Below are 57,671 nucleotides of genomic sequence, written 5' to 3'. Positions count from 1 at the left end.
GCCTCCGTCGTCCAGCATGCGATCGAGCGCTATGGCATCGAGCCTGACGTGTCCCCCCCGTGGAAGCGATGAGCTTGCCGGTCGGGCTCGATCTCGAGCTCATCTACGTCGGCGATCCCATGTGCTCCTGGTGCTGGGGTTTCGCCCCCGTCCTCGACGAGCTCGAGTCCCACTACGAGACGTCGGTTGCGACCATCGTCGGCGGCCTTCGGCCGGGCGACGCCGCCCAGCCTCTCGACGAGCGGCTGCGTGGCTTCCTCTCACACGAATGGCAACGCATCGCGGCGACGACGGGGCAGCCGTTCTCGGAGGCCTCACTTCAGAGGGAAGCCTGGATCTACGACACCGAGCTGCCCGCCATCGCAGTCACCACGATGCGCGAGCACGAGCCCGCATCGACGCTGACGTTCTTCTCGAGGCTGCAGCGGGCGTTCTACGCCGAGGGGACAGACATCACGGACCTGTCGGCGTATCACGACCTCGTGGATGGATTCGGCGTGGACCCTGTGGCATTCGTCGCCGAGATCGGGACCGCCGAGGCGAGGCAACGGGCGTGGGCGGATTTCGCCTCTGCTCGCCGTCTCGGCGTCGGTGGCTTCCCGACACTGCTGCTGAGGATCGGAGAGGAGATGGCGGTCGTGACGAGGGGCTACATGCCTTTCGAGCAGATCGAGCCGCCGCTGTCGGCGTGGATCACCGCCAGGGAAGCCGAGTCGGCATGACGCCCGCACCGCTGACCCTCAGAGCAGCATCCAGTCCGTCTGGACGACGCTCTCGCCATCGCCGAGCGTGCAGCGGAGGCTGATAGGCCCGATGGGCACTTCGTCGAACGTGAACCTGCCGAGGTCGTCCGACTCGGTCGTCACGGAGTCCGACTGGAAGCGGAGCTCGACCGACGCCCTCTGTGGCGGCACGAGCTGACCGATGATCCGGCGCGCTCCTTCTGCGACGACTGCGACCTCTATCTCGATGCCCGGAGCCCGGAACGTCACCTGGCGCGTTCCCTCTCCGCCCCTGACCCCGGCCAGGTCGGCCGCTGCCGAGTCGTAGACGAGTTCGGCGAGCTCGGCGTCCACCGTGCGCCACGTGTAGCTCACCTTGGCCGCCTCGATGACGGCGTCCGGTACCGGATCGACGTCGTGGAGCGCCCCCGCGAGCTCGGCCAACAGCCGATCTTCGGTGGTGTGGTCGTGGTTGCTCACTTCATTCATCCCCGTTCGTCCTCGGTGTCGTCGACACCGAGCTCTTCGAGCTGCAAGAGCTTCTTGAGCCGCTCGAGACACCGCGCCCTCGTGGGCCCGATGCTGCCGATCGGGCGGCCGATAATCGACGAGATCGTCTCGTAATCGAGCGCCGGGTCGGCGGTGAGCAGCTCGAGGAGCTGCTGGTCGGCTGGTGGCAGTTTCCGGAAGGCCGCCAGCACTTGTGCGTTTCTCTCCGTCGTGAGCAGACCTTCGTCGATGGCCGGCGACCGATCATCGACGATGTCGAACTCGAACTCTGTCGGGACCGACCGCTTGTGCAGTCGCAACGTCCTGATCGACTCGTTCTTCGCCGTCGTGGCCAGCCATGCCGGCAGCCGCTCCGGATCGCGGATCTTGTGGCAGTTCTCCACGAGCCGCAACCACACGGTCTGGCTGACATCAGCCGCTGAGGCCGCGTCGAGCCGGAACCCTCTGATCACGGACCACACGAGACGCCCGTACCGGTCGACGAGGGCGTTCCAGGCTCCCTGGTCGCCATCCCCTGCCGCTCCGAGCAGCTCGGCGACGCTGCGTTCCGTGGTCATCGTCGAGAACCCTAGTTTCGAGCTTTCCACCGCAATCGCCGCTCTCATGTCGCGCAGGACCTGCCTCTCGACTGCATCTGCACCACCACGAGAGCAGACGAGACCGAGGCTGATACGCGCATCTCCTCAGCTTCTCCCGAAGCAGACGAAGGAGCAGGCGGCAAGGCCCTCGGGACTGAGAGGCTCGAACCTCGACTGGGCGGCCGCCAAGGCGCCCGCCGGCCGCTCCCCTGCCACGAGCCTCGAGTGGAAGTCGGTCATGAGATCGAGGGTGCTCACCGTGTCCGGTACGAGGCCCGTCGAGGCGAGGACCGTCCTCGTGCCCGCGGCGAGCAATGCGGCAACGAGCCCCATGATCTCGTTGCCGGGGCGCGCCGCCGGCAGACCGGCATCGCACGCCGAGAGGACCATCGTACGCGGGACCCGACGGAGGCGCTCGATGTCGTACACGGTGAGCGCCCCGTCTGCCAGCTCGAGCGACGAGAAGAGGGGGTTGTCTGCCCTGAACCGGCCGTGTGAGGCTACGTGGGCGAGCGCAGCACCCTCCATGGCGGAGAGGACCGCCTCCACGGTCGCCTGGCGCGACGACAGCGACACGGCTCGGGCGTACACGGTGCCCAGCCTCACCACCTCTGCGTCCGACTCCGCCAGCCGGGGCCCCGCTGCGAGCACCACCGGGCCATCTGTTTCCCGGTCTCCGCGGGTCATCCACAGCGCCGCCGACGGGGCGACGGAAACCGCCATGTCCCGCAGGCCGCCGAGCACGCCCCACGGCACGGCGTGCAGCTCGGCGGGCGGTACGATCACGAGCTCGCCCGTGTCGAGTCTCAGAGGTGCCACCAGCATCGCATCGAGCTCGGCGGCGGCCGCCTCTGCCAACCGCCCGGCGGCCTCGATCGAGGCATCGCTGCCGGTGCCCGACATGATGCGGCGCACCGCGAAGCGCAGGCTGTCCAGCTCACCCGATGTCGCGGCGGCGTCGCCCAGCCGGCGGCGCCGCACCGTGCCGCGGTGGAGGACGACCGCTTCGAGCCGTCCACCTATGCGGCTCACCTCGACGAGGCACCTGTCGCCGAGCTGATCGAGGACGTCGCCGGCGCGCGGTGCCGACGGGATCTCGGAGAGGGCACCCGTCGTGCGGAGGCTCCGTCTCCTGATGCCCTCCTGAGCCGCTTGCCTGCGCCTCTGCAGCTCTCGAATCTCGTCGGGGTGGGTCTCGGCGTCGCGCAGCCGAGCCTCGACGTCACGGAGCGCCGCAAGCTCGGACGCCAGAGCTCGGTCGTCTGGAGGACGGGCAGGAGCGAAGCGCAGCGAGCCGGCCCTCGTCCGCTCCATCCACGTGAACAGGCGCCTCGCGTCCCGTGCCGACGCGGCTTGTCGCAACCCCATCGATGCGAGCTCGGCTGCGTGACCCGCGACCGCTGCTCGGGCGTCCGAGGCTCCCAGCATCGCCTGGTAGGCGTCGACGACGGAAAGCCCGGCGCGCGCTGCACGATCGACGCCACGGCCGTCTCCCTCCGCCTGCCTCAGGACGGCTTCGGCCAGCCACGCCTGGATCCGCAGATCGGCGGGCCCGCTCTCCCTGGCACGGGCCGCCAGCTCGAGGTGCTCCCTTCCCTGGTCGAGCTGGCCGGCTGCGATCGCCACCTTGCCGGCCAGCAGACGGGCGTGCAGCGACTGCCGCTCGAAACCCGCGCCGTGCAGTTCGGCGGCGATCAAGGCGATGCCGTCTGCCGTCGGCCGGTCGACGGCAGACGCCGTCGGCCGGTCGACGTCCTCGAGCCCGAGGACGGCTTGGAGCTCCAGGAAGTCGGCGAACGCCGCCCAAGTCTCGCGACCCTGTGCGCGCAGTAGGGCTCCGGCCTCGCGGGCCGCCTCCCGTGCCTCGGGGTGCTTGCCGGCGAGCTCGCCTGCCATAGCCAGCCTCAGCAGCGCTTCGGCAAGCGCCGCAGGATGGTCGGCACTGCGCAGCTCGGAGACGGCTGCGGTCGCCAATCCGACGGCGTCGTCGACCAGGTGAGCCGTGATCAATGCATCGCACCTGTCGCCGAGCAGCTCTGCGAGCGGGTAGTCCAGGCGGCGGAACAGCTCCTCGGCCTCGTCGAAGTACCCGAGGGCCGCAGGGATATCTCCTCGCACCGCCGTCACCCAGCCGAGGTTCTGCAGCGTCTCGGCCGTGGCGTTCTCCTGACCGACGACCCGCACGTAGTCGAGAGCTTGCAGCAGATCTCGCTCGGCGCCTGCGATGTCACCCATGAAACCGAGGACGAGACCGCGGTTGTTGTGCAGCCTCGCCAGCCAGTCGACGTCATCCGACCCCTCGAGGGCCGGTCGGGCGGTTTCGAGGTCGGCGAGGCTGCCGTGCAGGTCGCCGGCGCGGTATCGCATCGTCCCGCGCTGCACGAGTGCCCGCGCTTCGAGAGCACCGTCGAGAGCGGCCAGCGCCCTGTCGATCGCATCGGAAGCCTCACGATGGCGGCCCGCCCACGCCAGCACGGCGGCGTATGTCATCTCGATCTGGCCCGTCACGGTTGCGTCGTCGACGTTGCCGGCGATCAGACGGGCCGAATCGAGCGACTCGACCGCCGCCCCGAGGTCGTAGAGAGCGGCCTGGCCGAGACCGCGTGCACGCAGGGCGACAGCCCGGGCCGCATCGTGTCCCGCCTCCTGGGCCCGAGCGTGGACGTCCTCGGCGAGGCGGATGGCGGCGGCCGGATCGGACGCCGCCAGGACGACCAGGTCCTCAGCCTGCGACAACAGATCGCGTTCGGCGCCCACGCCACGCATCATCGCATGCGGTAACTTGACTCAAGGACGCCCAGCGCCAAGGGAGGGGATCGTGTCAGCGCACGAGGACGAGCTTTCGATCGAGGAGGCCGAGCGGCTGGCTGCGACGCCGACGGCCTACGTCCCACCGCGCGTCAGGTACATGGCAGGCATCGACGGCGTTGCCTCCTGCCCGACCTTCACGCCGGGAGAGGAGCATGCGGGACCCCTCCCCGTCTTCTACCGGCGCCACGAGCTCGTCGTTCCTCGTGAGCAAGCTCGAGCGGTCGCCGAGGTTCTGCCCCGCCTCGGGGGTGGGGAGCAGGACGAGCGCGACACGGGGCGGTCCGAGGCGGTGATCTTTCTCGTCAACGGAGACGCCCTCACCGTTGCCCGCGAGCTGAAGCGGCTCTCCAGGAAGCGCAAGGCGGGGCTTCCGAAGGACCTGCGTGTCGGGCCCCACCACGTGTTGACGTTGACACCCAAGCCGCGGATCGGCCCAGGAGGCGATCCCGTCCCGACGGCAGACCGATGGGAGCCGGGCCCGAAGACTCGATCCGAGGGAGTCGGCGTCGCAGTCGTCGACACCGGGATATGGAAGAAGCCTGAGGCCCCAGGACTCGAGCCGGAGCAGAGTGGCGGCGATGAGGACCCGCTCGACACTGCCCCGGCGGATGGTGTCGTCGACTGGTACGGCGGCGCCCATGGCGGATTCATCGCCGGCGTCGTTCGCGGGAGAGTCGCCACCCTGCCCGTCTTCGTCGAGAACGCCTTCGGCGCCGACGGGCTCACCGAGCTGAGCGTCGTGACGCAGGTCGACGAGGTGATCGGGAAGCACGGGATCCTCGTGCTGAACCTATCTCTCGGGTCGTACAAGGACGAGCAGTTCGGCGCCGACCTCGTCTTCCTGGACGAAGCCGTGCAGCGATGGTCGCAGACCGACACCCTGATCGTCGCCGCGGCGGGCAACGACGGTGCCCGGCAGCGCTTCTATCCGGCTGCGTACGCCGCCGACCGGCGCTACGCCGATTGTGTCGTCTCGGTTGGAGCGCTCGAGGACGTGTCTCCGCTCGGGCCCGGAATCCACTCGCGGCCCGCCGACTTCTCCAACTACGGGCGGTGGGTGACGGCCTGGGCACCCGGGGTCGACGTCGTGAGCCATTACCCCAGGGACCTCCGCTTCCTCTACCACGATCCGGCCGGTCGGCCTGCCGGAACCGTGCCGTTTCCGGACGGCATGGCGAGGTGGAGCGGCACGTCGTTCGCAGCGCCGTTCGTGGCTGCCGAGATCGCCCGCTACGCCGCCGACAACGGTGTGTCCCCGAAGGAGGCGTGGGCCAGGATTCGCTCCGACCGGCCCTTCGTGGTGTTCTCCGGCTGACGGTCCCTCAGAACCTCGTATCACGCGCCGGGGCGCGGCCTCTCATCACCGGAGCGTGAATCGGGCCAGGGCTTCCCGACGCTCCGGGAGGTTGTCAGGCGACACCCACCCCACCGGTTGCCACGGGGCGCCGGCGGCGCGGTGACGACTGAGGCACCTCCTCGTGGTCGAGTCGCTCGGGGGCTGGGGGAACCTCGACCGCATGGGGGGAGTGCGACCGGGAGGAGCGAAAGCTCCTCCCATCTCGCACGTCATGTGGTCGAGCCGGGCGAAGGCCTCCATCGATCGCCGCGAGGCAAGTTGTCAGTCGTCCCGACGCCAATTTACTTCACCAGGTGAAGTAAATTGGCCGTCGTGACGGACGGCTCGACGATCGAAAGCGTGGTCACCGCAGGGCTCGCATCCAGGTTGCGGCTCGCCATCGCGCGCCTCCATCGACAGCTGCGCCAGCAGTCGGGGACCGGTCTGACCCTTTCGCAGCAGTCGGCCCTGGCCACGATCGAGATGCACGGGCCGATCAGTCTGTCCGAGGTGGCCGCCATCGAGCAGGTCGCTCCCCCAACGGTGACGAAGATCCTGGGCAAGCTCGAGGAGGACGGCCTCGTCGATCGGAGTGTCGATCCGCTCGACGGTCGGGTCACCCTCGTCTCGTGCTCACGGGAGGGCAGGCGGCGCCTCGAGGAGTCGCGCAGCAGGCGGGCCGCATGGCTGGCAGTCCGCCTCGCCGAGCTGGCGCCGGACGAGCTGGAGCGCCTGCTGGCGGCGACCGACGTGCTCGAGGTGCTCGCCAGGCCGGAGGAACCCCGGTGAGGCGACGATTCCTCGAAGCAGCCGCGACGACGTTCCGCTCGCTCCACACGAGGAACTTCAGGCTGTTCTTCGTTGGGCAGCTCATCAGCCAGGCGGGAACGTGGATGCAGTCGATCGCGATCATCTGGGTCGTCCTCCGGCTCACAGACGACGGAGTCGCCCTCGGGCTCGCAACTGCCGCCCAGTTCCTCCCGGTACTCGTGCTCGGCGCGTGGGGAGGCGTCCTCTCGGACCGCCTCGATCGCCACCGGATCCTGTTGGTGACGCAGTCGCTGTACACGATGGTGGCGGTGGCCTTCACGATCCTCACGTTCTCCGACGTCATCAACATGCCGCTCATCTATGCCCTGTCGACCGCCTTCGGCCTCGTCACGGCCATCGACAACCCGACCCGCCGTGCCTTCGTCGTCGAGATGGTCAGCGAGGAGAACGTCCCTAACGCAGTCGGCCTCAACAGCACGCTGATGACGGGTTCGCGCGTCCTCGGACCGGCGCTCGCAGGCGTGCTGATCACGACCGTCGGCGTGGCCTGGTGCTTCGCAGGCAACGTCCTCACCTACTTCGCCGTGCTCGGCGCCCTCTTGGCGATGGACCGGACCGCGCTGCGGACCCCTCCACGGGTGCCGAGGGCGGCCGGGCAGCTGCGAGCCGGACTGCGATATGTATGGGACACCGGTGTGTTGCGGTACACGCTGGTGCTGCTCGCGGTCGTCGGGACACTGGCATTCGAGTTCCAGGTCACCCTCCCGTTGCTTGCGGACCGGACGTTCGGAGGAGGAGCCGGCACGTTCACGCTGCTCTATTCGTCGCTCAGCGTCGGTGCCGTCGCCGGCGGACTCGTCATGGCGCACCGCAGCTCGGTGGATGCGCCGTTCCTCGCCAGGTCGGCGCTGTGGATGGCGGGATTCATGGCCGTGCTCACCCTGGCGCCGAACATCTGGGTGGCTCTGGCCGCCGTCATCCCTATCGGCCTGACGTCGGTGCTCCTCGTCTCAGGGTCGAACGCCCTCATCCAGCTCGAAGCCGATCCATCGATGCGCGGCAGGGCGTTGGCTCTCACGACCGTGGTTTTCCTGGGAAGCACGCCCATCGGCGGTCCGGTCGTGGGCGCGGCAGCCGAGCACATCGGGGCGCGCGCCGGAGTCGGGATCGGAGCTGTGGCGACGGGAGTAGCTGCGGTATGGGCCTTGCGCAAGATCCTCCGCATGTCCCCGACGGAGGCACACCGGGCCGACACGGCGAGCGAGGTTCCGGCGGTCGCCCGGGGCTGACTCGCACTCCCCGGCCACCCGACCCCACAGAGCCGGCTCGGGATGGGTCTGCGGAGCGACAAGGCGTAGCATCCGGCGCCATGCTCGAGATGAGAGGCCTGTCGAAGCGCTACGGCGACATCCAGGCGCTGGACGACTGCTCGTTCGACGTCACCCCTGGTCGCATGCTCGGTTTCCTCGGCCCGAACGGGGCGGGAAAGACGACGACGATGCGAGCCATCTTCGGGCTGATCACGCTCGATGCGGGATCGGTGGAGTGGAAGGGGAGGCCCGTCACACCATCCGAGCGGCTCGCGTTCGGATACATGCCCGAGGAGCGAGGGCTCTATCCGAGGATGAAAGCCCTCGACCACCTCGTGTACATAGGCCGCCTCCACGGCCTCGACGCAAGAGCAGCGCAGCGCGCCGCTAGGGATCTGCTCACCGAGCTCGGCCTGGAAGATCGGCTCGGAGACCCCATCGAGCAGCTCTCGCACGGCAACCAGCAGCGTGTCCAGCTGGCGGCGGCGTTGGTCCACCACCCCGACCTCCTGGTTCTCGACGAGCCGTTCGCAGGCCTCGACCCGATGGGCGCCGAGACGATGGCGAGCGTGCTGCGCGCCCGAGCCGAGGACGGCGTTGCCGTGGTGTTCTCCAGCCACCAACTCGACGTCGTCGAGGACCTGTGCGAGGACGTGGTCGTCATCCACCGCGGCCGCGTCGTGCTCGCCGGAGGCGTCCGTGAGCTGAAGGCCGCTGCGCCGATTCGGCGGCTCGAGATCGAGCTGGCGAACGGGGACGCGGCGCTGATCGACTCGATCGACGGCGTCGTCTCCGCGAGCTTCGACGGCCATCGCCACACTCTCCTCGTCGGTGCCGACACGGACCTCGATGCTCTCCTGGAGAGGGCGCGCCGCGCAGGCGAGCTGCGGCACTTCGTCTTCACCACCCCCAGCCTGTCCGACCTGTTCAGGGAGGCGGTCTCGTGAGCACGTGGAGACGTGTCTGGCTCGTGGCGCAGCGCGAGTTCGTGCAGCGGGGCCGATCGAAGGCCTACCTCATCAGCGCCATCTTCACGACGGTTCTGCTCGTCGGCCTCATCGTGGTGCCGGCGATCGTCTCGCGTCTCGACGACGGCTCGACGACTTTCGAGCTCGGCCTGGTCGGAGAGGGGAACGCCTCACTCCTCCAATCGGCCCAACTCCTCGCGGCGGCTAGGGCTGGTGAGGACGAGACCGTGCGGATCGCCACCACCACCTACGCCGACACGACATCTGCTGAAGCCGGCCTGCGAGAGGGCGAAGTGGAGCTGATCGTGGTCGATGGGCAGCGACTCATCGCCAAGTCCTCGAACGTCTTCGGCAACTCGGCCCTCGAGGAGCTGATGCAGCAGGCGGCTGGGTCGGAGCGACTCAGGGCACTGACGGCAGATAACGCCGACGCGTCGGAGATCGCTGCGATCCTGGCTTCCGATCCCTTGGCGGTCGACACCCTCACAGGCGAGAGCACCGACGATCCGACGCGGGCGTTCATCGCATACGCCGGGCTCATCCTCATGTACATGGCGATACTGACGTACGGCTCCTGGACGCTCACCGGGGTGACCGAGGAGAAGTCGAATCGAGTCGTCGAGCTGCTGCTGGCGGCCCTTCGGCCGTACCAGCTCCTGTCCGGCAAGATCATCGGGATCGGGCTGCTCGGACTGGCCCAGCTGGTGGTGACCGTCGGTGCCGGGCTGGCGGCGGTGCGATTCGCAGGTAGCGTCGACCTGCCGACCCTGCCGATCGGATCCGTCGTGTCCCTGTTGCTGTGGTTCGTGCTCGGCTTCGGTCTCTACAGCGTGGCGTTCGGGGCTGCCGGGGCTCTGGTGTCGCGCATGGAAGACGCCCAGACGGCGGCGGCACCGATGACGATCATCTCCGTCGTCGGGTTCTTCGTCAGTTTCCAGGTGCTCGAGAACCCGGACGGCGGCGCGGCGACGCTGTTCACGTTCCTGCCTCCGACCGCGCCCTACGTCGTCCCGATCAGGACGGCGTTCGATGCGATCCCGCTATGGGAGATAGCAGCATCGGCGGCCCTGACCATGGCTGCCGCGTACGCCCTCGTCCGGCTGGCGGGCAGGGTGTACTCGGGCGCCATCCTGCGCATCGGGGCACGGGTGAAGCTGAGGGAGGCGTGGCGCTCCGCCGAGCTGTGAGGGCGCTCAGCCAGCCGCATAGACGACCAATCCCTCCGGAACGACTCCGGCGAGCGACACCCAGCGGCCCTGGGTCACGTTGAACGCCATCGGTTCGGCGCCGAGGGTCACGAGCCAGCGGCTGTCGGCCGACCACGCGACGGACACGCCGTCGTGGAGCGTTCCGAAGGGCAGGATCTCTGCCGATGCCCTGCCGACCTCGACGAGGACCGGCACCGGGATCCGATCGATGTCGTTGACCCTGACTGCGGCGGCGATCGCCCAGCGCCCGTCGGGCGACGCCAATGAGGCGCCGGGCTGCGTGTGAGGCACCCAGTGCGCCCCTCCCGGCTCTGCGACGGCGTCGTTGGAGCCACCAGGCACCGTCAGGCGCAGCGTGCAGTCGAGCTCGACGAGTCCGGGACAGAGGAGCCTGACGATCGTCTCTCCCGCCATCGCCAGACCGATCCCGTCGCCGAGCGGGAGCACGCGGCCGCCTGGCTCCACGAGTCCCATCTCCGCCGTTTCCGGGTCGGGTACCCGGCCGTTCGCAGTGTCCAGGTAGTCGACGAAGTTCACGAGCAGCCCTTGGGGCGTCGCCTGGACGGGAGTGGTGTTCTGCGCCATGTCTGCATTCAGCTCCACCTCGCCGTCCGACACCCGCACGAGACGCAGGTTGGCGGTGCGACGGGCTCCTGACGAGCGCGCCCCCTCGAACAGCCACACGGCCTCTTCTCCCTCCTCGTCGGCCGTCCCGAAGACGACGAGATCCGGCTTGCCTTCGGTTTCCCACACCACACGTGGGGCTCTGTAGAGGGCGGCGTCGTAGGCGGCGAGAACGCCGCCACGTGCTGTCACGAATGACCCGGATGGCAGCAACGAGGCGCGATCCGGAGGGATGACATGGTGCTCGCCCGGCGTGTACTCGACCCTGACGCCGCGATGCAGGTCGACCACCGCTGCAATGCCTCCCTCGTCAGACGTCGGATCGAAGGCGAACAGCGTGAGCGGGATCGACTCGCCGATCTCGAGCGGGACCTCGAAGCCGGGGAGCCGCGGGAGGGTGGCGCCGTTCGTTCCAAGCTCGAACGACATCACACGATCGGCCCCTGTCACGACGATGCGATCCTCGGCCCAAGCGATGGCCCCTGCCTCGGCACCGTATGGGGCGACGGCCGTCGTCGACCACTCATCCGAGAGCGGGTTGTACAGCCACACGACAGGGTCGCGGCTGTCTCCGTCCCAGGCTGCGAGCCGGCTCCCCGTCCAGGTGACCGCCGCCTGTGGAACCGCCGAGAAGGGAGCTGCGGCCATCCGCCTCCACTCCCCCGTTGCCGGGACGTAGGCCGCCAGCAGCATGGCGTCCTGCTCGAGGGCCCCGGCCCACAGGACCAGGGCCTCGTGCCCCGTCCACACGACCACAGGGTCGGCGACGTCATCCGGCAGCTCGGCCGACCGCCACGACTCGACCGACGGGTCGTAGGCGGCGACGGTCGACGTGCCGGCGACGTCCCGACCGAAGCCGAGGAGCTCGGAACCGGACCACACGAGAGCCGCGTCGCCGGAGAGCGGCGGCTCCGGCAAGCTCCGCCACTCTCCCGCGGCAGGATCGAAAGCTGCCGCGCCAGCACCCCACACGATCATCTCGGCGCCCGCCCACACGGCGTGTGCCGCGTACCCGACCGCAGGAGGCGCTTGCGTCGTCGGACGCCACAGCCCGGCTTGCGGGTCGAGGACGGCTCCATCGAGGGCGGCCGCGCCGAGTGCCCTGGTACCCCCCCAGACGATCAACTCCGACCCGGTCCACACGGCGTGCCGTCCGGCAGCCGCGCCCGGCGGGGCCGGGAGCGCATCCCACTCGTCGCGCTCGGTGGAATAGCGGGTCACCGGCACATCGGCGCCCGGCGACCACGCCAGCAGGTCGCCGCCTCCAAGGGAGTGCACCTGAGCGGCGCGGGCGTCGATCTGGGACGGAGGGAGAACCGACCAGCCGTCGACTCCAGTCTCCGACCCGCCCGGGATGGCTTCGCCGGGCAGCAAAGACCAGAACGACGAGCCGTCGGGCCCGGTCCCCCAGAAGTACACGACGTTGCCCAGGGCCGTCGGCCGGTCGCCAACCGCGGCGACGCCGTCCTGGTCGACCGGCGTGGCGATGCGCGTCCATCGGAGCTGCGTTGAGTCGAAGACGGCGGCCTCGCCGCAGAACCAAGCGACGAGGGCGATGCCGGCGACATCGGTGCTCGGCATGCATCCGTCGGTCGCGAGAGGGACTGGATCGAGCTGGATCCACCCGGACTCGACGGTGAACGAGGCGGCGGCACGAGCTGCGTCGACGGCGACGAGCCTGCCCGCCACCCAGCCCGACACGACGCCTTCGCCGCGAATCGAGGCGGGAGGCATCTCACGCCACTCATCCGAGTCCGGGCTGTACACCAGGCCTACGGCCAGGCCTTCGCCGCCCGCCGATGCCCCGAGAAGCATCACATGGCTGCCGGTCCAGGAGAGATCGGCGCGCTCGGGGGCGGAGGGAGGAGGCGAGAGCTCGCGCCACGTCTCTGCAGCGGGCGAGTAGGCGACCGCCGCGGGCGTCCCGAGCCTGGTGCCGACCGTGATGAGCTCGGTGCCGGTCCACACGGCGTCGACCAACGAGTCGAGCGGAGCAGCGTCCTGCCACGACGAGACCCAGACTCCTTGGGAGTTGAGTGTCGCCGGGACCGCGCCGGGAGCCACGGCGACGAGACCGTCGCCGATCCAGACGAGCCGCGCCTGCTCCCCCCACGTCACAGGGGGCGAATCGACGGTCTGCCACGCTGCCGTGGTCGGGCTGTACGAGGCGATCCCGTCCGGGCCCCAGACGAAGAGGTCGCGATCCGTCGCCACGCTGGCGCTCGGCGCGACGGAGCGTCCGAGCGGCCCGGGATCGAGCGCCACCCACCCGGGCGGCCCCACAGGCAGGTCTGCGGTCTGGCGGGGCGGAGGAGGAGTTGCCTCGAGCAACGCCGCGGGCGCTGCCGTGGTCGTCGGAGCGGCAACCGAGGCACTGGTCTCCTCAGAGGGTGACTCCTCGGTGCGCAGCACGAACACCGTCGTCAGCACGGCGGCCGCCATCACGCCAAGCCAGAGGAGGGCGACCACGGGGCGCCAGCGGGGTATCTCGGCAGCCTCAACGGGGCTGAATCCGGCGATCTCGTCGAAGAGGTCGGCGCGCACCCTTCCCTCTCTCGTCGCCACGAGGTCCGAGGCGTCCCGGTAGACCTGGCTGGAAGCCCCCTCCGGAACGATGACCGGCCGGTCGAGCTCGGCGAGGCGGCGAATCACCCTGTCTTCACGAGCGCCCTGAGCAGCCGCGAGCTTGGCGATGCCCGCCGCGTGCCTGGCGGTTACCCACGCCTCCGGCTTCGCCAGGTCCCCTGCCACCGCTGCCGCGCTCCTGCCGTCGCCGTGGCGGAGCACGACCACGACCCGCTCGGCCGGGTCGAGCGAGCACAGCGAGTGCTGCATGGTGTCCTCGCCGAGCGTGTCGACATCGCCATCGGTGCGGACGGCGCCCTTTCCGGCGCGGAGCCGCCGGTGCCCTTGCTTCAGCTCGGACACGACGAACTGGCGGCGAGCGAGGGCGAGAATGTGCTCGACGGGCGCGACCGCCTCCGCGAGGGGCCACTCATCCGCCAGGGCTACGAACGTGGCCCGCGTGAGCTCGAGGGCTCTCGTCTCATCCGCTCCGACCCGATGATGGAGATACGAGTAGACCCGGGGCATGGCGCGGTTGTAGACCGATCGGAACGTGTCCGACCGCGACGCCTGAACCGGCATCTGAACCGTCTCCTTCAGCACGATCGTTCACCTCAGAACCAGGGGCGTGGCCACCAAGACCCACGGGGTTACGATCGGCAGAAATGGCCCGCACTGCACTCATTCCGTGGCGGCCCGGCGCACCAGGCGCGACGCGCCTTCCATGTGAGCTGCGTTGGGTTGAGCCTTCGGGCCGAGGTCAGAGGCGCCCCGGTCTCGTCTTCGGTCCCAGGGGGCTGCCGGATCGTCGCCCGGTGACCTCGTCGAGGGCAACGGCCACCACATACGCCGCCTGGAGCGGCATCCGGTCCGAGATGCCGAGCAGCACGTCGTACGACGAGGCGTACTTCTGCAGCAGCTTCGTGATGGCGTCGCCCTCCATGATCGGGTCGGTGATGACCTCACCCTTGCCGGCGCAGCTGACGCTGCGCCAGTCCCCCGACTTGCCGTCGACCTCTGCGACGAGCACGCTCACATTCGGGTTGGAGCGAATCGCCCGCATCCGTCGACCCTCCAGCGATCGGAAGACGAGACGGTCGCCCATGATCACGTAGGACACCGCCGTCACGTACGGGGCGTCGCCGTCGACCACGCCGAGATGGGCGACCCGCCCCGAGGCGAGCACCCAGTCGCGCTCCGTGGGCGTCAGATCCTCCATGACCGGCACACTACGGCTAAGACCGCGCCGGTGTAGGGGCGAACGTCACGACGTTCATCCGCCGTGGATGAGAGGCACGCTCCACACCACCGCGGTGCCTCCGCCGTCACGATCCTCGATCGTGAAGGTCCCACCGAGCGTCCGCGCCCTGTCGCGCATGTTGGCGAGCCCGAACCCGGATCCGGCCGCCGGCACGAGGCCGCGACCATCGTCGAGGACGGTCAAGGTGAGTTCTGCACCGACGTCGATCGCAACCGTGATACGAGATGCATCGGCGTGTTTGGCAACGTTCATCACGGCCTCGCGGACCGTCGGGACGAGGTGTTCCCGGACGCGGGGCGGCACTGCGTCGAGGTCGCCTTCGACGTCGAGCTTGGCGTCGAACCCGAGCTCGATCGCCGCCGAACGCAGGACCTCCTCGAGCGCCGATCCCAGATGACCGGCCTCGATAGGTCTGCGGAGGTCGAAGATCACATTGCGGAGGCGAGTGATCGTCGCCTCGAGCCGATCGATGCTCGTCTCGATCCTGGCTACGACGTCCGGGTCGTCGACGCGCCCGATGATCGTCTGTAAGCCGAGCCCGGCTGCGAACAGCTCCTGGATGATCGAATCGTGCAGATCGCGAGCAATCCGTTCTCTGTCGTCGAGGATGGCGAGCCGCTCCCTGGCACTTGCGAGCTCGGCCTCTGATTGCCTCCGCATCGTGACGTCCCTGATCGATGCGATCGTGCATCGCCTGCCTTCGAGCTCGACGGGGCTCAGCGCGATGTCGACCGGGACCGTTGACCCGTCGACTCTCGTGGCGACGAGCTCGAGACCGCTGCCCATCTGGCGTCGAGTCGGCGCCGCCGCATAGCCGGCTCGATGGCTGCGATGGACCGACCGTAGGTGGCTCGGCATGAGGTCTTCGACCGTCATCGACATGATCTGGCTGGTGGGCGCCCGAAACAACGCAGAGGCGCTGTCGTTGGCGTACGAGATCGTCCCATCCTCCTCGACGACGAGGACGGCGTCCGGCACGGCATCGAGGACCGTCGTGGGTGCTGGCATACCGGCAATCGTACGTCGCGGCGCACCAGATTCGCCCGTTCACCCAGCGGGCCGAAAGCCCCTGGCATCGAATCGCCTACCGTGCTGACATGGGTGACATGCCTTCCGATCACCTACGCATCCTTCTCGTCGACGACCACTCCGTCGTCCGCGAGGGCTTGAGGGCCCTCCTCGAGGCGGAGAGCGACCTCGAGGTCGTTTCCGAGGCTGCCTCGGTCGAGGAGGCGGTGCGGCGCGCCGGCCTCGACGAGCCGGACCTCGTCGTGATGGACGTGCAACTCCCGGACGGCTCCGGCGTCGACGCCTGCCGTGAGATCAAGTCCAGGTGGCCCGGCATCGTCGTCGTGATGCTCAGCTCGTTCGCTGACAGTGACGCGTTGCAGCGGGCCGTTGCCGCGGGCGCCTCCGGCTACCTGTTGAAGCGGATCCGGTCTCGCGAGCTCGTCGAGGGCGTGCGCAAGGCGGGTCGGGGCGAGTCGCTCATCGATCCGTCTCTCTCCGTGATCGCCGACGTCGGCCTGGACGGCGACGACCCGATCATCGGCCGCCTCAGCGCCCAGGAACGCAGAGTCCTGCGGCTCATCGAGCAGGGCAAGACCAATCGTGAGATCGGAGAGGATCTGTTCCTGGCCGAGAAGACGGTCAAGAACTACGTCTCGAACATGCTCGCCAAGATGGGCATGTCACGCAGATCTGAGGCCGCGGCGTACGCCGCCAGGCTCGACGCCAGGACGAAGACGCCCTTCCCGGCAGGATCGTGGGACGAGCTGCGGACCATCGACACCGCCTGAGGGCCGCGGGCCTCTCATCGTGGGTCTTCCTCGTCTGCAATGCGATGATCGGGATTCCACACCGACTCGGGCATTCGCGATCGCCGACCGGCAGCGATCCATGACGCGGCGATGATCGCCGCAAGGGCCGCCAGGGCGAGCCAACCCACCGGGACGCTCCGCGGCCTGGCGAACGACCTGTAGTTGGCGGGCCTCAGGTCGCCGAACGTGTCGTTCCACCTCGCCGTGGCGGAACACCGCCGGTCGACGAAGGGCGGCGAGTTGTTCTCGGGGAAGAAGAGGTAGTCGGCTCCAACCGTGAATCGCCTCCCGGCTTCGGGGCGCACGTCGACGCGGTCCGCGAGATCCGGCCCGCGCCACACCTCGGTGACCAGCACGACGGCCGTTGTCCCGTCCCAGGACTCCACGAGCCCTCTGAAGAGAGTCGACTGGAGCCTGATCCGGTCGACCGGGGACGCCCCGACCTCACAGTCCGTGTCGGGTTCCTCGGCGGAGGCGCAAGCCACGGCCGACACCACGAGGACGGCGATCCCGAAAGAGACCCGCGTCATGCCAGGACGATACGTCACCCCGTCCCCCGGTGAGATCCTCCGCCTCCTCGCCCTCACTACAGTCGCTCGTCGCGCCCCGACGAGGAGAGCATGACCTCAGCAGCTGCCGCCCCGTGGTGGCACGGAACGATGGGATACGAGGCTTACGCCCGCTCGTTCGCCGACGGCGACGGCGACGGCATCGGAGACCTGGCCGGCATCGCAGCCCACGTCGGCCACCTCGCCTGGCTCGGCGTCGACGCCCTGTGGATCACGCCATTCTTCCGATCGCCCGGCTTCGACCACGGCTACGACGTCAGCGACTACACCGACGTCGACCCGATCCACGGCACGCTCGACGACTTCGACACCCTCGTCGCCGCGGCGCACGGCGTGGGTATCAAGGTGATCGTCGACGTCGTCCCGAACCACACGTCGTCATTGCATCCGTGGTTCCTGGCCGCCCTCAGCGACCCGCACGGCCCCTACCGCGACTACTACATCTGGCGTGACCCGGCACCGGGCGGCGGGCACCCGAACAATTGGGTGAGCCATTTCGGCGGGCCCGCCTGGACGCTCGACCCCGTCTCCGGGCAGTACTACTGCCACCTCTTCCTCCCAGAACAGCCCGACCTCAACTGGCGCAACCCGAGCGTGGCGGACGAGTTCGATGCGATTCTGAGATTCTGGTGCGACAGGGGGGCGGATGGGTTTCGCATCGACGTCGCTCACGCCCTGTACAAGGACGAGCAGTTCCGCGACAACCCGCTCATCCGAGAGCCCGAGCAGCTCACAGATCCAGGGGAGATCTTCCAGTCGTTCGAGCACCGCTACGACCTCGACCAAGACGAGACCGTCGACGTGTACCGGCGTTGGAAGCGGATCGTGGCGCCGTACCAAGGAATCCTCGTCGGTGAGGTCGGCACGTCCGACCCGGTCCGCATCTCGCGCTACGTCGCCGACGGCGCCCTCGACACCCTGTTCTACCTCAAACCGGTGTGGATGACGTGGCAGCCGTTGGTCCTGCTCGACAGGCTGCGTGCCGTGCACGAGCTCAACCCGGAACGGATCTCGTGGGTCGTCGACAACCACGACTCCAGCCGATCCGTGTCGAGGTTCGGTGGAGGTGAGGTCGGCGCCCATCGCTCCATGGCGGTCTTCACGCTCATGGCGTCGCTCGGTGGCATGCCGTTCCTCTACCAAGGTCAGGAGCTCGGCATCGGAGACGGGATCATCGCCCCGGAGCACCTGGCGGACCCCGTGGCGACCCGAAACGTGGGTGCTGCCGGCAGAGACGGGTGCCGCACGGTGATGCCGTGGAACGACGGCATCGCCAACGGGTTCAGCACCACCTCGGACTGCTGGCTGCCTGCCGAGGACCGGCCTCTCGAAGAGACCGTGGCCGGCCAGATCGCCGACCCGGCGTCCTGGTTGCACAGGTATCGAGCGCTCGTGGCGTACCGAAAGGCTACGCCGGCTCTCTGGACGGGGGAGGCTACGTGGATGGACACCCCATCGGGCGCGGTCGGCGCGCTGCGTCGCCACGGCGCGGTCACGATCGCCAACCTCGCTGACGAGACCGTCACCGTCGAGCTGCCGCCCGGCCTGTGGTCCCTCGGCTTCGCCTCACGTGCGCTCGGGGAGACCGAGGCGACCGGTTCCATTCAGGTCCCGGCGCAAACAGCCGTCATACTCGAGCCTGCCTGACTCGTTCTCGAGGGAGCCTACCGGTCAGCCCCTGATGGCCAGCCCGGTATGGGTGTCGAAGTAGTGGGCCTTGTCGACATCGACCGTCACTTCGAGCGCGTCTCCGATCCTCACGGTCGAGGAGGCGTCGAGGCGCCCGGAGAGCCGGGCACCCGAGGTGGGAACGACGGCCTCGGCGGCCTCGTCCGAGAGATCGAGGGCATCCTCCGAGAACACCTGCTTGGCCTCCATGTCGAAGTAGACGATCTTCTCGAAACCGAGCGCTTCGACGTTCTCGACTGTGCCCCGAAGCCGCTGATCGGACGGTCTCGACGAGTCGACGCTGGCGTCCTCGAAGTCGCTGGGACGGAGCCCGATGACGATCTTCTTGCCGACGTAGCTGCGTAGCGCCGGGCGCTGACTTGCCACCAGCGACCCGAGGCCGAGCGTCTGGCTGCCGAGCGAGATGGAGAGCCGGCCCGCATTGTCTGCGAGCGTGCCTTCGAGCAGGTTCATCGAAGGCGACCCGATGAAGGCAGCCACGAACAGGTTGTCGGGGTTGTCGAAGAGCGTCTGCGGGGCATCGACCTGCTGGAGGATTCCCTTGTTGATGACCGCCACCCGGTCTGCCATGGTCATGGCCTCGACCTGGTCGTGGGTCACGTAGAAGGTGGTCACACCGACACTCCGCTGGAGCTGGGTGATCTCGGCGCGCATCTGGACCCTCAGCTTGGCGTCGAGGTTCGAGAGCGGCTCGTCGAGGAGGAAGACCTGCGGCCTGCGGACGATGGCCCGACCCATGGCGACCCGCTGGCGCTGGCCCCCGGAGAGCTGCGCAGGCTTGCGATCGAGCTGCTCCGTCAGCTCGAGGAGACGAGCAGCGTCATCGACCCGCTGCTTGATCTCGTCCTTGGGGCGCTTCGCCAGCTTCAGTGCGAAACCGATGTTCTCGCCGACGGTCATGTGCGGGTAGAGGGCGTAGTTCTGGAACACCATGGCGATGTCCCTGTCTTTCGGGTGGACGTCGTTGACGACCCTGTCTCCGATCCGCAACGTGCCGCTCGAGATGTCCTCGAGGCCGGCGATCATCCTGAGCGTGGTCGACTTGCCGCAACCGGAAGGACCGACCATCACCAGGAACTCTCCCTCGGTGATCTCGAGGTCGAGGTCGGAGACCGCCTTGAATCCGTTGGGATATTCCTTCGAGACCTGCTCGAACGTCACGCCAGCCACGGCAACCTCCTCGTTCCCTCTCACAGTCCATCGGCAACGTTACCTTCCGCGTTCGGCCGCCACCACTGGCCGGGTAGCGTGACGTTCGCATGCGCCTGATCGACCTCAGCCACGAGATCAGGGACGGGTTGGTGACCTATCCCGGGATCCCTGCTCCCACCATCTCCGAAATCTTGAGCTTCGACGATTCGGCGGCGCGTTACGCACCGGGCACAGAGTTCCAGATCGCATCGATCCAGCTGGCGGCCAACACCGGCACGTACCTCGACACTCCGGCCCACCGACACCGGGAGGGCTTCGACCTGGCCGGTCTGGCTCTGAGCTCGGTGGCGTTCCTCGACGGCATCGTCGTCGACGCTCCCGGCGGGGGTGGTGGCCCGATCGGCGCGGCTGCGCTCGCAGGGCTCCCCCTCACCGGGCGGGCCGTGCTCGTCAGGACAGGGTGGTCGCGCCGTTGGGGGACGGACGCATACTTCTCGGGCCACCCTCACATCGACGAGTCGTGCGCCACCGCCTTGGCTTCTGCGGGCGCGGCGCTCGTCGGCATCGACTCGCTGAACATCGACGCAACGGACGACGGCACGCGCCATGCGCACACGGTGCTCCTCGCTGCAGGGATCCCCATCGTCGAGCACCTGACCGCCCTCGAGGAGCTTCCGGTGGACGGCTTCACCTTCTTCGCGGTGCCCCCGAGGGTGGCGGGCATGGGTACGTTTCCAGTCAGGGCGTTCGCCATGGTCCCGGACTGAGGGAGGGCGACCCTGCCGATTTGACCTCTACCTCGGGTGACGGCGTAACGTGGCCCGCGCCGAGCACGATGAGCCGCACTCGACCGCCTCACGAAGAGTCTTCGGTGGTGGCCGCACGAAGGACGATCAGAGGGAGGACGACGAAGTGGTCACGACGACCAACGGGCGGGCTGCCGCCCGGATCGAGAACGGGACCAAGACATACGGGCAGGGCGACACGCAGGTCACGGCGCTGCGCGACGTCACCGAGTCGTTCGAGAGCGGCGTCTTCACGGCGATCATGGGCCCGTCCGGTTCCGGCAAGTCGACGCTCCTCCACTGCATCGCCGGGCTCGACACGTTGACCAGCGGGTCCGTGTACATCGGCGACGTCGAGCTCGGCTCGCTCAGCGACAAGCAGCTCACCACGCTCAGGCGCGAGAAGGTCGGGTTCATCTTCCAGGCGTACAACCTGGTGCCGACGCTCACCGCCAGCGAGAACATCGCCCTCCCGCTCTCGATCGCAGGAAAGGCACCGGACGGGGAATGGTTCGACACCGTCGTCACGACCGTCGGGATCGGAGATCGGCTGACCCATCGGCCGGCCGAGCTGTCGGGCGGCCAGCAGCAGCGAGTCGCGGCGGCCCGTGCCCTGGTGACACGCCCCGCCATCGTCTTCGCAGACGAGCCGAGCGGCAACCTCGACTCGACGTCCGGAGCAGAGCTCCTCGAATTCATGCGAAGCGCCGTTCGTGACCACGGCCAGACGATCGTCATGGTCACCCACGACCCGAATGCGGCCAGCTACGCGGACCGGATCGTCTTCCTCGACGATGGACGGGTCATCGACGAGATGCGGCAGCCGACGGCAGACTTGGTGCTCGAACGCATGAAGGGCATGGGGGCCTGACGTGTTCAGAGCTGCGGTCAAGAGCGTTCTGGCGCACAAGGTGCGGTTGGCCTTGACGGCGCTGGCGATCGTGCTCGGGGTCAGCATGGTCGTCGGCACGTTCGTGTTCACCGACACGATCGATCGCCAGTTCGACACCCTTTTCGACGACATCTACTCCGGCATCGACGTCACCGTCCGCAAGGCGGGGGGCGACTTCAGCGCCCTCGAGGAGCCGTTCGACGCGGCCGTGCTCGAAGACGTGAAGTCGGTCGAGGGGGTGAGCGTCGCCGAGGGCGGCGTCACGACGAGCCTGGCGCAGGTCATCGGCAAGGACGGCGAACCGCTCGGTGGCCAAGGCCCGCCGACGCTCGGTTTCTCGTGGTCGGACGAGGCGGCCGTCAACCCGCTGCGGATCAAGGAAGGCAACGGTCGGGGGCCGCAGGGTCCCGGCGAGGTGGTGATCGACGCCAACACGGCCAAGAACGCCGAGTTCGCGGTCGGCGACCGTGTCCGGATCGTGACGAACGTCGGCCCCGAGGAGTTCGATCTCGTCGGCATCGTCAGCTTCGGCGAATCGGATTCGCTCCTCGGCGCCACCCTCGTGTCGTTCGAGCTGCAGGAGGCGCGCCGCCTGTTCGGTTATGCCGACCAGTTCACGGACATCACCGTGGTGGGAGATGGCTCCGCCGACTCGGAGACACTGCGGGACCGGGTTGCGGCGGCCATCCCTTCCGACCTGGAGGCGATCACCGGCGAGGCCCAGCAGAGCGAGCAGGAGGATCAGATCACGGAGGCGCTCAGCTTCCTGAACATCGGGCTGCTGGCGTTCGCGGGCGTGGCGGTCTTCGTCGGGGCCTTCATCATCCAGAACACGTTCCGGATCATCATCAGTCAGCGCACCCGCGAGCTGGCCCTCATGAGGGCGATCGGGGCGACCCGCAGGCAGGTGATCTGGTTGGTGCTCATCGAGGCACTCATCACCGCCATCGTCGCGTCGCTCATCGGCATCGCCGTCGGAATCGGCATGGCGGTAGGCATCAGGGCGTTGATGAACGCCGTCGGCTTCGGCATACCGGGCGAATCGCTGGTTCTCGCCCCGAGGACCGTCTTCGTGGCACTCACGGTGGGCATCGTCCTGACGCTGAGCTCCGCCGTGCTACCGGCGAGGCGGGCGTCGCGTGTGCCCCCGGTCGCCGCGATGCGAGAGGAGCTCGCCCACGGCACGCGCCGGGATCTCAGGCGGCGAGCCCTCGCCGGCACTGCCCTCACGGCGCTCGGCGCCGTGCTCCTGCTGGTTGGGCTCTTCGCCGGCATCGACAACGCCGTGGCGTACGTCGGCGCGGGCGCGGCCGTCATGTTCATCGGCGTGTCGGTGCTGGCGCCTCTCGCGGCACGCCCGATCGCAGACCTCATCGGAGCGCCGCTGCAGCGCATCTACGGCGTCAGCGGGCAACTCGCCAAGGAGAACACGAAGCGTCAGCCACGCCGGACCGCGTCGAACGCCTCGGCGCTGATGATCGGCGTCGCCCTCGTCGCCTTCTTCGCGGTCTTCGGCGCCTCGGCGAAGGCGACCGTCGAGGAGGCGATCTTCGACCTGTTCGCCGCCGACGTCACCGTGCAGTCACAGAACTTCTCGGATACGGGCGGGCCCGGCCCGATCAGCCCGGCGTTCGCCGACGAGCTCGCAGCGCTCCCCGAGGTCGGCGTGGTCTCTCCGCTGCAGATCGGCTCGGTGCAGGTCGACGGGGTCGACACGCTCATCGCCGGCATGGATGGCGAGACGTTCCCCGAGGTCTTCTCGCTGAAACCGGTCGGCGACGCACTGGAACGGGTCGGGGAGGAGAACGCGGTGCTCGTCTCCGAGACGGAGCTCGAGAAACGGGGCTGGGCCGTCGGCGACACCGTGACGATCGATTACGCCACCACCGGCGGCATCGAGTCCCCCATCGTCGGCACGTTCGAGACGAACGACTTCGGCAACTTCTACGTTTCTCGACAGACGTACGAGGAGAACTTCTCGATCGCCAGCGACAACGTCGTGTTCGCCAATGCGGCCGAGGGATCGACGATCGAAGGCGCTCAGGTGGCCGTCGCCGGCGTCGCCGAGAACTACGCCAACCTCAAGGTGCAGACGAAGTCGGAGATCGTGGCGGAGGCGGAGACGCAGATCGACCAGGCGCTCGCCCTCTTCACCGTGCTGCTCCTGTTCGCCGTCGTGATCGCGGTGCTCGGCATCGTCAACACGCTCACCCTGTCCGTCTACGAGCGAACCCGTGAGATCGGGCTGCTCAGGGCGATCGGGATGGTGCGGCCGCAGGTGCGCAGGATGATCCGCTGGGAGGCGGTGATCACGTCGGTCTTCGGCGCCATCCTCGGCATCGTCATGGGGATCTTCTTCGGCTGGGCCGTCATCCGTGCGCTGCGCGAGCAAGGGTTCGGCGCCTTCACGATCCCGGTGTTCCAGATCGTCCTGTCACTCGTCCTCGCCGCGCTGGCAGGGATGGTGGCTGCCATCTGGCCTGCCAGGAAGGCGGCGCGCCTCAACGTGCTGGAGGCCATCTCCTACGAGTGAGGTCGGCGCGTCGAACTCTCGGCGGTCGTGTGAGCTCACGCAGCTGCGGTATGGTCGCCGAACGCGACCCTCCGTGGGAGGCCACGAACCATGGATGACCTGGTGGTCCTGCTCGACTCCGTCGGGAGGGACGACGTCGCCGTCGTCGGCGGCAAGAACTCGTCGCTCGGAGAGATGATCCGCAACCTGGCCGGCGCCGGTGTGTCGGTGCCCGGCGGGTTCGCCACCACGGCCGCCGCCTATCGGTCCTTCCTCGACGCCAACGACCTGGCCGGGCGCATCGCCGAACGCCTCGAGGGCATCGACGGCGCAACCGTCGCCGCCCTCGCCGACGCCGGAGCGGAGATCCGGTCATGGATCTCCCAGGCACCGCTCGGTGGGGAGCTGGAGCGCGCCATCACGGAGGCGTACCGGGCCGTCGAGGCGGAGTCGGGCGAGCGCTGCCCCGTTGCGGTTCGCTCGTCGGCGACGGCAGAGGACCTCGAAGACGCCTCGTTCGCCGGCCAACAGGAGACGTTCCTCAACGTCCGCGGCATCGAGGCGGTGCTCCAGCGAGTGCGCGACGTGTATGCCTCGCTGTTCACCGACAGGGCGATCTCGTACAGGATCAACCGCGGGTTCGACCACGGCGACGTCGCCATCTCAGTCGGAGTGCAGCGCATGGTCGAGTCTGCCTGCAGCGGCGTGATGTTCACCGTCGACACCGAGACGGGGTTCGCCGACGCCGTCTTCGTGACGTCGGCATACGGGCTCGGCGAGCTCGTCGTCCAGGGCGCCATCGACCCGGACGAGTTCTACGTCTACAAGCCGTCGCTGCGGGCCGGGCGCAAGGCGGTCCTCAGCCGCCACGTCGGATCGAAGCGACAGCGCATGGTCTATGCAGGCGAAGGGGTCGATACCGAAGACGTACCTGATGGGGACCGCAGGATGCTGTCGCTCACGGACGACGACGTGGAGACACTCGGGCGGCATGCTCTGGCGATCGAGGAGCACTACGGACGACCCATGGACATCGAGTGGGCCAAGAGCGCCATCGATGGAGGGATCCACATCGTCCAGGCGCGCCCGGAGACGGTGCAGAGCAGCGCCAAGAGGGTCCTGGAGCGATACGAGATCCGGGACACCCCTGCGCCGCTGATCACCGGACGATCCGTTGGCGGCAAGGTGGGCACCGGCAGGGCGATGGTGATCGAGTCGCCGCGTGAGATGGAGCGGTTCACGGATGGCGCGGTGCTCATCGCCGACATGACGGACCCCGACTGGGAGCCGATCATGAAGATGGCGTCGGCGATCGTGACGAACCGCGGAGGCCGGACGTGCCACGCCGCCATCATCGCCAGAGAGATGGGCATCCCTGCCGTCGTCGGCACTGGAGAGGCGACGGGCAAGGTCGAGGACGGAGCCACGGTCACGGTCTCGTGCGCCGAAGGCGATACCGGCTTCGTATATCCGGGCGCCGTCCCGTTCCGCGTTCACCGCGCCGAGCTCGACCGGATGCCCGAGATCTCGACGAAGATCATGATGAACGTCGCCAGCCCTGACAGGGCCTTCACGTTCGCGTCGATCCCGAACCGGGGAGTCGGTCTGGCGAGGCTCGAGTTCGTCATCAACAACGTCATCGGGATCCACCCTCAGGCGCTGCTCGACGTCGGCGCCCAGCCGGAGGACGTCGCCCGAGAGATCGCCGAGAGGTCCGCTGCCTACGGCGATCCCGTCGAGTTCTTCGTCCAGAAGCTCGCCGAGGGCATCGCCACGATCGGAGCCGCCTTCGCCCCCGAGCCGGTCATCGTCAGGATGTCCGACTTCAAGACGAACGAGTACGCCCACCTCGTCGGGGGCGTCGCTTACGAGCCCAAGGAAGAGAACCCGATGATCGGCTTCCGCGGCGCCTCCCGCTATACGTCGGAGTCGTTCGCCCCCGCCTTCGATCTCGAGTGCCGGGCGCTCCGGCTCGTCCGCGAGGAGATCGGGCTCGGCAACATCGAGGTGATGATCCCGTTCGTGCGCACCCTCGGTGAGGCGGACGGCGTCCTCGAGGCGCTGCGACGCAACGGGTTGGAGCGCGGCAAGGACGGCCTGCGCGTCATCATGATGTGCGAGGTACCGTCGAACGCCGTGCTCGCCGAGGAGTTCCTGGAGCGCTTCGACGGCTTCTCTATCGGGTCGAACGATCTCACACAGCTCACACTCGCCCTCGACAGGGACTCAGGCCTCGTCGCCTCGCTGTTCTCGGAACGCGACCCCGCCGTGAAGTGGCTCATCGAGAAGGCGGTGACCGCCGCCAAGAGGGCCGGCAAGTACATCGGGATCTGCGGGCAGGGCCCTTCGGACGATCCCGAGTTCGCCAGGTGGCTCGTCGACATCGGAATCGACTCGATGTCCCTCAACCCGGATGCCGTCGTCGAGACGTGGCTGAGGCTGGCGGAGCATCCGACCCCGTGACCCAGCCCGTCTTCTGTGTCTCGGATCACACGGGCCTGACGGCGGAGGGGCTCGCCCACTCTGTCATGGTTCGCTTCGAGGGCGTGACGCCCCGCTACATCGTGAAACCGTTCGTGACCACCACCGAGCAGGCTGCCGAGATCGCAGCCGAGATCGATGCCATGGCGGAGGAAGGGCGGAGGCCGATCGTGTTCACGACGATCGTGGACGTCGAGACCCGCAGGGTCCTCGACGAATCGAAGGGGTTCGTCGTGGGCGTCTACGACGAGGTGGTCGCACAGGTCGGCGAAGCGCTCGCCATGGAACCGGGGAGGCGCGTCGGCGGCTACCACGGCATTCGCGACATGCACGAGTACCAGGTGCGGCTCGACGCCGTCGACTTCACCCTCTCGACCGATGACGGCGTCGGGCTCGCCCGCTACCCGTCTGCAGACGTCATCGTGCTCGGGGTCTCTCGCGTCGGGAAGACCCCGACGTGCCTCTACCTCTCGATGAACTTCGGGATCAGGGCCGCCAACTATCCCCTCACCCAGGAGGACCTCGGCGACCTCGTGCTGCCCCCTGCGTTGCGTGGACACGAGGACCGGCTGTTCGGACTCACGATCGAGCCCAAGAGACTCAGCGAGATCAGGAAGCGGCGCCGGCCGAACTCTCCCTACGCGACGCTCGACACGTGCACCGAGGAGCTGGCGGCGGCCGATCGCATCTTCTCCCGCCACGACATCCCGGTGCTCGACACGACCTCCCAGTCTGTCGAGGAGATCGCAGTCAACATCATCCGAGCCAGGGAATTGCAGCGTCGGCTCTGACCGGATCCGTTCGTGCGTCCCTCCATCGCATACCTGCGACGCCCGGACGCAGGAACGGTCAGGAGGCGGCGCCACCCGGACGTGGGCCGGCACGCGCCGACCCCATCCCCCGTCACTAACGTGCCGCCATGGTCGAGCCGGACTTCTTCGACTTCGAGACTCTGGCGCTCCATGCAGGCCAGGTGCCGGACACCGATCACGGTGCCAGGGCGGTGCCGATCTACCAGACCACCTCGTACGTGTTCCGTGACGTCGACCACGCAGCATCGCTCTTCAACCTCGAACGGCACGGCCACATCTACAGCAGGATCTCCAATCCGACGGTTGCGGTGTTCGAGGAGCGGGTGGCGGCGCTCGAGGGCGGCGTCGGCGCGGTTGCCACCGCCAGTGGGCAGGCGGCCCTGTGGCTCGCCATCGCGACGCTTCTTGGAGCGGGGGAGCACGTCGTGTGCTCGCGCAACGTCTACGGCGGCACGAACAACCTCCTCACGCAGACCCTGCCCCGCTTCGGCATCGAGGCGACGATGGTCTCTCCCCGCGACCTCGATGCGATTCGCGGCGCCATCGGGCATGAGACTCGCCTCATCATCGGAGAGTCGCTCGGCAATCCGGGCCTGGAGATCATGGACGTTCCCGCCGTAGCAGCCATCGCCCACGAGGCGGGGATCCCGCTGCTCGTCGACAACACGTTCGCATCGCCCTGGCTGTTCAAGCCTTTCGACTGGGGTGCCGATCTCGTCTACCACTCGGCGACGAAGTTCCTGGGAGGCCACGGCGTCGCACTGGGCGGGGTGCTCGTCGACGGAGGCTCGTTCGACTGGGAGGCCTCGGGGAAGTTCCCGACGCTGACCGAGCCGTACCCCAGCTACCACGGCCTGCGCTTCTTCGAGGAGTTCGGCACACAGGCGTTCATCACTCGAGCCCGGGTCGAGGGCCTGCGCGACTTCGGGGCGGCACTGAGCCCGGCCAACGCCTTCTACCTGCTCCAAGGGATCGAGACGCTTCCCGTGCGAATGGAGCGCCATGTAGCCAATACCAGGGCAATCGTCGACTTCCTGGCCGGCTCTGCCGAGGTGGCCTGGGTGAATCACCCAGACCTGCCGACACACGCCGACCACGAGCTGGCGCGCAAGCTGTTCCCGCGCGGCGCCGGGTCCATCTTCAGCTTCGGCATCGAGGGCGGACGCGAGGCGGGCAAGCGCTTCATCGAACGTCTCACGCTGTTCTCACACCTCGCCAACGTCGGGGACGCCAAGTCACTCGTGATCCATCCTGCGTCGACGACCCACGCAACGATGTCACCGGACCAATTGGACTCTGCTGGGATCGCAGAGGACCTCGTGCGCCTCTCCATCGGACTCGAGTCGGTCGACGACCTGATCGCAGACCTGCGCCAGGCCCTGCGGGCGTCGCAGCGGCCCTGATGGATCTCCAGGTCGAAGGGCGTCACGTATCAGCGACATGCGGCGGGCGCGCCCTCGACGAGGACGCTCCCCTGGTGGTGTTCGTCCACGGTGCCGGGTTCGACAAGACCGTGTGGTCGCTCCAGACCCGCTGGTTCGCCAACCACGGGTACTCGGCCCTCGCGGTCGACTTGCCGGGCCACGGCGGTTCGGATGGCCCGCCGCTGGAGAGCATCCCAGCCCTTGCCGACTGGCTGGCTGCGACCATCGAGTCCCTCGGGTTCGCCGAGGCGTCGATCGTCGGACACTCGATGGGCTCGTACGCGGCGCTCGAGTTCGCGGCGCGTCACTCCTCGGTTGCGCACGCCATCGTGCTCGTCGGCACCGCGGCTGAGATGCCGGTCCATCCGGACCTGCTTGCAGCCGCTCGGTCGGGTGACCCGCTGGCGTTCGACCTGGTCACGGCTTGGAGCTTCGGGAGGGCAGCCCATGTGGGAGGCCATCGCACGCCTGGGCTCTGGATGCTCGGCGCCGGCCGGCGACTCGTCGGGCGGGTGACGCTCGACGTACTTGCCCGCGATCTGACGGTCTGCGACGGCTACCGAAGCGCCCTCGAGACTGCGTCACGGGTGCACTGCCCCACCCTCGTCGTGTCGGGCGACGACGACAGGATGACGCCGGCGACATCGGCACGACACATCGCCGCCGCGATCGACCGAGCCGAGGCCGTCACGTTCCCCCGTACCGGGCACGTGCTCATGGTCGAGCAACCCGACCGGTTCATCGACGCCGTCGCCGGCTTCCTCGCAGCTCATGGGTGAGGTGGCGAGCGTCCGGCGCATCCGGCCGGGTGAGGGAACCGCCCTCCGAGACATCCGACTCGACGCGCTGCGCGACGACCCGGGCTCGTTCGGATCTACGCACGAAGCCGAGGTAGGGCGCCCCGCCGAGTGGTGGGAGACATGGGCGGCGGCCGCTTCGGAAGGTGGTGATGCGTGCGTGTACTTGGCGGAGCGTGCGGGCGCTCTCGTTGGCTTGGCCGGGGCGTACCGCCGGCGAGACGACCCGAGGACGCTGCACCTCGTCTCGATGTGGGTGGCCCCCTCCGCGAGGCGGGCCGGCGTCGGCCTGGCGCTGACCCGCGCGGTCATGGAGTGGGCGAGCTCGAGTGACGCCGACCTCCTGACCTTGTGGGTCGTGGACGGCAACGGCGCCGCCCGCCGCCTGTACGAGCGAGTCGGCTTCGAGGGAACGGAGCTTCGCCAGCCGCTGCCGGGCCGCCCTCATGTGATCGAGACGCTCATGCGCATGAGCCTCGAAGGCCCGCCGGGGCGCCTGCCGGGCGGGTACGTCGAGCTCGTACCTATGTCTGCAGCGGAGTTCGACGCCTTCGCGGAACGTTGGGTGTCGAGCAGGTCGGCGGCGTTCGTCTCATCGCTGGGAGTCACCCTCGACGAGGCCGCTCGGAGGGCCCAGACCGCCCTGGCGACGCGCCTCCCGAGAGGCGAGGCGACCGCAGGCAACCACCTCGTCACGCTGCGCGTCGGCCCGGACGAGCGTCCGATTGGGTGGATGTGGTTCGCGGTCGCCGGCGATGAGTGTGTGCTGCGCGACTTCGTCGTGTTCGGACCGCACCGCGGCGTCGGCCTCGGCTCGGCCGCCGTCGACGAGCTCGAGGAGTGGGCCCGCCGCAACCGGTGCGCCGCGGTGCGAGTCGAGCTCGGAACGGGTGACGAGGCGGCGAGTGCCTTCTTCGCCCGCCTCGGCTACGAGCAGGCCGGCGACCACATGCGGCGGACGCTCTGATCCGCCTTCCGTTCCTGCGTACCACCGTCGCACATGGGCGATGAGGGGACGCCAGAACGGCGACGGATCCGCACTTGCGTACCACCGTCGCACATATGCGATGAGGGGACGCCAGAACGGCGACGCCATCCTGCTCTCAGGCGGCCGTGATACCTCCGTCGACTGGAAGGGCAACGCCCGTGACGAAGGACGCGTCGTCCGACGCCAGGAACAAGACAGCCTTGGCGATCTCGTCCGGCGAGGCGATCCGCCCGATGGGATGCTTCTCCTCGAAGATGTGGCGCACCTGCTCGGCGCCGCCCATCTCATCCATCTCGTTTCGCAACATCGGCGTGTCGACCGAGCCGGCGCAGACACAGTTGACACGTATTCCCTGCCTGGCATGGTCGAGCGCCATCGACTTGGTGAGCAGCACGACGGCGGCCTTCGAGGCGGAGTACGCCGCCGTACCCCTTCCGCCGACGAGACCGAAGTAGGAGGCGTTGTTGACGATGACACCGCCTCCGCCCCCGACCATCACCGGGATCGCAGCGCGTGAGACGAGGAATGTGCCGCGCACGTTGACGTCGAAGGTGGCGTCCCACTCGTCGACCGACGTCTCCGGCACCGTCCTCTCTCTGAAGATGATCCCGGCGTTGTTGAACACGACATCGAGCGACCCGAGGTCGGCGACCACCGACGAGACGACCGCCGCGCAGTCCTGCGGCACAGTGACGTCGCACCGGTATGCCGATGCGACGGCGCCCGCAGCCGTGATCTCGTCAGCCAGTGCCTCGATCTTGTCGACGGAGCGCGCCGCGAGCGCCACCGCGGCGCCCTCGGTGGCGAAGAGCCTCGCCGCTGCCGCCCCGATGCCGGAGCCGCCGCCGGTGATCAGGACGGACTTGCCGGCGAACCTCATCGGGCGACGTAGCCGCCGTCGACGGTGACGAGCGAGCCCGTCATGTACGAGGCCGATTCGGATGCCAGGAAGGCAACCACCTCGGCGACTTCCTCGGGACGACCCAACCGGCCCATCGGCACCGTCTCGTCTGCGATGCGCAGCAGGTCCTCCTCGGTGGGCGGCGCGGGGCGCTCCGATTCGAGCATCGGCGTGCGGATCTCGCCTGGGCACACCGCGTTGACCCTGATGCCGTCCCGGGCGTGCTCGAGCGCCATCGACCTCGTGAGCTGGTGGACGGCCCCCTTGGTGGCCGCGTATGCGGCGTGCCCGGCGTTGCCGACCGCGCCCCAGACGGATCCGAAATTGACGATGACGCCGCTCCCCTGCTGACGCATGACACGTACCGCCGCCCGACTCATGTAGAACAGCCCGTCGACGTTGACGGCGAAGATCCGACGCCAGTCGTCGTCCGATGTGTCGTGCGCCGTCGCCCTGACGATGATGCCGGCCGCGTTCACGAGGATGTCGACCGTCCCGTGCTCGACGACCACTGCGTCGACGGCCCGATCGCAGAACGTGGAGGATGTGACGTCCCCGGCCATCGTCGAAATACCCGAGACCTCTCTCGACAGCGCGATGAGCCCGGCGGCGTTGCGGTCGAGCGCGACGACGGCGCAGCCGCGCTCTGCGAGCTTTTCGACCGTGGCGGCGCCCATGCCCGAGGCACCGCCGGTGACCATGGCGACCTTGCCGTCGAGTCCCGTCACGCCTCGTTGTCTTCCGGCCACCGGACGTCCCAGTTGTCGGACTCCTTGACGAGGTACTCGCTGACATCCCGACACCGGTCGAGGAGGTCGCACAGCTTCTCACGGCCCAACATGACGTCGACGAGTGAGACTTGCACCTTCCCGACGAGCGACAGGCGCCGATCGGGGCTCTGGGCGAGCGCCCCTGACGAGTCGATCGCCGATACCTCGATCGGCAGGTCGTGGCCGCCGATGCCCGACAGCTCGGCCGCCAGGATGATGAGATCCGGAGGTGCCGCCAGCGGGGGAAGGCCCCAATTGAAGATGAGGGGGAGCTGGAAGTCGCCTTCCGGCTCCTCGTAGTCGTCGTCGAGGCGGTCCATCTGGTCCTCGAGAGCGAGCACGATCCGCGGCTCGACGTCGAAGGCGAGATTGAGGTCGAGCGGACCGTCGCACGCCGATTCGGGATGGAGGTCGACCTCCCATGCTTGGCGAAGCGAGTAGGTCTCGATGAAGTGCCGCTCGTCGTGGACGTGGAAGCCGTGCTCGACGGCGTGGTCCTTCAGGTATGTGATGAAGCCTGCGATGTCGATCGCCATGCCCGAATGGTACAAGGCGGCTGTGTCACGACACCCGGTGGGCCCCGGCGTAGACGTTGAAGCCACCTTCGCGGAGGAACCCGACCACCGTCAGGCCGAGCTCCTCGCCGAGCTCGACGGCCAGCGACGACGCCGCCGACACACCGCAGACGACCGGGATTCCTGCCACCGCCGCCTTCTGGACCATCTCGAAGCTCACCCTTCCGGAAACGACGAGGATCGCCTCGCCGATCGGCCAGCGAGCTCTCGCCACCTTGCCGACCAGCTTGTCGACGGCGTTGTGACGGCCGATGTCCTCGCAGACGGCCAGCAGGGATCCGGGTGGATCGAAGAGCGCCGCGGCGTGCAAGCCGCCGGTCGCGTCGAAGGCGTCTTGGGTGTCCCGCATCCGGCTCGGCAGCGACAGCAACAGCTCGGGTGACACGACGGGACCCGACGGTGGCCGGCGCGCAGTGACCCGCACCGCGTCGATCGAGGCCTTGCCGCACACACCGCAGGACGACGTCGTGTACAGGTTGCGGCGGAACTGCTCCGGATCGACGGTCACACCCTCGGAGAGGACGATGTCGTACCGGTCACCGAGCTCGGTGGCGGGCTCGACGGCCGCCACCTCCTCAGGCCCGAGCACGATCCCCTCGGTGATGGCAAAGCCGAGACCGAGCTCCGCCTCGTCGCCCGGCGTCCGCATGAGCACTGCGATCGGGACACCCCCCAGCCTGAACTCGACGGGCTCCTCGGAGACGAGGACGTCGGTCGCCTCGGTGACATGACCGCGGGTCCACCGGCGGATCCGGCGGGTCGTGGTGGCGTCCATGGGCCGGAGACTAGAAGGGGGAGTCGTCTCGCTCGCCGGAGGGGCGCTGTTCAGGGCGACATCGTGGTGGTGGGCAGGACCCCCGCATCGTCGACGCCGAGCTCCGCCACCCACCCGGGGCGGTCGACCAGGTCGAGACCTTCGGCGATGCGACGGAGTTGGTCGATCGGAAGCAGCTGATCGCTGTTGAGGCCATGACTGGAGACCGACACTGCCCGGCCCGACGGCAAGGAGAAGACGATCATGCGTGCGTCGAGCGTTGTGACGATGTAGGCATCGAGGCCGCGCACGACGGTCCGCCCTGCGCTTCCTGCCGAGGCGGCAATGGTGCCGGCCGGCTCCTGCGAGACCTCGATCGAGACGTGTGGCGAGGGATCCCCGTCGAACGTAACGAGTACGTACGGCATCGGTCTCGAGGAGGTCACGAGCGGCGCCACGAGGAGATCGAGGTCAGACGATGTCACATCCAGCCCGACCGCCGCCGCGGTCAGCTCGCCCGATGAGTCGATGGTCACGCGGCGCGCGACTGCAAGTGTCGCTTCGACGTCCCCTTCGGCCGAGACGACGCTCACGCGCCGGCCGCTCTCGATCCATTCGACGACGGCTCCTCCGTATGACGGGTCGACCTCGCTGAAGTCAGCGATCCGCACGATTCGCACCTGATCATCGACAGTCGACCCGGTCCGCACCGGGACGTCGACGCCGGGAGGCAGTTTCTCATCGGCTGACGCGAGCCAAACCGTCAATGTGACCGCGCGGCTGATCGAGCCGCCGGTCACCGCTGCAAGGGCGGCGTGTACGGTCGATCGCCCTGGGGAATCAGGAGTCGACATGTGTCCCTCCGCCTGAGCGCCAGGCGGTAGCCATCGCGGGATCGGAAAGTAGGCGCCATCATCGGACGGCGGCGGCGCGGCCGCGCGGTCGGGCGTGACGAATGCGATCGCAGTCAGGGCCACCACCGCGGTTGCGATCGACATCGCCGCCACCGCGGCGCCCCTCCTGACGAACCGGCGCCGGCGCCCGCGCCGCACGACGGCCTCGAGATCTCCTGCATTCAGCGGTGCTCCCGCGGCGTCGAGCTCGAGCTCCACTCGGATCTCCTGCTCGGTGATCATTCCAACTCCTCTCTCAGTCGTGCCACGGCGCGGCTCAAGCGGCTCTTCACCGTTCCCGGCTTGATGTCGAGCGCTTCAGCAGTATCGAGCTCCGACCAATCGAGGAGGAGGCGCATCACCACCACCTGACGCTGAGGTAGTGGGAGCCTCCTGACCGCTTCGGCGACACCGGACGGCTCGGGAGGGCGAGCGGTGGGCGCCGGTTCGCGCCGGTCGCGCTCCAGCCGTCTCCTCCTCAGCCGGTTGTGTGCCCAATTCGCACCAACGCGGTACACCCACCCCGCCGGATTCCTGTATGAGCGGACCCTGCTCCAGTGCTGATAGGCCCTCGTCATCGCCTCGTCGGTCGCCTCTTGCGCCAGATCGCTGTCGCGGAACGTGACCCACAAGGCTCGATACACGTCGCTCCAAGTCGCCTTGTAGAAAGCGTCGAAGTCGAAGGTGCGCAGCGACGCGACCGGCGCCTGTTCCAGGTCCTTCATCATCCGATAGACACCCCACGGGCGCCGTTCGTTCCCGGCTCTCCGATCAGCGATTCTGGACGTGCTGGAAACCGAAGCGGCCCTTGATGCAGAGGTGGCCATTCGTGACACTGTGGTCGAGCGGCGAGGTCACCTTCACGATCTCGTTGTCCTGGACGTGCAGCTCGAGATTGCAGCCGACACCGCAGTACGGGCAGATCGTCGTGGTGATCGTCTGGCGGCCCTCGTCCCACGTCCCGTCCTGCCGCAGGTCGAACTCGGACTTGAACATGAGGGCACCGGTCGGGCAGACCCCGATGCAGTTGCCGCAGTACACGCACGAAGACTCGTTCAGCTCGATGTCGAACTCTGTGGAGATCCTGGCGTCGAAACCACGGCCGGCAACCTCGATGGCGAAGGTGTTCTGGGCGTCCTCGCCGCACGCCTCGACGCACTTGTAGCAGAGGATGCACTTGGAGTAATCCCTGATGTAGAGGTCGTCGTGGATCTTCACGGGCTGGGCGACGGTGGCCGCGGTGCTGCCGACCGGCGGCTCGTGGTGGCCGGCATGCGGTGCAGTGACGTGAGGCGCGGCCGCCGGACCGTATCGTCCCGGGTCGACGTCGTATTCGGTCATCCATGCTCGCGTCGCGTCGTCGACGAGGCTCAGGTCGACGGAAGAGGCGAGGAACTCGTACACCATCCTTCGGCTGTGCCGCACGCGGTCGGTGTCCGTTGCGATCTGCATGCCATCCTCGACAGAGCGGGAGCACGCCGGCACGAGGGTGCGCGAGCCGGCGACATCGACGACGCACACCCGGCAGGTGTTCACGGGAGTGAGGTTCTCGAGGTAGCACAACGTCGGCTGCGGCTTTCCGGCCGAGCGGAGCGCCTGGAGGATGGTGCTGCCCTCCGGAGCACGCAGCTGCTCACCATCGAGGGTGATCTCGACAAGTCGTCGCGGCGGATCGATCCTCGACTCGATCACGCCGCACCTCCGATGAGGCCGAGGCCGATCGCCGACTGGATCGCAGACCCCGCCGTGTGACCGAGCCCGCAGATCGACGCATCCTTCATCACCTGGTCGATCTGGCGCAACAGCTCGAGCTCTGTGTCGTCGCCGGTACCGCTCGACAGCCGGAAGAGCGCCTCCTCCTGACGGACGGTCCCCACCCGGCACGGCACGCATTGCCCACACGACTCGTCGCGGAAGAATCCCGCCATTCGATGGGCGATCGCCATGAAGTCGGTGGTTTCGTTGAACGGCATCACCACGCCGGACCCGAGCGACACGTTTGCAGCGCTCGTGTCCTCGAACGTGAGCGGCAGGTCGAGCACCTCGGGCGAGGCGAACGAGCCGGCGGCGCCTCCCAGGAGGATCGCCTTCACGTCGCCTACGAAACCGCCTGCCAGGTCGACGAGCCGGCGCAGCGTCGTTCCGAACGGCACCTCGTAGACCCCCGGTGTCCCGACGTGCCCGGCGAGGCAGAACAGGCGGGTGCCGGTCGATTCGGCGGTGCCGATCGCCGCGAACGCTTCCCCGCCCCCGATGACGATCGAAGGCACATTGGCCAGCGTCTCAACGTTGTTGACGACCGTCGGCTTGCCGAAGAGGCCGGCCTGGGTGGGAAATGGCGGTTTCTGGCGGGGCTCCCCCCGGTGGCCCTCGATGGAGTTGAAGAGCGCCGTCTCCTCGCCACAGATGTATGCGCCTGCGCCTCTTCGCAGTTCGACGTCGAAGGCGAATCCCGCCCCCATGACATCCTCTCCGAGCAGCCCCGCCGATCGGGCGGCTGCGATCGCCGTCTCGACTCGGTGGGTGGCCAACGGGTACTCGCCTCTGATGTAGACGAATCCCCGCACTGCGCCGGTTGCGAACCCGGCGATGGTCAACGCCTCGATGACGGCGAACGGATCGCCCTCCAGGAGCACCCTGTCCTTGAACGTGCCGGGCTCCGACTCGTCGGCGTTGCAGACCACGTACTTCGGCGTCGCCGACCCGGCCGCCACCGCCTCCCACTTCACGCCCGTCGGGAAAGCGGCCCCGCCCCTGCCTCGCAGATTCGCTGCCCTCACCTCGCCTATCACCGCGTCCGCTCCCAGCGTGATCGCTTGCGCCAGGGCGTCGTACCCTCCGGCGGACCGGTAGTCGACGAGGCTCTCGGGGTCGACGACCCCGATCCTCCGCAGGATCCGCAGCTCCCCCGGGTCCGACTCGGTTTGCGGCGTCGGCGATGGGATCGGCGGCAGCTGCGGGGACTTCTGGCCGGCCAGCGCGGCGACGATCCCCTCCGCAGTGGCCGGGGCGAGGACCGTGTCATCATCGCCGGCGAGCTGGAGCAGCGCAGCCACGGCCCGGTCACACTGCCCGAGACAGGGACTCGGCATCCAGGTGGAGTCCGGATTGGATCCGGACGGCCCGAGCTCGGTTTCCAAGAGCAGCGCGATGTCGTCGGCACCCGCCAGCTTGCAGGCGATGTCGTCGCAGAGGTGGGCGACGCGAGGAGGGCGCGGCTCCGTTGCGAACAGCGAGTAGAACGTGGCCACGCCGTACGCCTCGGCCGGCTGCACGATCAGCCGCTCGCACACGTAGTTGAGGGCGCCTGGAGAGATCCAGCCGAGAGCCGACTGAACCGAGTGGAGGACGGGGAGGAGTTGGTCACGGAGATCCTGGGACCGATGGAAGCCGCCGAAAGCAACGTGACCGTCGATCGGGCGCCTCATCCCTCCTGCCCATCCCGACTCGGGAAGCCCGAGCACGGAGTCGACCGCGGCGCGCTCCTGCGCCGTCGGGACGGCCGACATGAGCTTCAGATCTATGGCCGGCTCCCCTGATCGCGGGCACGTGCAGACTAACGGAACGCCGCCTGCGGACTCCCCCTCCCGTTCGTGCGTCCCTGCATCGCACATATGCGATCACGGGACGCCGGAGCTCTCGAGCGCTCCACCTGAGCCGTTCTGGCGTCCCGGCGTCGCAATGGTGCGATCGAGAGACGCAAGAAAGGCGGTCTCGTCGGCGAGGGCCGAGCGAATCTGCCAAACCATCACCTGCCTTCGCTCGGTGACGTCGAACCACGTGTACCTCAGGAATCGCCAACCCTGCAGCGCTGCCCTGTTCTGGCGTGACCTGTCCCGCTGGAAGTCGACGCGATCGGTGTGATAGGCCGAGCCGTCGAGCTCGATGAGAAGCCGATCCTGGGGATAGGCGAAGTCGGCGCGGCACACGAAGTCGCCGAGGGCGTCATACACCTCGTACTGCGACACCGGCATGGGCAGCCCGGATTTCGAGATGATGCCCCGGAAGCTGTCCTCCAAGGCGCTCTCGGACGCCCCGACCCAGGACAGTCGCTCGTCCAGCAGCGGTCGGATCACCCCGACCCCCCGTCGGCCGCTCCTTCCAACCCGAGCAACGAGCCGCACCGCGTCGGCGACGGTGAACAGCCCTCTGCGCACGCCTGCATCGAGCGCCCGCTCTGTCAGCCATGGCGCAGTCGCACCGATGTCGACGACGGAGCGGACGGCGGTCGTGACCGGAATACCGTTCAGCACGGTTCGATCGGAATCCTCCAGATCGAGGGACTCGTGAACCGAGAAGTCGGTCCTCCTGCGCCGCCGCCACCGTCGGACCACGACGTGGATGCGATCGCAGCTCGGTCCGATGCCCCACAGGTCTACCGCCGTCCCATGCGAGGCGACCGCCTCGGGGCCGATGGACATCGCAGCGACGACGATGTCCTTCGATCGACTCGACGGCGCGCCGCCGATGCCGTAGACGCCGGGCGCGACGGCCTCGTAGACCCCGCGCCGAACCCGCTGGAAGACGAGGCGTCCATCGATTCCTATCTCTCGAGCCTGCTCGAGGGTGAACACGCCGTGCTGACCCGCGGCGAGGTGTGCCAGTGTTGTGTCTCTGCTCATCCATCCGATCATGAGCATGGGGTGTGACAGCGACGGTTGCCCGGCGCCCCCCTTCGGTTCCGGCGTCCCCACATCGCACATACGCGACAGAGGGACGCAAGAGCGGAAGGCACCCGGCGCCCCCTCGGTTCCGGCGTCCCCACATCGCACATACGCGACAGAGGTACGCATGAACGGAACGCACCCGGCGCCCCCTCGGTTCCGGCGTCCCCACATCGCACATGCGCGACAGAGGTACGCATGAACGGATTCTCAGCGGACGGGAACGATTCGAAACACCTGGCCCTCGTAGTTGGCGACGTAGAGCTCGCCGTCCCCACCGATGCCGAACGTGTTCGGCTGGCCAACGCCGGCCAGGTCCGCGGTCCAGTCGCGCAGCGTCGTGGCCGGCCCCGCCGTGTAGTTGAGGCTGCGCACCCAGCCGTTGCACCAGTCCGCATAGAAGTAATGACCGTCCAGCTCCGCAATGGCGGCGCCGCGGTACACGTGCCCTCCAGTCACCGAGCAGCCTGATTCGTGGTCGTACTCGATCACCGGAAGCGTCAAGCCGGCCATGTCGCAGTCCGCGGGCGAAAAGCAATGCTTGCCTTCGGTGATGGGCCATCCGAAGTTGTAGCCGCCCTCGTCGATCGAGACGATGTTCACCTCTTCGTAGTCCGCCTGGCCGACGTCGGCGACGTAGAGGAGGCGCTCGACGGGGTCGATCGTGAAACGCCACGGGTTGCGCAGCCCGTAGGCCCAAACCTCGGGTGCCCCCCCGCCGTCGACGAACGGGTTGTCCGCTGGGATGGCATAGGGCTCACCCCCGTCGACATCGATCCTGATGATCGAGGCGAACACGGTGTTCGGGTCCTGTCCCTGGTTGCGGAAGTCGGCGCCGTCTCCGAGGGACACGTAGAGGTATCCGTCTGGTCCGAACAGGACGTTGCCCGCGTAGTGGCGGATGTCCGACGAGTCCGGAGGCTGCTCCCGCTCCAACAGCACGCGCTCGGTCGAGACGTCCGCTTGGTTCGGGTCGTCGCCGACGCGGTACTCGGCGAGGCGACGGTTGCCCACCGTCGTGACGTAGTAGACGAACAGCCGCCCGTTGGCCTCGTAGTCGGGATGGAACGCCAGCCCGAGCAGCCCCTGCTCGATGCCGTTCGACCCGACCCGATCCCGCAGATCGAGGAAGTGGCCTTCGAGCGGACCGCCTTCGGGATCGATGATTTCGATGGTGCCCTGCCGCTCCACGACGAAGAGCCGCAGGTCACCCGGCGGTGAAGCGACGACGGTTGGCTGATGGAATCCTTCGCCGATGAGCTCGAGGTCGAGTCCTCGGAGCGGCAGCTCGGGAAGCGCGGTGGTCGTGGACGTCGCCACCGTCGTGGACGACGCGCCAGGACCGCCACCGGTCGTGGCCGGCGGCTCGGAGGATTCGCTCGTGGTGCCGTTCGGCGGCTCGCCCGTCGTGCTGGATCCTGCGGCGTCGGGCGTCGTCTCGCTGCAGGACGCCGCCGCCATCGAGACGACGAGCACGATCGCCGCGCCGGGAAACCAGCGCGTCATCACACCGAGTCGACGCGGATGGCGGTGGCCTTGAACTCGGCGGTGCCCGACTTCGGGTCCCAGTGGTCGATCGTGAGCTGGTTCACGTCGACCTCGTCGGGGAAATGGATGGGCATGAAGGCGAGCCCGGGGCGCAGGCTGGCGTGGAAGAACGCAGGCACGTCGATGGCACCGCGCCGCGAAGACACCCGCACCATGTCGCCTTCGTCGATCCCGAGAGCCAGGCCATCTTCAGGAGACAGCTCGATGCGCCCACCCTTGCGGATCGGCGAGTCGAAGCCACCGGACTGCACGCCTGTGTTGTACGAGTCGAGGCGCCGACCGGTCGTCATGCGGATCGGGTACTCGTCGGTGAGCTCGTCGACGGGAGGCAGCCACTCCGTCGGGATGAAGGGGGCAGGATCACGCTGCATCGGGTCGTCCCACAGCCAGGCATGGAGGAACTGGCTTCCCGGGTCGTCCTCGTCGTAGCACGGCCATTGCAGCCCGCCGTTGTCCTCGAGACGGCGATACGACATGCCGGCGTGCATCGGTGACAACGAGCGCAGCTCGTCCCACGCCTCCTCTGCGGTCGGGATGCCCCAGGGGTGGCCGAGCCGGTCGGCGAGCAGGCTGAGGATCTCGATGTCGTCCTTGGCCTCGCCCGGTGGCTCGAGCGCCTTGCGCACCCGCTGCACCCTGCGCTCGCTCGACGTCACAGTGCCTTCGCTCTCGGCCCACGAGGCGGCGGAAGGGAACACCACGTCGGCCATCTCGGCGGTCTTCGTGAGGACGAGGTCCTGGACCACGAGGAAGTCGAGCCCCTCGAGCAGCCCGATCGTGTGCGACACGTCTGCCTCCGACTGGGCTGGGTTCTCGCCGATCACGTACAGCGCCCGCATGTCACCTCGCTCCATCGCCTCGAACATGAGCGAGATGTGCCACCCGGGCTCTGCCGGGACGTCGACTCCCCACAGCGCCTCGAACTTGCCGCGCGCCACCGGATCCGTGATGTCCTGGAAGCCGGGCAGCTTGTTGGGCAGGGCTCCCATGTCGCCACCGCCCTGGACGTTGTTCTGACCGCGAATCGGGACGAGCCCGGATCCGTAGCGCCCGACGTGGCCGGTGAGGAGGGCGAGGCTGATCAGCGCCAGGACGTTGTCGGTGGCGTTGTGGTGTTCGGTGATGCCGAGCGTCCAGCAGATCTGGGCGGTCGGCGCAGTGGCGTAATCGTGTGCCATTTGGCGGATGACTTCTGCCGGCACACCGGTGATCTGCTCGCCTCGCTCGAGTGTGTACGGCTCGACGGTTCGCTCGTACTCCTCGAACCCGGTCGTTGCACGCTCGATGAACGCCATGTCGGCGAGCCCCGCCGAGATGATCTCGCGCCCCACGGCGTTCGCCAGCGCGATGTCGGAGCCGACGTCGATCCCGAGCCAGGCGTCTGCCCATTCCGACGACGAGGTCCGCCGCGGGTCGATTGCGTACATCTTGGCCCCGTTGCGGACGCCCTTGATGAGGTGATGGAAGAAGATCGGGTGCGCCTCACGCGCGTTCGATCCCCACAACAGGATGACGTCTGCCGTCTCGATCTCTTCGTACGAAGAGGTACCGCCCCCCGCTCCGAGCACTGCCGCCAGACCGGCGACGGATGGAGCGTGTCAGGTGCGGTTGCAGCTGTCGATGTTGTTCGATTGGAGGACGATGCGCGAGAACTTCTGCGCCATGAAGTTCATCTCGTTCGTCGCCTTCGAGCACGAGAACATCCCGTATGTGCTGCCCTTGTGGGCCGAGAGGCCCGCCGCGGCCCTATCGAGCGCCTCGTCCCACGAGGCCTGGCGCAGCACGGCGCCGTCGCGAACGAGTGGGGTCGTCAGCCGGGTGTACTTCTTCTGCACCCTGGTCACCTCCTCCCCGAGTCTTCGCGTCGAGCTTATACCGCCCCGGGGGAACGTCCGGACTCGTCGAACATCCGGTCGACCTTGACGATCAGCCCGCCGTGGACCTTCGGCTCGAACCACGTCGACTTCGGCGGCATGACGAGCTCGGCGTCGGCGACGGCCATCACCTGGGCAGGGCTCGTCGGATGGAGTGCGAAGCACGCCGCGCCGCTTCGCCGCTCGAGCCCGCTCATACCGACAGTGCCCGGAACGTAGACGAGCCGTGGGTCGGTTCGAGGATCGGCAATGCCGAACACCGGGGCGAGCACCTCACTCTGGAGGCGCGCCACGTCGAGCTCGGCGACCGGATCGCCCAGTGCCGCGTCCGGCAGGATGAGGCGATACCACTTGGCTCCCATCCACATCGAGACGGTTCCCCGCCGCTTCGGGCGGGCCTCCTCCGCCCAGCCGATGTGGAGCTCGTCGACCTGCATCCTGGCCTCGAGCGCCGCGATCACGGACGCCTCGGAAATCCCGCCGAGATCGAGCACGCACCGGTTGTACTCGACGAGACGGATCTCGTCGTCGGGAAAGACCACGCCGACGAAGCCTGCCGACAGATCGGCCTCCTCGGCGGCGAGGCGGGCGGCAGCGGCGCAGCGGTGGTGCCCGTCCGTGATGTAGAGCCGGTCGATCTTCGCAAGGGCCTCGTCGAGCGCGGCGACGTCGCCCGGTTCGTCGACGATCCAGATCGTCTGCTGCACGTCGTCGTCCGCCAGGAAGTCGATGACGGGCGTGCCCCGCGTCAGGCGGTCGACGAGATGGGCGAGGTCCCGATCGACCCTGTAGGTGAGGGCGACAGGATTGGCGTGGGCCCCGACCTCGCGGAGGTGTACGGCGATGCGTTCCTCGGTCTCGACGCGGGTCGCCTCGTGGCGCCTCACCCGCCCGTCCGCGATGCCGGCAACTGCGATCTCTGCGACCACCCCCGTCTTCGCGACGTCGTCAGAAGCCAGTCGGTGGAGGTAGTACGCCTTCTCGGGGTGGGGGACGAAGACCCCCGAGGAGATCATCTCGTCGAGCCGGGCTCGCCCGTCCGTGATGCCTGGGACCTCGACCGTCTCGGTGCCGTCACTGTCGATGGCCGACCGCATCACGTGGAGGAAGCTGTTCGGCTTCTCTTGCGTGAGGCGCTCCCACTGCTCGCTCGTCACCGACGAGACGGGTGGCATGGCCACCTCGGCCGCCTTCTCCGGGCTGGCCAGGTAGGCGGCGAACGGACGGAACAGCGGGGTCACGTCCGGACCACGGTCACGGAAACGACCGTGTCGAGCGCCTCGACCGTGGCTGCGATGTCTTCGCCGAGCTCCCCGTCGACCCTGATCGACGCCGTTGCCGTGTGGCCGCCGGTGAACAGACGGTTCTCCATGGTCGTCACGTTGATGCCGGCGTCACGGAGGACGCCGAGAACGCCGGCCAGCACACCGACGCGGTTCACGTGTTGGACGGTGAGGACATCCCCGGCCGGCTGGTCGGCGAGGTTGACGCAGTTTCGGAGGGCGCCCCTCGTGAAAGCGGCGACGATCTCGACGACCTCGGCCGCGATCGCCCGCTGCGCCTGCTCGGTCGATGCACCGATGTGGTGCGTGCCGTACACCGACGGATGGGCGGCGAGGCGAGACGTGAAGTCCCCCTCGGAGCCCGATGGCTCGTCCCTGAAGACGTCGAGCCCCGCCCTGATGCCTCTCGTGTCCATCGCGGCGACGAGGGCCTCCTCGTCCACGACATCGCCCCGCGAGGTGTTGATGAGGATCGCCCCTTCCTTCATCGTGGCGAGGAACCTCTCGTCGACGAGACCGGCCGTCTCCTGGGTCGCCGGCACGTGGATCGAGACCACATCGGCTGTGGTGAGGAGGGCGTCGTCGTCGGAAACCAGCCCGATGCCGATCTCGCCGATGCGCCTGAGGACACCGGGAGGACGTCCCGCCTTCTGCACCGCGATGACATGCATGTCGAACGACGTCGCCCGCTTGGCGACTTCGAGGCCGATCTCCCCGACGCCGACGATTCCCAGCGTCTTGCCGGCGAGCCCCTCGGCCTTCGAGTAGCGGCCCTTGTCCCATCTGCCGGCCCGCAGGTCGGCGACGGCGTCCGGGATGCGCCGGTCTATCGCGGTGATCAGCCCCAGGACGAGCTCGGCGACGGCTATGGCGTTCCTGCCCGGCGTGTTGGCGACGAGGACTCCGGCCTGCGAGGCGGCCGGCACGTCGATCGTGTTCACTCCCGCGCCCGCTCGGATGACGAGCCGGAGCGCCTTGCCCGCATCGAAGACGGCGGCGCCCACATTGGTTCCCCTCACGACGAGGGCGGAGGCATCGCCGATCGCGCCGGCGATGTCGTCGGCGCCGAGGCCGGGCTCGTGCCGGACGGTGTGGCCGGCGCCGCGCAGCTCGGCGACGGCGCCTACGGGAAAGTTGTCGGCGATGAGGATGTCCACGACCTGGAAGCTAGCGGGCGGCTGCGGGTGGGAATGCTCGTCTGCGGGCGTCCGTTGGCTTGACCACATGGCGCCGAGCGGAGGGACATCACATGACGACGACCAGAGGGAGAGTACGCGTCGAGCCGACGGCGAAGCGGGTGAGGACCTACCTGGGAGGTCGCCTCATAGCCGATAGTGTCAACGTGAAGATGGTGTGGGAGAAGCCCTACTACCCGACGTACTACATCCCGGCATCCGACGTGAACATCGAGTTCCTGGTCGCCAGCGGTGACACGAACCGCTCACCCAGCCGCGGAGACTCCGAGGTGTACGACGTGAAGACCGACAAGGCGGAGGCTCTTGGGGCCGCCTTGTGGTACCGCCAGTCACCTATCGACGAGATCGCAGACCACGTGAGGATCGACTTCGGCCAGATGGAGTCGTGGTTCGAGGAAGACGAGCAGATCTACGTGCATCCCCGGGACCCGTACACGAGGGTCGACGTTCTCCAGTCGAGCAGGCACGTCGAGGTGTTCATCGGCGGAGAGAAGGTCGCAGACTCACGACAGCCGAAGCTCCTGTTCGAGACGGGCCTCCCGACCCGCTACTACCTCCCCAAGACCGACGTGCGCATGGACCTCTTGACAGTGACCGATCTCGAGACGTACTGCCCGTACAAGGGGATGGCCAACTACTACACGGTGGACGCCGGTGGCGAGTCCTTCGAGAACGTCGTGTGGTGGTACCGGCACCCCATCGGCGAGGCCGCCGACATCGCCGGATACGTGAGCTTCTACAACGAGCGTGTCGAGATCCACGTCGACGGCGTCCCCGAGCAACCCCCCGAGACGCCTTTCAGCTGAGTTCCCTTCCCGTTCCTGCGTCCCTCCGTCGCATCAACGGGACAGGGGGACGCCAGACCGGATGGGGGACGCCGCTCACACGGCGCGTTCGATCGAGGTCGGAGGCGCTTTCCCGAACGGTCCCCACACGCCGAGGCCGAGCCCGGCGAGAGCCATGAGGAGCGGAAGGCCGATCACGGTCAGGTTGTCGAGAGGCCAGATGCAGAACTGCTGGAGCACGAGCGCGAGGAACAGACCGAACAGCAGGCCCATGATGAGCCCGAGGACGGGTCTGCCCCGCAGCTCACCGCTCTTCTTCATCGCTGCGAGCAGCATGAGGATCAGGAAGATGGCGGCGCCGATGACTGCGGCGAGCCCGATCGGCGTGGACAGCGGGCTTCCTTCGATCTTGATGTACACGGTTGCCGAGCATGCCTCGGCGCCGCCGACGTTGTGCACGGCGCGTACCTCGTAGATCCCGACGAGGTTGTCGAGCTCGGTGCCGAGCGTGTAGTCGCCTTGCTTCTCACGCGTGTCCTGCGGATTCTCGTCGGGCCCCCAGTCGGCGATCGCCACGACGGCCGGACCGATCACCACGCCGACGCTGCCGTCGTAGTCCATGTTCTCGGCGGTGATGGCGCCCCGGTACGGGATCACCATGCCACCAGGGTTCTCAGGAAACCGGATGGCGTTGTCCTTGGTGTCGTACGTGTCGTCGTACGTGACGCCGTCGACGGTCGCCTCCCCCTCGCAGGGGCCCTCGATGCTGGCGTCGGCGTCCGCGCCGACGACGATGATCCAACCGATGACGAGGCAGGCGACGAACGCCGCCCTCACCACACGGTCAACGACAGAGGCCGAATCTGACTGCCTCACGCCCTCACCCCTTTCCCGTCTCGTGGCGAGCATACGCAGCTCACCCGTCACGGTGTGATCAATCCGTCATCGGTTCCACCACATGGGGAGTGCCGCGGCCGGCAGCCGTATCCTTGGCGACGCCATGCAGGTGCACAGCAGCGACTGGGGGCCGTTCCAGACCCCGTACGAGGCCATCGGCGGCGACGATGGAGTCCGTCGACTCGTCGAGGCGTTCTACGACACCATCGAAGCCGAGTCGCCCGGCATCCGTGCCATGCTCCCCCGCGACACGTCGACGTCACGCCAGAAGCTCTACGAGTTCCTGTCCGGGTGGCTCGGCGGCCCTCCCCTCTACGTCGAGAAGCGAGGCCACCCTCGTCTCCGGATGCGGCACCTCCCGTTCCCGATCGGCACGCCGGAGGCTCAGGAGTGGATGCGGTGCATGCGGCTGGCCATGGACGAGGCCGGGGTCGGCGAGCCGTTGCGGGCGTTCCTCGACGAGCGCCTCGAGATGAGCGCCATGCACGTCCGCAACCAGCCGGACTGATCCCGGCCATCGGGCGCCCGGGTCGATACCCTTGCGGTGTGGAGCACTCGCAGCCAGACGTGAGTCAGATTATCGACCTCGTGGTGGCGTACTTCCGCGAGCGGGGCGAGGACGTCTCGGTCGAGAACATGGTCCTCGAGCGAGACGACGGTGGCCGCCACAGCCTCGCTGCCCTCATCCAATCCCTTGCCCTCGGCTCGCCGAGCGGGTGGGCGACCGCCATCGCCGACCACTTCGCGACCCTCGACGCATCGCCCGGCATGCCGGCGTCCTGGGAGGAGGCGGCCCCTGCCGTCAGGCTCCGGATCCACACGAGTGCGGCGGCCTCAGCCACCACGGACGCCGTCAAGTGGGACGTCGACGAGGGTCTCGTCGCCGTACTGATGGTTGCAGGATCCGAGCAGCCATCCGTGGTCACCCACAGCACGCTGACGACCTGGGCGATCAAGGTCGAGATCGCCTTCGATCGGGCTCTGCGGAACACCACCGAGACGGCCGACGACGTGCGCGAGGAGACGACGACGATCGACGGGGCCGAGGTGCACGTCCTGCGGGGCGGGCCGTTCACGTCGGCGCACCTCCTCGTGCTCGACCGGAGATGGGACGAGGCGCCATACGGCGCCGCCGTTGCAATCCCCAACGAGGAGGTCGTCCTGTACCACCCGATACTCGACAGGGGAGCGATCGCCTCGACGAGGGCGCTGATCGCCGAGTCGGCACGCCTGTGGGAGGCCGGTCCCGGGGCGATCGTCCCCGATGTCTTCTGGTGGCGCCCGACGGGGCTTAACAGGATCGACGGCAGTGTCGCAGGAGGCGAGGTCGTCTTCGAGCCGTCCGGCGAGTTCGGCGCCATGCTCGATGAGCTGCCGGCAGGAGAGGACGAGGGCGGCCACGGCTGGTTCCGCAGACGCCACTGAGTCGGGCATGCAACCGGGCCGCGCCCCTCGGGGTTCTCATCGGTGGAGACCACACGAGGTGACAACGACGTGACCCCCCAAGAGCGATCGCTCACGCGCCGCATGGCGCGTGATCTCGACGCCGCCTTCCCCGACCTGGTCCGCGTAACGCAGGATCGACTCTATTCGGGGCTGCGATCGATGAGCCGCAACCACGCAGACGCCGAGGACGCCGCCCAGGAGACCTTCCTGCGAGCGTACCGGGCCCTGGCGGGGTACGACCCGGACCGGATCGAGCAGCTCGAGCTGCTCGGCTGGCTGTGGACGATCGCGCTCAACGTCGTTCGCAATCGCGCCCGGTCGGCTTCCCGAAGAGTCGCCGAGGTCGAACTGGCCGGCGACGGGGGCGACTCGAGACCGTCGGCAGAGGACGAGGCAGACGTCGCCACGGCTGAGTGGCGGCGAAGGCTCGAAGCCCTGTCGACGGAGCAGCGGACGGCCGTCGTGCTCCGGCACGTGGTCGACATGCCGTATCGCGACATCGCCGAGGCCACCGACAGGCCGATCGGAACGGTCAAGTCGGATGTCAATCGAGGGATCCACACGCTGCGCCGCATCATCGAAGAGGAGGTCGCATCACGATGAACGACATGGTCACGGCCGGGCTCGCCACGCTCAGGACGACTGCTCCCGGAGGGCTCGTCCCCCGGGTGCTGGCGGAGCTCGACCTCATCGACAGGTACACGAGGGTCGACGGGCCCATCGGCCCGATGTTCGTGGCGTTCAACCGCCGCGGCATCTCGGCGGTGGTGCCCCTCGCCGACGAAGCCGCCTTCCGCTCCCACTACGAGGAGCGGGTCGGGGGCGACGTCGTGAAGGGGGAGCTTCCCACGCTGCTCGCACGGCGTCTCAGGAAGGCCGTCGAGACCGGGCGTCTCGGGGACCTTCCGGTCGACCTCGGGGCTCTCACCGAGTTCCAGCAGGCCGTCCTCCGCAAGACGGCAGAGATCCCGGCGGGACAGGTTCGGCCGTACGGCTGGGTCGCCAGAGAGATCGGCAAGCCTGGGGCCGTCCGCGCCGTCGGCAGCGCGCTCAACAAGAACCCGGTGCCCGTCGTGATCCCCTGTCACCGGGTGAGCCGCGGCGACGGCACGATCGGCGAGTACGCCTTCGGCGAGGCGATGAAGCGCAAGCTCCTGGAGAGCGAGGGCCTCGAGCCGGGCTATGAGGAACTCGCACACCAGGGCGTCCGCTTCGTCGGTTCCGACACCACGAAGATCTACTGCTTCCCGACGTGCCGCCACGCCAGGCGGGTCATGAGCCGCCACGAGGTGCGGTTCCCCTCCCGGGAGACTGCGGAGGCGGCGGGCTATCGAGGATGCAAGGTGTGCCGCCCGGCGGCATGAGATCCGTTCCTGCGTCCCGGCATCGCACACCTGCGACACCGGGACGCAGGAACCCGTTGGACGGCCTCACCGCCGACCATTCCCTACCATCTGTGCCGTGGGTGAAGAGCTCGTCGAGTACATCCGGTCGTCGGTCATCGGCGACTCCGAGGTCGTCGCCGGCCCGTATGGGCCGAGGCGGGTCACGTACGCCGACTACACCGCGAGCGGGCGGGCGCTCTCCTTCATCGAGGACTACATCCGCGATGCCGTCCTCCCCCTGTACGCCAACACGCACACGGAGTCGTCGGGCACCGGACTGCAGACCACCCGCTTCAGGGAGGAGGCGAGGACGATCATCAAGCGTTGCGTCGGCGCCACCGACGGCCACGCGGTCATCTTCTGCGGATCGGGCTCGACGGGAGCCGTCGACAAGCTGATCGGCGTGCTCGGGATCCGGTTGCCTGCCGAGCTCTCAGACCGCTACCGACTGCTCGAGAGCATTCCGCCGGCCGAGCGCCCGGTCGTGTTCATCGGCCCGTTCGAGCACCATTCGAACGAGCTGCCATGGCGCGAGTCGATCGCCGACGTCATCACGATCGATGAGGACGCCGACGGCCATGTCGACCTGGCGCACCTCGAGCACGAACTCGTCGAGCATGCCGGCAGGCCACTCAAGATCGGATCGTTCTCGGCGGCATCCAACGTAACCGGGATCATCACGGACACGAAGGCGGTCGCATCGCTGCTCCACCGTAACGGAGCCCTCTCGTTCTGGGACTTCGCCGCCGCCGCTCCGTACGTCGACATCGACATGGACCTCCGGGGTGACGGCGATGACGCCGGGTTGGCGTACAAGGACGCCATCTTCCTCTCGCCGCACAAGCTCATCGGCGGACCCGGGACGCCGGGGGTTCTCGTCGCCCGTCGCGAGCTGTTCCGCAATCGGGTGCCGGACGTGCCGGGCGGGGGCACCGTGTCGTACGTGAACCCGTCGGAGCACCGCTACATCGACGAGATCGAGCACCGCGAGGAAGGCGGGACCCCGGAGATCATCGGTTCGATCAGGGCAGGCCTCGTCTTTCAACTGAAGGCGGCGGTGGGCACGGAGACCATCGCGGCCCGGGAGGAGGCGTTCATCGGAGCCGCCATCGACCGGTGGTCGGCCAACCCGAACGTCGAGGTCCTCGGCAACCACGACGCCGATCGGCTCTCGATCGTCTCGTTCGTGATCCGCCACCGGGACCGCTATCTGCACCACAACTTCGTCGTCGCCCTCCTCAACGACCTCTTCGGGATTCAGGCTCGCGGCGGCTGCTCCTGCGCCGGGCCGTACGGGCATCGCCTCCTCGGGATCGATATCGAGCGTTCGCACGAGTTCGAGCGGGAGATCGCCAAGGGATGCGAGGGCATCAAGCCGGGGTGGGTGCGGGTCAACTTCAACTACTTCATCTCGGACGCGGTGTTCGAGTACATCCTCGACGCCGTCGACGTCGTGGCGACAGACGGCTGGCGGCTCCTGCCGTACTACCGGTTCGAGCCGATGAGCGGGCTGTGGCGTCACCGTGATCCGCTCGCAGAGCCACCGATGAGCCTCTTCGACGTCGAGTACGGCGACGGCTCGATGGTGTACCGCCGCAAGCGCCACACCGAGGAGGAGACGGGGCTGGGCGGCTACCTCGACATGGCGCGCCGGATCGTGAAGTCGGCTGAGGAGAGTGGTCCTCCGGTGCCGTTCGGCATGCCGGACGTGAGCCCCGACTTCGAGCATCTGCGGTGGTTCCCGCTGCCGGACGAGATCGGAGCCGAGGCGTAGCCGAACGACTGCGGCAGGCTCGCGATACTCTCCAGGCGTACCTGAACCGTGCCGATACGCGCACAGGTAACGGACGGCGGGCCACGCAGCGGAACTGGACGATGGCAGTCAGAAGACTTGGTTTGATGGAGGCGTATCACGCCGTGCACCGGTTCATGGTGCACATCGGCGCCACGCCGGAACGCATCCAGGAGCCGACCGACGGGGTGGTCGAGCTGCTGGGCGGCGGGTATCTCGCCAGGGTGCGCATCGACGAGAACCCGGTGACGCAGACGGCGGTCATCGCCCTGTTGCGTGCCCTGGAGGGCTACCCCGACCTCGAGGCGTTGCTGTTCTGCCCGATGGGGTTCAGTGAGGGGGCGGTCGCCTTCGCCAACAGCAGGAAGATCGCGCTCTTCGACCTGACGATCGAGGGCGAGGTCATCGGCGTGAGCGTGCGCGCCCGGGCGATGATGCCGAGCGAGCCGCTCGGTCCGGCATTCCACGACTTCATGTTCGAGGACGATGAGCAGGAGGGTGTCTCCGCCGGGCACCCGGAGGAGACGCACACACCTCCAGAAGACGATCCGTGGCTGGCGTGCCCGAACTGCGGCACCGAGAACCACCGCAAGGCGAGATACTGCGCCTCGTGCGGGGTCGACATGGATGCCAGGGTCGTCTTGGCGCCCGTTCAGCCGGGCCCCAAGCCGCGGCCCGGCCAGGTGGTCGCAACCACCCAGGCAACGCCCGTCTCGAGGCCGACGGCGACCGGACCGACCCTCCGGTGCAGGACGTGCGGTTCGCACGACATCGAGCTCGTCCCCGCTCCTTGAGTCAACGAGCGTTTCTGGCGATCAGCAGCGGGCCGGCCACCATCGTGGCCACGCCTACCACCGAGAACGCCAGCAGCGGGACGAGCAGCCACACGCTCTCCTGGCCGGTCCCGTTCGACGGCGCCGCCACGGGTGGCGCTGCCAGCGTCCCCACATCGAACCCGGCGATGAATCCGCCCCGGGTGACGACGGCTGCCTGGGCGGCATCGAGCCCCGTGTCGGTGCGAGCGGGCAACGTTCCGTCCACCGAGATCGCCAGGTCGTAGTCGAGCTTGCCGGCGGCCTCGTCGATCACCACCTTCGTCACCCATCCGCGCTCCGGAACCCACTCCATCCCTTCGTCCGAACGCAGGTCATCGAGGAGGAGCGGCGTCGTCCGAGCGGAGACCTCGACCTCCACGCCCCGGCCGGTGCCGTGCATCAGCAGCGGCTCGGAATCCGTGAGCAGGTACAGGTCGGCCTCGGCGCGGGCGTCGCCCTGTTTTCCCATTCCGAGGATCGCCAGGGGCACCCAGGGTGAGTCGGTCGGGATGGTCACGTGGATCGGCGTGCTGTCGCCCGCGTTCTGGCCGAGTTCCTCGGCGCGATCCGCGTCGAAGCGGGCGGCCATGAAGATCGGGCTGCGGTCTGCGTAGAAGGCGAGCATGGCAGCCGCGTCATCGGGAAGGTCGTAGCCATTGTCGTTCGCCCAGTCGACGACCTCGTCGGCGCCTCCTCGCAGCACTGCGATGTCGAGGGCGTCGATCTGGGTTTCGAGGATCACTTCCGCCGTAGAGGCATCTGCTGCGCTGAGAGCGAAGAACGACCGCTCCGGCGGCGCGAACTCGAGATTGAGTCGCTGCAGCGTCCAGTCACCGCCGCGCTCCACGCTCGTCGGCACGTCCGGCAGCGGCACGATCGACCCGAACTCCTCGACGCCGGCGGCGTATTCGAACGAGGTTATGTAGTGCTCGACGCCGTCGAAGTACGCAGCCAGCGTCGTCGTGCGCAGGAGCTGAACCGTTCCGTTCTCGGCGACCAGAAAGCCACAGGCGGCGGCCGGTCCGGCACCGATCAGGAGGACGATGGCCATGGTCGAGAGCGTGGTGGCCAGGCGGCGGATCATGAGATCACTCCCTCGGTCGCGTGGCCGTCGGACGCAGAGAGTGGTCGAGCGGGTTCCCGCCCTCGTTCGTGCGTCCCTGGGTCGCACCACTGCGATGGTGGGACGCCGGAACGGATTCGATCAGGCCGGCACGAGATACATCACGGAGAGGGCAGGCAGGTATAGCTCGATCGAGTGGGAGTAGCCATGCATCGGGACCTCGTCAGGTTGGACGACCCCCTCGGTTCCCGTGCCGGCCCCTCCGAATCGCTCGGCGTTCGAGTTGAGGAGAACTCGCCACGGGTGGGCGCCTGCCACACCGATGCGGTAGCCGGAGATGTCGCCGCCCGAGAAGTGTCCGACGACGATGACGACGTTGCCGTCGAGGTCGTCACGCTCGAACGACACCACCGAGTGGGCGGCGTCTCCGACGTCGATCCAGCGGAACGACTCTGCATGGGCGTCGGCTGCGAAGAGGGGAGAAAGGGCCCGGTATGCCTCGTTGAGCGAGGTCACCCACCGCTGAAGACCCTCGTGGCGCGACCCGGGCGTGACTTCAGCCCAGTCGAGCGAACCGTCGTGCGCCCACTCCGACCACTGCCCGATCTCGCTGCCCATGAAGAGCAGCTTCTTGCCGACCATGCCGAACATGTACCCGTAGAGCGCCCTCAGGTTGGCGAAGCGCTGCCACTCGTCACCGGGCATCTTGCGAGCCATCGACCCCTTGCCGTGGACCACCTCGTCGTGGGAGAGCGGGAGCACGAAGCTCTCGGTGTTGGCGTAGATCATGCGGAACGTGAGCTGATCCTGGTGGTACGACCGGTAGAGCGGATCCCGACTGAAGTAATCGAGGGTGTCGTGCATCCACCCCATGTCCCATTTGAACCCGAATCCGAGCCCGCCGTGGTCGGGCGGCCGGGTGACGCCGGGCCACGCCGTCGACTCCTCGGCGACGGTGAAGGTCCCTGGGTGGGTCCGGTAGACCATGACGTTGAGACGGCGCAGGAACTCGATCGCCTCGAGGTGCTCGTTGCCGCCGTGATCGTTCGGGAGCCACTCACCCGGCTCCCTCGAGTAATCGAGGTACAGCATCGACGCCACCGCGTCGACCCTGATCCCGTCGATGTGATAGCGGTCGAGCCACAAGTTGGCGCTCGAGAGGAGGAAGCTCATCACCTCGGGCCTCCCGTAGTCGAACACCGCGCTGTTCCAGTCCGGGTGCCAGCCGCGCCGCCAGTCCGGGTGCTCATACAGGGCGGCGCCGTCGAACCACCCGAGACCGTGCTCGTCCGTGGCGAAGTGGGAGGGCACCCAGTCGAGGATCACCCCGATGCCCGCCTGATGGAGCCGATCGACCAGGTACATGAGGTCCTGTGGCGTCCCGAACCGCGACGTCGGCGCGAAGTACCCGGTGGTCTGGTAGCCCCACGACGGGAAGTACGGGTGTTCGGTGAGCGGCATGAACTCGACGTGGGTGAATCCGAGGTCGGTGAGGTAGCCGATGAGCGGATCCGCGATCGATCGATACGACATCGAGAGCCCGTCCGTGCCGCGCCGCCAGGACCCGAGATGCATCTCGTAGACGGACATCGGCGACGAGATGCCGTTGCGATCGCCCCGGTCGCTCATCCACGTCTGGTCGCGCCACTCGTAGTCGAGGTTCCACAGGACCGATGCCGTCTTCGGCGCCACCTCGGCCGCAAAGGCATACGGGTCTGATCTCTCGTGGACGACACCGTCCGGGCCTTGGATGGCGTACTTGTAAGTGTTGCCCTCCACGACACCCGAGACCCGGCCGGTCCAGATCCCCCCGTCGACGGGTTCGAGCGGGTCGGCCCCGGCGCTCCAGTAGTTCCAGTCGCCGATGACGCTCACGCTGAGTGCATGCGGCGCCCAGACCGCGAATCGAGCACCGTGCTCGTCGAGGTGACCGCCGAAGTGGTCGAAACCGCGGGCGAGCGTCCCCTGCGCGAAGAGATAGCGAACGGTGTCGTCTATGAGGCGACGACTCTGGGAAGGCATTTGCTCACGAGCCTGGCATGAGGTGCCGACGGCCACAACCGGCCGAGCCGTATCCTCGCGACAGTGACCGCCTACGTGACCGTCGAAGGACTCGTCACCCATCGAGCCGACCTCACCGCCGGCGATCTCGAATCGCTCGGAGGCGTCGGCGAGGATGCGGGCGAGGTCGCCGGCGGCGCAGCCGGCCGAGCGGTCGCAGTCGGCAAACTCATCGAGGCGGCCGATCCGCTCGAGCAGGCCACCCATTGCACGGTGATCTCGGCCGATGAGACCTACCGGGCATCGATCCCCCTCGCCGACCTGGTGGAGGGTGGGTGGCTGGCGTTCGCCATCGGCGACGGTCCTTTGCCGGTCGGAGGACCGTTCCGGCTCACCGTCGCCAAGGGATCGACCTTGTGCTGGAACGTGAAGAACGTCGGCACATTGCGCCTCACGTCGGGGCCCGAGCCGGACGACGTGCCCGAGAGTCCACTCCACTGAGCCCCTCCTGCCCGGAGGGCGGCCTGTCATTGCCGGAGCGGTACCCGTCCTGGAAGGTGTGATGCTCACCGCAAGGGGCGAGCAGCAAGGTGGCCGGAACCGTCCGAGCCTCGGGGTGACGCGGGAGTGCCAGTCGGGCGGCTCAACTCCGGCCGCGGCCGGCGATGCATGGGGATAGAGTGCGGGTCCGGGGCACAGCGACGTGGCGCGCCGCACCCCGCCCCGAGTCCGCCGATCCATGGAAGGATTGCCGCCATGCCCGCACGCCGGATCCGTCGACGCTCGCTCGCCGCAATCGCAGCAGCTCTCGCTGCCGTCCTCGTCGCCCCGGCGACCGGGGCCGCCACCTCCGCCAAGCCGATCGCGGCGTACATCGCCAACAACGGCTCGATCGTCGTCGCCTCGACTGCGGGGGCTGGTGAGAGGCTGCCACCGCTCGCCACGTTCTCGATCGACTCCGGGGTCGTGGTCGGTGTGGGCGCCTCCGGCCTCGAGGCGTACGACGCCAAGACGGGAGACGAGCTCTGGGACGGTGTACCCAACGTCCACCAACCGATCGTCACCGACTCGGGGCGCCGCGTCCTGTTCTGGCCGGACCCGGGAGGTGTGCGCGATCCGCAGGTGAACTCGCTTTGGATGCGCGGCCGTAACGAAAAGGTGCGCAAGGTCGTTCAGTTCTCGAACGGGCCGGGCCTCCCCGGCTACGACTCCGGGTTCGATGGCGATGGAGGGCTGCTCTCGACTTCGATCGACAACTCGGGCAACACGATCGTCCTCGGGCAAGGCAATGACGTCGACCTGTTCATCTACGACGTGTTCGCAGTCGACCGTGCGACGAAGCAGGTGACCAGGCTCACGTCCGGCAAGGAGTCGCGCTGGCCGTCGATCTCCCCGAACGGCGAGCTCGTCGTCTACCAGCGGGACGAGGAGGTGTGCGCAGGCCTGGCGTACGTGAGGGCGGCCAAGCTCATGGTCGTCAAGCCGAACGCAACGCAACGCCACCTGCTCGCCGCCGGCACCTGCGACGCCTGGTACAGCAACGCTCGTTGGATCAACAATCACGAGATCGTCGTGTACAAGACGACGTACGACGGCGCGGACTTCAAGACGAGGATCTTCAAGATCGACGTGCTCACCGGCCACAAGGAAAAGCTCGTCAACGCCAGCGACATCGTCTTCTTCAGTGCCGCCAGGGGAAGGGTGGGCTACGTCCGGGACTCCAAGGCCGGCTGGTACCTGCTCGATGTCGACAGCGGCACGAAGATCCACTTCAAGGGCTTCATCCCCCACCTCGCCGGAGACCACAACACGATCTGAGCTCACCCCACCACGCAGTCCCCCGGCGAGAGCCGGGGAATCGACGAGCGTCCCGCCAGGGACCGAGTCGAGAGGGCCCACCAGTCGCGGCAACCCGACGCCAGACACCCCCTCGGCTCGGCCTGCGGCACTTTGTTCACCCTGCTCGACCTGACCAGTGCCACACCGAGCAAGGAAAGGTCAAGCAGGGTGAATCCGCTCCCCCGCAAAGCGGGAGACTGCGTAAGAGGAGCGGGAAACAGTGTGAGGCGGCGAGAGCCCCCACGCGCAATCCCCCGGCGAGCGCCCGCCCCATACGCAATCCCCCGGCGAGCGCCGGAGGATCGACGAGCGTCCCGCCAGGGACCGAGTCGAGGGGGCCCCAACAGTGAAGACCACGCGGCGCCAGACACCCCCTCGGCTCGGCCTACGGCGCTTTGTTCACCCTGCTCGACCTGACGGGTGCCACGCCGAGCAAGGAGAGGTCAAGCAGGGTGAATCCGCTCCCCCACAAAGCGGGAGACAGCGCAAGTGAGCATCCACCGCTCGTAAGACACCCCCTCGGCTCGGCCTGCGGTGCTTTGTTCACCCTGCTCGACCTGACCAGTGCCACACCGAGCAAGGAAAGGTCGAGCAGGGTGAATCCG

General features: G+C 68.0%; 50 protein-coding genes (1 of these 50 running past the window's edge). 26 read left to right on the top strand and 24 right to left on the bottom strand.

From position 1 onward, the window contains the following. Together aceE and VGC47_08520 are read left to right on the top strand one after the other, a co-directional pair. Positions 1–72, top strand: the final stretch of a protein-coding gene (gene aceE / locus VGC47_08525; GenBank protein ID HEX9855344.1) for a pyruvate dehydrogenase (acetyl-transferring), homodimeric type. It extends 2,622 nt beyond the left edge of the window; 72 of the gene's 2,694 nt are visible here — the last part of the coding sequence; the start codon falls outside the window, past its left edge; the stop codon is at positions 70–72. Then, positions 69–722, top strand: a complete 654-nt coding sequence (locus VGC47_08520) for a DsbA family protein (GenBank protein ID HEX9855343.1) — start codon at positions 69–71, stop codon at positions 720–722. The genes aceE and VGC47_08520 overlap by 4 nt, the downstream gene beginning before the upstream one ends. A gap of 18 nt (positions 723–740) precedes the next feature. Here the strand turns inward: VGC47_08520 and VGC47_08515 are convergent, their stop codons facing one another. The 3 genes from VGC47_08515 to VGC47_08505 all read right to left on the bottom strand — a co-directional run bounded on the left by VGC47_08515 (position 741) and on the right by VGC47_08505 (position 4,567). Then, entirely contained in the window at positions 741–1,211 is a 471-nt protein-coding gene (locus VGC47_08515) for a hypothetical protein (GenBank protein HEX9855342.1), read from the bottom strand. Further along, on the bottom strand, positions 1,208–1,789 hold the full coding sequence (locus VGC47_08510; protein ID HEX9855341.1) for a sigma-70 family RNA polymerase sigma factor: 582 nt from the start codon (positions 1,787–1,789) through the stop codon (positions 1,208–1,210). The genes VGC47_08515 and VGC47_08510 overlap by 4 nt, the downstream gene beginning before the upstream one ends. Before the next feature lie 126 nt (positions 1,790–1,915). Continuing rightward, a complete protein-coding gene (locus VGC47_08505) occupies positions 1,916–4,567 on the bottom strand; it encodes a CHAT domain-containing tetratricopeptide repeat protein (GenBank protein ID HEX9855340.1) in 2,652 nt (883 codons plus the stop codon). A gap of 61 nt (positions 4,568–4,628) precedes the next feature. Between VGC47_08505 and VGC47_08500 the strand changes: the two genes are divergently transcribed. The 5 genes from VGC47_08500 (at position 4,629) to VGC47_08480 (ending at position 10,193) form a co-directional block, all read left to right on the top strand. Further along, positions 4,629–5,936, top strand: coding sequence for a S8 family serine peptidase (locus tag VGC47_08500; protein ID HEX9855339.1), 1,308 nt, complete (start codon positions 4,629–4,631; stop codon positions 5,934–5,936). A 354-nt stretch (positions 5,937–6,290) separates the two neighbouring features. Beyond that, positions 6,291–6,746 carry a MarR family transcriptional regulator gene (locus tag VGC47_08495; GenBank protein ID HEX9855338.1) on the top strand — a complete coding sequence of 152 codons (456 nt, stop codon included), beginning with the start codon at positions 6,291–6,293 and terminating at the stop codon, positions 6,744–6,746. Further along, complete coding sequence (locus VGC47_08490; GenBank protein HEX9855337.1) at positions 6,743–8,017, top strand: MFS transporter; 1,275 nt, start codon at positions 6,743–6,745, stop codon at positions 8,015–8,017. The genes VGC47_08495 and VGC47_08490 overlap by 4 nt, the downstream gene beginning before the upstream one ends. An 80-nt stretch (positions 8,018–8,097) precedes the next feature. After that, complete coding sequence (locus VGC47_08485; GenBank protein HEX9855336.1) at positions 8,098–8,985, top strand: ATP-binding cassette domain-containing protein; 888 nt, start codon at positions 8,098–8,100, stop codon at positions 8,983–8,985. Continuing rightward, positions 8,982–10,193 carry an ABC transporter permease gene (locus tag VGC47_08480; protein HEX9855335.1) on the top strand — a complete coding sequence of 404 codons (1,212 nt, stop codon included), beginning with the start codon at positions 8,982–8,984 and terminating at the stop codon, positions 10,191–10,193. The genes VGC47_08485 and VGC47_08480 overlap by 4 nt, the downstream gene beginning before the upstream one ends. A 6-nt stretch (positions 10,194–10,199) precedes the next feature. Here VGC47_08480 and VGC47_08475 read toward each other — a convergent pair whose 3' ends face one another. The 3 genes from VGC47_08475 to VGC47_08465 form a co-directional block, all read right to left on the bottom strand. Continuing rightward, positions 10,200–14,006 (bottom strand): hypothetical protein, encoded by a 3,807-nt coding sequence (locus VGC47_08475; GenBank protein ID HEX9855334.1) that lies wholly within the window; start codon positions 14,004–14,006, stop codon positions 10,200–10,202. Between the two features lie 157 nt (positions 14,007–14,163). After that, positions 14,164–14,622, bottom strand: a complete 459-nt coding sequence (locus tag VGC47_08470) for a pyridoxamine 5'-phosphate oxidase family protein (protein HEX9855333.1) — start codon at positions 14,620–14,622, stop codon at positions 14,164–14,166. Between the two features lie 54 nt (positions 14,623–14,676). After that, positions 14,677–15,672 (bottom strand): PAS domain-containing sensor histidine kinase, encoded by a 996-nt coding sequence (locus VGC47_08465; GenBank protein HEX9855332.1) that lies wholly within the window; start codon positions 15,670–15,672, stop codon positions 14,677–14,679. Between the two features lie 89 nt (positions 15,673–15,761). Here VGC47_08465 and VGC47_08460 point away from each other — a divergent pair, with 89 nt between their 5' ends. Further along, positions 15,762–16,463, top strand: coding sequence for a response regulator transcription factor (locus VGC47_08460; protein HEX9855331.1), 702 nt, complete (start codon positions 15,762–15,764; stop codon positions 16,461–16,463). Positions 16,464–16,477: 14 nt separating this feature from the next. Here VGC47_08460 and VGC47_08455 read toward each other — a convergent pair whose 3' ends face one another. Further along, entirely contained in the window at positions 16,478–17,014 is a 537-nt protein-coding gene (locus tag VGC47_08455) for a hypothetical protein (protein HEX9855330.1), read from the bottom strand. Between the two features lie 90 nt (positions 17,015–17,104). Between VGC47_08455 and VGC47_08450 the strand changes: the two genes are divergently transcribed. After that, on the top strand, positions 17,105–18,700 hold the full coding sequence (locus VGC47_08450; protein ID HEX9855329.1) for an alpha-amylase family glycosyl hydrolase: 1,596 nt from the start codon (positions 17,105–17,107) through the stop codon (positions 18,698–18,700). A gap of 24 nt (positions 18,701–18,724) precedes the next feature. Here the strand turns inward: VGC47_08450 and ugpC are convergent, their stop codons facing one another. After that, positions 18,725–19,912: a sn-glycerol-3-phosphate ABC transporter ATP-binding protein UgpC gene (gene ugpC, locus VGC47_08445; GenBank protein HEX9855328.1), complete on the bottom strand. Its 1,188-nt coding sequence runs from the start codon at positions 19,910–19,912 to the stop codon at positions 18,725–18,727. Between the two features lie 89 nt (positions 19,913–20,001). Here ugpC and VGC47_08440 point away from each other — a divergent pair, with 89 nt between their 5' ends. From VGC47_08440 to VGC47_08405, 8 genes are all read left to right on the top strand, one after another. Beyond that, a complete protein-coding gene (locus VGC47_08440) occupies positions 20,002–20,661 on the top strand; it encodes a cyclase family protein (protein HEX9855327.1) in 660 nt (219 codons plus the stop codon). A 145-nt stretch (positions 20,662–20,806) separates the two neighbouring features. Next, positions 20,807–21,550 carry an ABC transporter ATP-binding protein gene (locus tag VGC47_08435; protein HEX9855326.1) on the top strand — a complete coding sequence of 248 codons (744 nt, stop codon included), beginning with the start codon at positions 20,807–20,809 and terminating at the stop codon, positions 21,548–21,550. A 1-nt stretch (position 21,551) separates the two neighbouring features. Continuing rightward, positions 21,552–24,104 carry an FtsX-like permease family protein gene (locus tag VGC47_08430; GenBank protein ID HEX9855325.1) on the top strand — a complete coding sequence of 851 codons (2,553 nt, stop codon included), beginning with the start codon at positions 21,552–21,554 and terminating at the stop codon, positions 24,102–24,104. 90 nt (positions 24,105–24,194) lie between these two features. Beyond that, on the top strand, positions 24,195–26,546 hold the full coding sequence (gene ppsA / locus VGC47_08425) for a phosphoenolpyruvate synthase (GenBank protein HEX9855324.1): 2,352 nt from the start codon (positions 24,195–24,197) through the stop codon (positions 26,544–26,546). Next, a complete protein-coding gene (ppsR, locus tag VGC47_08420) occupies positions 26,543–27,355 on the top strand; it encodes a pyruvate, phosphate dikinase/phosphoenolpyruvate synthase regulator (GenBank protein HEX9855323.1) in 813 nt (270 codons plus the stop codon). The genes ppsA and ppsR overlap by 4 nt, the downstream gene beginning before the upstream one ends. Positions 27,356–27,483: 128 nt before the next feature. Further along, positions 27,484–28,779 (top strand): O-acetylhomoserine aminocarboxypropyltransferase, encoded by a 1,296-nt coding sequence (locus VGC47_08415; protein ID HEX9855322.1) that lies wholly within the window; start codon positions 27,484–27,486, stop codon positions 28,777–28,779. Next, positions 28,779–29,579 (top strand): alpha/beta hydrolase, encoded by an 801-nt coding sequence (locus VGC47_08410; protein ID HEX9855321.1) that lies wholly within the window; start codon positions 28,779–28,781, stop codon positions 29,577–29,579. The genes VGC47_08415 and VGC47_08410 overlap by 1 nt, the downstream gene beginning before the upstream one ends. Beyond that, entirely contained in the window at positions 29,572–30,564 is a 993-nt protein-coding gene (locus VGC47_08405) for a GNAT family N-acetyltransferase (GenBank protein HEX9855320.1), read from the top strand. The genes VGC47_08410 and VGC47_08405 overlap by 8 nt, the downstream gene beginning before the upstream one ends. Positions 30,565–30,700: 136 nt before the next feature. Here the strand turns inward: VGC47_08405 and VGC47_08400 are convergent, their stop codons facing one another. The 13 genes from VGC47_08400 to VGC47_08340 all read right to left on the bottom strand — a co-directional run bounded on the left by VGC47_08400 (position 30,701) and on the right by VGC47_08340 (position 45,004). After that, positions 30,701–31,465, bottom strand: a complete 765-nt coding sequence (locus VGC47_08400) for an SDR family NAD(P)-dependent oxidoreductase (protein HEX9855319.1) — start codon at positions 31,463–31,465, stop codon at positions 30,701–30,703. After that, positions 31,462–32,214, bottom strand: a complete 753-nt coding sequence (locus tag VGC47_08395; protein ID HEX9855318.1) for an SDR family NAD(P)-dependent oxidoreductase — start codon at positions 32,212–32,214, stop codon at positions 31,462–31,464. Before VGC47_08395 ends, VGC47_08400 begins: the two co-directional genes overlap by 4 nt. Continuing rightward, positions 32,211–32,792, bottom strand: a complete 582-nt coding sequence (locus tag VGC47_08390; protein ID HEX9855317.1) for a hypothetical protein — start codon at positions 32,790–32,792, stop codon at positions 32,211–32,213. Before VGC47_08390 ends, VGC47_08395 begins: the two co-directional genes overlap by 4 nt. A 25-nt stretch (positions 32,793–32,817) precedes the next feature. Beyond that, a complete protein-coding gene (fdhD, locus tag VGC47_08385; protein HEX9855316.1) occupies positions 32,818–33,606 on the bottom strand; it encodes a formate dehydrogenase accessory sulfurtransferase FdhD in 789 nt (262 codons plus the stop codon). Between the two features lie 50 nt (positions 33,607–33,656). Further along, positions 33,657–34,721 (bottom strand): hypothetical protein, encoded by a 1,065-nt coding sequence (locus tag VGC47_08380; protein HEX9855315.1) that lies wholly within the window; start codon positions 34,719–34,721, stop codon positions 33,657–33,659. Beyond that, positions 34,718–35,203: a sigma factor-like helix-turn-helix DNA-binding protein gene (locus tag VGC47_08375; GenBank protein ID HEX9855314.1), complete on the bottom strand. Its 486-nt coding sequence runs from the start codon at positions 35,201–35,203 to the stop codon at positions 34,718–34,720. Before VGC47_08375 ends, VGC47_08380 begins: the two co-directional genes overlap by 4 nt. A 46-nt stretch (positions 35,204–35,249) precedes the next feature. After that, positions 35,250–36,170, bottom strand: a complete 921-nt coding sequence (locus VGC47_08370) for a 2Fe-2S iron-sulfur cluster-binding protein (GenBank protein HEX9855313.1) — start codon at positions 36,168–36,170, stop codon at positions 35,250–35,252. Then, a complete protein-coding gene (locus tag VGC47_08365) occupies positions 36,167–37,987 on the bottom strand; it encodes an NAD(P)H-dependent oxidoreductase subunit E (GenBank protein ID HEX9855312.1) in 1,821 nt (606 codons plus the stop codon). Before VGC47_08365 ends, VGC47_08370 begins: the two co-directional genes overlap by 4 nt. Positions 37,988–38,098: 111 nt before the next feature. Beyond that, on the bottom strand, positions 38,099–39,100 hold the full coding sequence (locus VGC47_08360) for a type IV toxin-antitoxin system AbiEi family antitoxin domain-containing protein (GenBank protein HEX9855311.1): 1,002 nt from the start codon (positions 39,098–39,100) through the stop codon (positions 38,099–38,101). A 252-nt stretch (positions 39,101–39,352) separates the two neighbouring features. Beyond that, positions 39,353–40,648, bottom strand: a complete 1,296-nt coding sequence (locus tag VGC47_08355; GenBank protein ID HEX9855310.1) for a PQQ-dependent sugar dehydrogenase — start codon at positions 40,646–40,648, stop codon at positions 39,353–39,355. Next, positions 40,648–42,534: a molybdopterin-dependent oxidoreductase gene (locus VGC47_08350; protein HEX9855309.1), complete on the bottom strand. Its 1,887-nt coding sequence runs from the start codon at positions 42,532–42,534 to the stop codon at positions 40,648–40,650. Before VGC47_08350 ends, VGC47_08355 begins: the two co-directional genes overlap by 1 nt. Before the next feature lie 26 nt (positions 42,535–42,560). Further along, on the bottom strand, positions 42,561–43,805 hold the full coding sequence (locus VGC47_08345) for a DUF1015 family protein (GenBank protein HEX9855308.1): 1,245 nt from the start codon (positions 43,803–43,805) through the stop codon (positions 42,561–42,563). Further along, positions 43,802–45,004 (bottom strand): phosphoglycerate dehydrogenase, encoded by a 1,203-nt coding sequence (locus tag VGC47_08340; GenBank protein HEX9855307.1) that lies wholly within the window; start codon positions 45,002–45,004, stop codon positions 43,802–43,804. Before VGC47_08340 ends, VGC47_08345 begins: the two co-directional genes overlap by 4 nt. Positions 45,005–45,096: 92 nt before the next feature. Here VGC47_08340 and VGC47_08335 point away from each other — a divergent pair, with 92 nt between their 5' ends. Continuing rightward, positions 45,097–45,849, top strand: coding sequence for a DUF427 domain-containing protein (locus VGC47_08335; GenBank protein ID HEX9855306.1), 753 nt, complete (start codon positions 45,097–45,099; stop codon positions 45,847–45,849). A gap of 75 nt (positions 45,850–45,924) precedes the next feature. Here VGC47_08335 and VGC47_08330 read toward each other — a convergent pair whose 3' ends face one another. Continuing rightward, complete coding sequence (locus VGC47_08330) at positions 45,925–46,704, bottom strand: hypothetical protein (protein ID HEX9855305.1); 780 nt, start codon at positions 46,702–46,704, stop codon at positions 45,925–45,927. A 124-nt stretch (positions 46,705–46,828) separates the two neighbouring features. On the opposite strand from VGC47_08330, the gene VGC47_08325 reads away from it, so the two are divergent. The 6 genes from VGC47_08325 to VGC47_08300 all read left to right on the top strand — a co-directional run bounded on the left by VGC47_08325 (position 46,829) and on the right by VGC47_08300 (position 52,142). Continuing rightward, positions 46,829–47,233: a group II truncated hemoglobin gene (locus VGC47_08325; protein HEX9855304.1), complete on the top strand. Its 405-nt coding sequence runs from the start codon at positions 46,829–46,831 to the stop codon at positions 47,231–47,233. 38 nt (positions 47,234–47,271) lie between these two features. Continuing rightward, complete coding sequence (locus VGC47_08320) at positions 47,272–48,150, top strand: hypothetical protein (protein ID HEX9855303.1); 879 nt, start codon at positions 47,272–47,274, stop codon at positions 48,148–48,150. A 42-nt stretch (positions 48,151–48,192) separates the two neighbouring features. After that, on the top strand, positions 48,193–48,774 hold the full coding sequence (locus VGC47_08315; GenBank protein HEX9855302.1) for an RNA polymerase sigma factor: 582 nt from the start codon (positions 48,193–48,195) through the stop codon (positions 48,772–48,774). Next, entirely contained in the window at positions 48,771–49,535 is a 765-nt protein-coding gene (locus tag VGC47_08310; GenBank protein HEX9855301.1) for a methylated-DNA--[protein]-cysteine S-methyltransferase, read from the top strand. The genes VGC47_08315 and VGC47_08310 overlap by 4 nt, the downstream gene beginning before the upstream one ends. 97 nt (positions 49,536–49,632) lie before the next feature. Then, a complete protein-coding gene (locus VGC47_08305) occupies positions 49,633–51,330 on the top strand; it encodes an aminotransferase class V-fold PLP-dependent enzyme (protein HEX9855300.1) in 1,698 nt (565 codons plus the stop codon). Between the two features lie 125 nt (positions 51,331–51,455). Then, positions 51,456–52,142 (top strand): zinc ribbon domain-containing protein, encoded by a 687-nt coding sequence (locus VGC47_08300; GenBank protein HEX9855299.1) that lies wholly within the window; start codon positions 51,456–51,458, stop codon positions 52,140–52,142. A gap of 1 nt (position 52,143) precedes the next feature. On the opposite strand, the gene VGC47_08295 is transcribed toward VGC47_08300, so the two are convergent. Both VGC47_08295 and glgB read right to left on the bottom strand, forming a co-directional pair. Continuing rightward, a complete protein-coding gene (locus VGC47_08295; protein ID HEX9855298.1) occupies positions 52,144–53,247 on the bottom strand; it encodes a DUF2330 domain-containing protein in 1,104 nt (367 codons plus the stop codon). Positions 53,248–53,367: 120 nt separating this feature from the next. Beyond that, positions 53,368–55,248: a 1,4-alpha-glucan branching protein GlgB gene (glgB, locus tag VGC47_08290; protein ID HEX9855297.1), complete on the bottom strand. Its 1,881-nt coding sequence runs from the start codon at positions 55,246–55,248 to the stop codon at positions 53,368–53,370. A gap of 63 nt (positions 55,249–55,311) precedes the next feature. On the opposite strand from glgB, the gene VGC47_08285 reads away from it, so the two are divergent. Both VGC47_08285 and VGC47_08280 read left to right on the top strand, forming a co-directional pair. Then, positions 55,312–55,728 (top strand): molybdopterin-dependent oxidoreductase, encoded by a 417-nt coding sequence (locus tag VGC47_08285; protein HEX9855296.1) that lies wholly within the window; start codon positions 55,312–55,314, stop codon positions 55,726–55,728. Positions 55,729–55,983: 255 nt separating this feature from the next. Continuing rightward, entirely contained in the window at positions 55,984–57,045 is a 1,062-nt protein-coding gene (locus VGC47_08280; GenBank protein ID HEX9855295.1) for a hypothetical protein, read from the top strand. Positions 57,046–57,671 lie beyond the last annotated feature (626 nt).

The sequence above is a fragment of the Acidimicrobiia bacterium genome, from assembly GCA_036396535.1.
Lineage (GTDB): Bacteria > Actinomycetota > Acidimicrobiia > Spongiisociales > UBA5794 > DASWKR01.
Note: the sequence above shows the minus strand (reverse complement) of the source record. Positions and strands in the feature narration are given on the sequence as shown.

Coding starts and splice junctions, on each gene's coding strand:
- VGC47_08520 (HEX9855343.1), top strand. CDS start 69: ATGAGCTTGCCGGTCGGGCTCGATCTCGAGCTCATCTACGTCGGCGAT.
- VGC47_08515 (HEX9855342.1), bottom strand. CDS start 1,211: ATGAATGAAGTGAGCAACCACGACCACACCACCGAAGATCGGCTGTTG.
- VGC47_08510 (HEX9855341.1), bottom strand. CDS start 1,789: ATGACCACGGAACGCAGCGTCGCCGAGCTGCTCGGAGCGGCAGGGGAT.
- VGC47_08485 (HEX9855336.1), top strand. CDS start 8,098: ATGCTCGAGATGAGAGGCCTGTCGAAGCGCTACGGCGACATCCAGGCG.
- VGC47_08470 (HEX9855333.1), bottom strand. CDS start 14,622: ATGGAGGATCTGACGCCCACGGAGCGCGACTGGGTGCTCGCCTCGGGG.
- VGC47_08465 (HEX9855332.1), bottom strand. CDS start 15,672: ATGCCAGCACCCACGACGGTCCTCGATGCCGTGCCGGACGCCGTCCTC.
- VGC47_08460 (HEX9855331.1), top strand. CDS start 15,762: ATGGGTGACATGCCTTCCGATCACCTACGCATCCTTCTCGTCGACGAC.
- VGC47_08455 (HEX9855330.1), bottom strand. CDS start 17,014: ATGACGCGGGTCTCTTTCGGGATCGCCGTCCTCGTGGTGTCGGCCGTG.
- VGC47_08450 (HEX9855329.1), top strand. CDS start 17,105: ATGACCTCAGCAGCTGCCGCCCCGTGGTGGCACGGAACGATGGGATAC.
- VGC47_08440 (HEX9855327.1), top strand. CDS start 20,002: ATGCGCCTGATCGACCTCAGCCACGAGATCAGGGACGGGTTGGTGACC.
- ppsA (HEX9855324.1), top strand. CDS start 24,195: ATGGATGACCTGGTGGTCCTGCTCGACTCCGTCGGGAGGGACGACGTC.
- VGC47_08415 (HEX9855322.1), top strand. CDS start 27,484: ATGGTCGAGCCGGACTTCTTCGACTTCGAGACTCTGGCGCTCCATGCA.
- VGC47_08410 (HEX9855321.1), top strand. CDS start 28,779: ATGGATCTCCAGGTCGAAGGGCGTCACGTATCAGCGACATGCGGCGGG.
- VGC47_08405 (HEX9855320.1), top strand. CDS start 29,572: ATGGGTGAGGTGGCGAGCGTCCGGCGCATCCGGCCGGGTGAGGGAACC.
- VGC47_08400 (HEX9855319.1), bottom strand. CDS start 31,465: ATGAGGTTCGCCGGCAAGTCCGTCCTGATCACCGGCGGCGGCTCCGGC.
- VGC47_08390 (HEX9855317.1), bottom strand. CDS start 32,792: ATGGCGATCGACATCGCAGGCTTCATCACATACCTGAAGGACCACGCC.
- fdhD (HEX9855316.1), bottom strand. CDS start 33,606: ATGGACGCCACCACGACCCGCCGGATCCGCCGGTGGACCCGCGGTCAT.
- VGC47_08380 (HEX9855315.1), bottom strand. CDS start 34,721: ATGATCACCGAGCAGGAGATCCGAGTGGAGCTCGAGCTCGACGCCGCG.
- VGC47_08375 (HEX9855314.1), bottom strand. CDS start 35,203: ATGAAGGACCTGGAACAGGCGCCGGTCGCGTCGCTGCGCACCTTCGAC.
- VGC47_08365 (HEX9855312.1), bottom strand. CDS start 37,987: ATGTCGGCCGTCCCGACGGCGCAGGAGCGCGCCGCGGTCGACTCCGTG.
- VGC47_08360 (HEX9855311.1), bottom strand. CDS start 39,100: ATGAGCAGAGACACAACACTGGCACACCTCGCCGCGGGTCAGCACGGC.
- VGC47_08355 (HEX9855310.1), bottom strand. CDS start 40,648: ATGACGCGCTGGTTTCCCGGCGCGGCGATCGTGCTCGTCGTCTCGATG.
- VGC47_08335 (HEX9855306.1), top strand. CDS start 45,097: ATGACGACGACCAGAGGGAGAGTACGCGTCGAGCCGACGGCGAAGCGG.
- VGC47_08325 (HEX9855304.1), top strand. CDS start 46,829: ATGCAGGTGCACAGCAGCGACTGGGGGCCGTTCCAGACCCCGTACGAG.
- VGC47_08310 (HEX9855301.1), top strand. CDS start 48,771: ATGAACGACATGGTCACGGCCGGGCTCGCCACGCTCAGGACGACTGCT.
- VGC47_08300 (HEX9855299.1), top strand. CDS start 51,456: ATGGAGGCGTATCACGCCGTGCACCGGTTCATGGTGCACATCGGCGCC.
- VGC47_08295 (HEX9855298.1), bottom strand. CDS start 53,247: ATGATCCGCCGCCTGGCCACCACGCTCTCGACCATGGCCATCGTCCTC.
- glgB (HEX9855297.1), bottom strand. CDS start 55,248: ATGCCTTCCCAGAGTCGTCGCCTCATAGACGACACCGTTCGCTATCTC.
- VGC47_08280 (HEX9855295.1), top strand. CDS start 55,984: ATGCCCGCACGCCGGATCCGTCGACGCTCGCTCGCCGCAATCGCAGCA.